Genomic DNA, 57,671 nt, shown 5'->3' on the forward strand with positions numbered 1-57,671 from the left:
CGCCTGCACGGGGATCATGCCATCGAAATTCACTCATCCATCATTACGGTCGGCCCTCACAGGCGGGTCGTCATTAGTTCGAGTGGCGCTGTACGAACTACGCGAAGCGTGCTGCACCCGTTCGATCAGAATGGGGCGGCGGAAATGTAGAGCCATGTGCTGCGGTCACCCGCCTGGGGGTCGAACCACACGGTGAGATGACCGCCCCACTCCCCGCTGACGCCGGGTCGTTGTAGTCGCCAGCCGGCCGACCACATGCCATCAGAGTCGGTGAGCGCGGCGGACCGTGCCTCGACGGTGAGCGCATCGACGCCATATTCGGCGGATCGGTGGTCGCACAGCGCAGCCGTGACTGCCGAATGATCCTGTCGCGCAGCATCGCACTGTCCGCTTTCACGACGAGGTAAGCACTCGGTTTGCCTTGCAACTGCGATGTCACTTCCCCGTAGTCGATGGCACTGTCGTTCAGGTGAACACCCATGGCTTCGGCGATCCGTTCAGCCCCGTCGGCGTCTTCTGTGACCGACACCTTGGACAAGCTGTCCTCGAACCACGACGAGCGAAGAGTGAGCCAACCAGCGGCACCGATGAGCACGATCGCGGCGGCGAAGGCGGTGATGATTCCACCGAGCACCCAGAAAAACAACACCTTGGTACGCACTCATCAACTGTGGCACGCCTACATCTGCCCGCCATCACCTGCACGCGCTGGCCGCGGCGGCGCACCGCGTCTGAGCAGGTCGGGATTGACGACTCGGATGGCCTGGACGAAGGCAACGACGAGCGCTCCGTAGCTGCACACCGAGTACGGCCAGGGGCTGTGGGTGCTCATTGTGATGCGGGGGTCGTCTCGAATCCAGTAGGTGCAGCGCACGCCGAGGGGAAGGAGCTCGAATCGGTGAGACCAGTCGAGGCTGGGATGGAATGTGCTCACCACGTCTCGAGGCGGCGGTGGTAGTTGCTCAGGCGGAAAGCCGACGGGTACAAACCCATCACGCACCGAACACGTGTGACCGGGGTAGTCGTTGTAATCGTCGAGACTGGTCAACGCGAGGAAAGCAATTGCCCCGCAGATCGCCAGCACCGCAGAAACTGCGGCCGAAGATCGTCGGATGTTTCGGCCAGCGGCTCTGAAGGATAGCCAGATGGTCCACGCCCAGAACATGAGCGCGAGGGCGACCGGTGGCGTGAGCAGCACGAAGAACCCTTCCACCGTCACTCCTTCTCTCGCAGACCGCTACTACTCCGCAATCGTTCCACCTGACCCGGACTCCGATTGACCTCGATATCCGCGTCGGCTCCGGTCCTGCCGGAGGTGAACGAATGAGATTGGTCTCGCAGTGGTCCGCCTGAACCATTCTTCTTCAGCTTCGGCTTCGCCCACCCCGGCTGATTACGGGGCGTGTATGACTGGGCACCCGAGCTCTACACCGGTCCACTCGATCAGCCGTCACTCGCTACTGTGCAGCACCTCCTCCATCCCAACGAGCCCGTCATAGGCTCACCTGTCACTCAGTCGAGCGGTACCGGTTAGGCGACCAGTTGTTCGCGGCTTCTGCCGACACCTAGGACTGTCCCGTCGTCTACCGTCGAATCGTGGCCGACGTCAACTTCTACTTCGATCCCGTCTGTCCGTTCGCCTGGATGACGAGCAAATGGGTGCGAAAGGTACAGGCCCAGCGGGACTACACGGTGGAATGGCGGTTCATCTCGCTACGTCTGCTGAACGCACACGTCGATTACGACGCGCAGTTCCCGCCGGAGTACGAGGCCGGGCACACCGCCGGGCTCCGTCTTCTGCGCGTGGCGGCGAGCATCCGCCGCGAACACGGACCGGCCGCCATCGGTCCGCTCTACGAGGCCCTGGGTACACGAATCTTCGACGCGCACACCGGTTCCTACACCGTGGACGCCACCGACTTCCGCGGTACCGCGGAGTTCCTCGGGCCCGTGCTGGATGAGCTCGGGCTACCCGCGCACCACCTGGACGCCCTCGACGACGCCGAGTTCGACGCGGAGATCCAAACCGAGACCGACGAGGCCCTGTCGCTGACGGGTCGCGACGTGGGTACGCCGATCATCCACTTCCAGCCGCCGGAGGGAGTTGCCTTCTTCGGGCCCGTCATCAGCCGTCTACCAGGTGACGACGACGCGGTCGTCCTGTGGGACCACGTGATCGGCCTGGCGAGTTTCCCGGGTTTCGCCGAGCTCAAGCGGAGCCTGCGGGAGAAGCCACAACTGCGGGCCTTCGGAGTGACCGACGGCGAGGCGGGTGTCGAGGAGGACTGGCACGGCGGGAGTCGGCGCACCAAGAAGTGAAACCGCCCGGCGCCTACTTGAACGGATTGAGCGTCCGGCCGAGGAAGTACTGGATACCCGGCGGAATGGGACGCACGGCCGTCGTGACCAGCTTGTTCACCATGCCGGTCACGCACACCGCGTCGCCCTTCATCACCGCGTTCCACCCCTCGCGCACGACGTCCTCCGGCTCCTGCCACAGCACGCCGGGCAGGCGATCGGCGGTCTCGCGGGTCTCCGCACCCATCGCATCGTGGAACTCACTCCTGGTGAAACCGGGACAGAGCGCCGTCACGTGGATGCCGTGCGATTTCAGTTCCATGTCCAGGGACTGGGACATCAGCAGCACATACGACTTGATCGCGGAGTAGAGCAGGCCCTCCGCCGGAGGCAGCAGCGCCGTGATGGACGAGACGTTCACGATCCGCCCCCACCGGCGCTTCTTCATCCCCGGGAGCACGCGGTGGGACAGCTCGGTCAGCGAGGTCAGCATCAATTGCAGCTGCCCTCCGACCTCCCCCCACGGCGTCTCGGCGAACTTGGTGCTCAGCGACATCCCGGCGTTGTTGATCAGCACGTCGATGTCCAGCCCTAGTTCATCGGCGCGCTCGATGATCGCGGCCGGCGTGCCGGGTTCGGACAGATCCCCGGCAAACACCTCACAGCGAACGCCGTGCTCGCGATGTAGTCGCTCGGACAACTCGTCGAGCCGTTCGGCCCGACGGGCGACCAGCAGTAGGTCGTACCCTTCCGCGGCGAGTTGTTCCGCGAACGTCTTGCCGATCCCGGCGGAGGCGCCGGTGATCAGGGCGGTGCGGTGGTCGAATGAACTGCGTCGATCCGAGGACATGCGCCGGCTTTCTGTCGATGGACGATGCCGCGAGTACTACCAGACCGCGCGTCCCTCGTCGGATCACGACAGGCGATTTTGTTCCAACGAACAGGCTCAGGGAACGTGTCCGTACGGGTGCCATCCCGACGAATTCCATTTGCCACCGCGCCGTTCGCGGACCTCACGCAGGCTGGTGCCCACATATCGGGCCTCGAGTTCGGCGTCGGGTCTCCCGGTGTACACCCACCGCTTCGGATCGAGATTGCCATCGTCGTCGCGGTAGGACTCCCAGTAGTCGACACGATGGACGGCCCGGACGAGATCGTCGGCGAACACCAGCACCGGTAGATCGGGGACGGTCCGGTGCGGCCCCGCACGCCAAGCGCTGCGAGCGGATTCGTAGATCACCTCGGCAGTGGCGTCGCTGCGGGCGGACTCGTCGACCTTCACCAGCACGCACACGTCGGGCAACGGCGGCGACACCAGCGCCGCATGTCGCAGGATCAGCTCCTCGATGCGCCACGGCCCCTGCGCATCCGGCGTCTCCGGAAGTGCCGATCCGGCCAGAGCGACGACGTCGACTACCGTGCGCCGTAGCGAAAGCGCGTGCGCTGCAGCTGAATCGAGGGAACCGACGTCGTACCGCAGAATCCAGTGTTCGACGCCGAACCCGTCGGCGTCGATGTCGCGGATGCGCTCGGAGATGGCGGCCGCGACCTCGGCCGGATCGTCGTCGCCGACGATGTCGGCAGGGTCGGGTGCGTCGCCCGCCAGCGCGGCGGCGGTATGGCGGTACACGCGGTTCCCGCGGCCGGCGTCGACGTGGAACACCGTGGCGTCACGCGGATCGACCAGTGCATAGACGTAACTACCGAGCACCGTTTGCGCTTCGTGGGGAACAGGTTTCGGGGCGCCGGGCGCGGGGACCCCGACCGGCCGCAGCAGGGCGAGGACCTCGTCGACCACCGAAGGACGGACCCCGAGCCCCCCGGCGGTGATCCCGCCGAAGACGACCTCGCCGGCGCGCTCCCGGTCGACGAATCGCCGGCCGGCGAAACGGTCGACGGCGCGCACCACATCGGCGACCTCGGCGCGCCGGGCCGCCGCACCGCGGGAGGACGTGCGCTCGTCGTCCGGGTCGAGCATCTCCGCGAAGGCCGACGACGACAAGAAGTCGCCGAGCGCCGTCCGGGGCAGCTCGACCGCATCGATCCTGTTCACCGCCATGGTCGCATGATGCCAGCACTCGACAGGCAAACCCACGAAGCGCTAGTGTACGTTTGTACATGTACATCCGTACATTAGCTTGAGAGGACAGTCATGACGGAGGCAGCGCCCCGCCGCCGACGAGATCCCGAGGAACGGCGACGCACCATTGTCGAGGCCGCCGCCACGCTCATCACCGAGGTGGGCTCCGAGGGGCTCACCCACCGGCTTGTCGCGAAACGTGCCGGTGTGCCGCTCGGTTCGACGACGCAGTACTTCGCCACGCTCGACGATCTGCGCGAGGCAGCGCTCGCCCGCCTGGCCGACGACATCGACTCCGGCCTGGCCGAGGTGGCCGAGACCCTCGCCGAACACGGCCCAGCCGCGGCGGTCTTCGCCGAGACGCTCCACGACTATCTGTCGGACGAGCGGTTGATCCGCGCCGACCTCGCGCTCGTGTCGGCCGCCGTCCTCGATCCCGCGCTCCGCCCGCTCGCGGTTCGCTGGCCCGACGGGCTGGTCGAAATCCTCATCCCGCACGTCGGGCAGACGGCCGCTCGCGCGATCGCCGCGTACACCGACGGCGTGGCCATGCACGCACTCCTCTACGGGACGCCGCTGTCTTTCGACGACCTGACCGCCACCCTGACGGCCCTGACCGGGCTGCCCTCCCCCGAGCACGACCGGAGCCGACGATGACCCAGCGATCCGCCACCGAGACCACCAGCGCAGACGGCCTGTCCTTCCGGCGCCGATGGGCGTCGGCCGCCGTGTTGTCGGCCAGCCTGCTGGTCATCACCGTCGACCTCACGATCCTCAACGTCGCACTCCCCGACCTGGCCGGCGACCTGCGCCCGACCGCCGATCAGCAGCTGTGGATCATCGACGCCTACTCGCTCGTCCTGGCCGGCCTGCTGCTCTCCATGAGTTCACTGGCCGACCGGTGGGGCCGAAAACGGATGCTGGTCACCGGCTTCGCGGTGTTCGGTGGGGCCTCGGCACTGGTCCTGCTGGCCGAGTCACCCGAGGCGGTGATCGCGGTCCGGGTGCTGCTGGGCGTCGGCGGCGCGATGATCATGCCGACCACGTTGTCCCTGCTGCGCAGCATCTTCACCGACCCCGCCGAGCGTGCGACCGCCCTCGGGCTCTGGGCCGCGGTGTCGGGCCTCGGTGCGGCCGTCGGCCCGATCGTCGGCGGGGTTCTGCTCGAGTACTTCTCGTGGCGCGCCGCGTTCCTCGTCAACGTCCCGCTGATGGCGGTCGCCATCGTGGCCGCCGTGCTGATCCTGCCGGAGTCGAAGCACCCGCAGCCGGGCCGGTGGGACGCCGTCGGTGCGCTGATGTCGATCGCCGGCATGGTCGCCCTGGTCTGGGCCATCAAGCGGTTCGCCAAGGAGGAGAGCCTCCTCGCACCGGCCGCCTGGGTGGCCCTGATCGGCGCGGTCCTCATCCTGGCCCTGTTCGTCCGACGCTGCATGCGACGCACCGAGCCGCTGCTCGACGTCTCGTTGTTCCGCAGCCGGCCGTTCAGTGCGGGTGTTCTCGCCGCGCTCGGCTCGATGTTCGGACTCGCGGCGGCGCTGTTGCTGCTGGCCCAGTGGCTCCAGTTGGTCGAGGGCCACTCCCCGATCGCGGCCGGTGTGCGGCTGTTGCCGGTGGCGGGAGCGGCGATCGTGTCCTCGATGATCGCCGCCCCGCTCTCCCGGATGATCGGCGCCCGAGCCGTCGTGGCCGGCGGCATCGGCATCGCCGGCGTCGGGATGGCGCTGATGTTCCTCGGTTCCGACGGGCTCTCCTACAGCACCGTCGCCACCGCTCAGGTGCTTGTCGGATTCGGCATCGGATCACTGGCCATCGCATCGGCGATGATCATGGCCGGCACCCCGGATGCCAAGGCGGGCAACGCCGCCGCGCTGGAAGAGACCGCCTACGACCTGGGCAATGTGCTCGGTGTCGCGATCCTCGGCAGCGTGGCGTCGATCCTCTACCGGACCACGCTGACGGCCGAGCCCGTCCCCGGCGTACCCGCCGAGGTGACCGACGCGGCCGGCGAATCCCTCGGCGCCGCCATGGGTCTCGCCGAAGCCGCCGGAGCACCGGGCCTCGCGGAGCGGGCGGCGGCCGCGTTCACCGACGCCATGCAGCAGACGAGCCTGGTCGGCGGGGTCACGCTCGTCGCCGTCGCCGTGGCCGTCTTCGCGCTCGTCCCGCGCGGCACGGATGTCACGGCCGCGCAGCACTGACGTAGTCGTGCCTGTCATCCGGGCGGGTGACGAGCTCCCGGTTGAGACGGTCGAGAAGTTCTGCGATCCGCTTCGGCTGATCGTGCGGAGCCAGGTGGCCGCAGTCGTCCAGGACTTTCAGCTCGACGCCGAGCCGCGCATGTACCACCTCAGCCAGCCGCCGTGTCGGCAGGAAGACGTCATGGTCGCCGGAGACCACCATCAAGGGGCGGTCCGTCGGCAATTCATCAGACGGCCCCGGCGCCAGACTCGTACGGCAGTGTCCGGCAACCAGATCCATCCATGCGATCAGCGCGGGATCGACGTTTCTGTCCGGCGCCGTCATCATTCGCAGCAGATCATACGAGCGTTCCGGCCGAGGCGAGGCCAGCCATGAGACGGTTGTGCGCAATGTCCGAGGCGAGACCGCCAAACGGGTGATGCCCGCAGGTGACACGAGTAGGCGTCCGGCGATCAGCGATGAGGCACCGGCCAACGCGATCGCCGCCCCGAGCGAGTGACCCAGCACGATCACCGGATGGGCGACCGTCGCGCCGAGCACCTCGTCGAGCCACCGCCCGTAGGCAGGGATCCGACCGCGTCGCCGCGGACGTTCCGGTGCACTTGTCCCCGGCTGGCCGGGCACGTCCAGACTGATGACGTCGTTGTTCCGCGCGAGTTCGGACAGCAGCGGGATCATCGTCGCCGAGTTCATGTTCGTACCCGGCACCACGACGACAGTGCGCCGGTCGGCGGGTGCCGCCGTCCCGGGGTCGAGAGACCGGGATGCAACGATCCTGGTCCGCCCCGCCGACGTCTGGACTTCCCATTGCGCGGCAACACAATCTGCTGCCGACAACCGGATCTCGCACCATCGTCGGATTACGTCGCGGCCGGATTCGGTCTTGTATGCGGTGGTCATCAGGAAATCCCATCGGCGCGTCTTCACGGCACACGGCATCGATGATCAGCCCGGCAAGGGATGACAACGACACACGTGCAGCCGACCAGACTTCCCGGCACTCCACCCGCCACGATAGCAACGGTCGAGACGCAACCGCAGACGATGAGGTCTAGACTCGGACGGGTGCCAGCCTTCAGCCCCCTCGAATGGCCGGTGTTCCGCCAGTTGCGGTCGGGCGACGTCTTCGGACGCGGACCGGCGGTCACCTCGGCGAGGACACGCGGCATCGAACCGCGCACCGCCGCCGCGGACCGTGTGGTCCAGAGCGTGTGCCCGTTCTGCGCGGTGGGTTGCGGGCAGAAGGTGTACGTCAAGGACGAGCGGGTGGTCCAGATCGAGGGCGACCCGGACTCCCCGATCTCCCGCGGGCGCCTCTGTCCCAAGGGCGCGTCGAGCGAGCAGTTGGTCAACAACCCGATGCGGCAGACCTCCATCCGCTATCGGGCCCCATACGCGACCGAATGGCAGGACCTGGATCGCGACACCGCGATCGACATGATCGCCGACCGTTTCCTCGAGGCCCGACGCCGTGGCTGGCAGGACCGCGACGACGAGGGCCGGCTGCTCCGGCGGACCACCGGTGTCGCCTCGCTCGGCGGTGCCACCCTCGACAACGAAGAGAACTATCTGATCAAGAAGCTCTTCACCGCGGCGGGCGCGATCCAGATCGAGAACCAGGCCCGCATATGACACTCCGCCACGGTTCCCGGTCTGGGGGCCTCGTTCGGACGCGGCGGCGCCACGCAATCACTGCAGGACATGGCCAACGCCGATTGCATCGTTCTCATGGGCGGCAACATGGCCGAGGCGCACCCAGTGGGTTTCCAGTGGGTGTCAGAGGCGAAGGCCAAGGGCGCGACGATCATTCACGTCGATCCGCGTTTCACCCGTACCTCTGCGGTGGCCGACCGGCACATCTCCATCCGGGCCGGCTCTGACGTCGTCCTGCTCGGTGCGCTGATCAACTACGCCATCACGCACGAGAAGTACTTCCGCGAGTACGTCGTCGCGTACACGAACGCCGCCACCCTGATCGCCGCGGACTTCCGCGACACCGAGGATCTCGACGGCCTGTTCTCCGGCTTCAATCCGGAGACCGGCGAATACGACGCCACCAGTTGGGCTTACGAGGAACCGTCCACCCACTCCGACGACGGTGGCCGCGACAGCGAGGACGGCAAGGTCGAGTCGCCCGGCCACCCGGACGACGGGCCGCGGGTGAAGGACCGCGCGGTGGGGCACGAGCACGGCTCGGGCGGGCCGCCGCTGGAGCACGGGGCGACAGTGCGCGACGACACCCTGGAACACCCGCGCAGCGTGTTCCAGATCGTCAAGCGTCACTACTCGCGCTACACACCCGAGATGGTGCGCGACATGTGCGGGATCTCGGTGCGCGACTTCGAGTATCTGGCCCGGGCCGTCACCGACAACTCCGGCCGCGAGCGCACCACGTGCTTCGGGTACGCGACCGGCTGGACCCAGCACACCTTCGGCGCGCAGTTCATCCGCGCCGCGTCGGTTCTGCAACTCCTGCTCGGCAACGTCGGGCGCCCCGGCGGCGGCATCATGGCCCTCCGCGGACACGCGAGCATCCAGGGGTCCACCGACATCCCGACGCTGTTCAACCTGCTGCCCGGGTATCTGCCGATGCCCTCGGCGGGCAAGCATGACAGTTTCGCCGACTACATCGACGCGATCACGTCGAAGGCCGAGAAGGGTTTCTGGGCCAACGCCGAGGACTACATGGTGAGTCTTCTCAAGGCGTGGTTCGGGGATGCCGCAACCGCCGAGAACGACTGGTGTTACGACTACCTGCCCCGGCTCACCGGGCCCGCCGGGACCTTCCAGACGACGGTCGACATGCTCGCCGACAAGGTCGACGGTTACTTCGTCCTCGGCCAGAACCCGGCGGTCGGATCGGCCAACGGGCGCCAGGCGCGGATGGCGATGTCGCACCTCAAATGGCTCGTCGTCCGCGACCTCAACATGATCGAGACGGCCACCTGGTGGAAGGAGGGCCCGGAGATCGAGTCCGGCGAGCTGCGCACCGAGGACATCGCCACCGAGGTGTTCTTCCTCCCCGCGGCCACGCATGTGGAGAAGGCCGGCTCGTTCACGCAGACCCAGCGCATGGTGCAGTGGCGCCACCAGGCGGTCGAGCCACCGGGTCAGTGCCAGAGCGAGATGGACTTCTTCTTCGAGCTCGGGCGGCGCATCCGCGAACGCCTCGCCGAGTCGACCGACGAACGTGACCGCCCGCTGCTCGACGTCACATGGGACTATCCCCTCGACGACCACGGCAACCCCGACCCCGAAGCGGTGCTGTCGGAGATCAACGGCTACCACGTGACCGGCGAAGACGCCGGCACGAACCTCACGTCCTACACCCAGATGAAGCGCGACGGCTCGACCGCGGGCGGCTGCTGGATCTACACCGGGGTCTACACCGGCGCGGACACCGACGGGCCGTCGAACCTGGCCGCCCGCCGGGTCCCGCAGGGCGGTGGTGGCGTCACCCAGCACGAGTGGGGCTGGGTGTGGCCGGCGGATCGTCGAATCCTCTACAACCGCGCATCGGCCGACCCCGACGGCCGGCCGTGGAGCGAACGCAAGCGGTACATGGAATGGGACGCCGACGCCGGGCGGTGGGTCGGGCCCGACGTGCCCGACTTCCCGGTCGACCTGGCTCCCGACGCTCGTCCCGACCCGTCGGTCGGCGGCGTCGACGCCCTCTGCGGCGACGACCCGTTCGTCATGCAGGCCGACGGGAAGGGCTGGCTCTACGCCCCGCGCGGGCTGGTCGACGGCCCGTTGCCGACGCACTACGAACCGCAGGAATCCCCGGTGGTCAACGCGCTGTACCCCCAGCAGCAGTCGCCATCGCGAGTCCTGTTCCCCCGCACGGACAATCTCGACGCACCCAGCGGCGAGAGCCCCGGTTCCGAGGTGTACCCGTTCGTGTTCACGACGTACCGCCTCACCGAGCACCACACCGCGGGTGGCATGAGCCGATGGACGCCGTACCTGTCGGAACTGCAGCCGGAGATGTTCTGCGAGATCTCACCCGAACTCGCCGAAGAGCGGGGCCTCACCAACGAGGGCTGGGCGACGATCGTGTCGCCGCGCGCTGCGATCGAGGCGCGGGTGCTGGTGACCGATCGCATGATGCCGCTGACCATCAACGGCCGGCAGGTGCATCAGGTGGGTCTTCCCTATCACTGGGGCGTGGGTTCCGACGCCGTCGTCAGCGGCGACGCCGCCAACGATCTGATCGGGGTCACACTGGATCCGAACGTGCAGATCCAGGAATCCAAGGTGGGCTCGTGCGACGTCATCGCCGGGCGCCGCCCGCAAGGCCGGGCACTGCTCGACCTGGTGCGCGCCTACCAGGAGCGGGCCGGGGTCACCGTCGAGACCGACAACCAGCACATCACCGGGAAGGCGGAGGAATAGATGGGACAGCTGTCCGGGCCATCCGATCCCAGCGCCGACGCGCACTGGAGCACCCACGAGGAGCGCAAGGGGTTCTTCACCGACACCTCGATCTGTATCGGCTGCAAGGCCTGCGAGGTGGCGTGCAAGGAATGGAACGGCAACCCGCGCGACGGCGACCTCGCCCTCACCGGGATGTCGTACGACAACACCGTCGCCCTCGGCGCGAGCACCTGGCGCCACGTCGCCTTCATCGAGCAGAATTCCGAGCGCATCGCCGAGGCCCGCGAGTCCGGGCGTGCGCTCGTCGGACTCGGGATGCCCGCGATGCCCGGCTCCTCGCCTGAAGATCGTTCGTCTCTGCCGACCAGGCCCTCTCCCCTGCCGGCTGAGCCGGCGAGGAGCGAAGCGACGAGCCGAGTCGAAGTCCCCGACACCCCCGAGTTCCGCTGGCTGATGTCGTCGGACGTCTGCAAGCACTGCACGCACGCCGGGTGCCTCGACGTCTGTCCGACGGGCGCGCTGTTCCGCACCGAGTTCGGCACCGTCGTGATCCAGGACGACGTCTGCAACGGCTGCGGGACGTGCGTGGCCGGATGTCCGTTCGGCGTCGTCGAGCGCCGGGCCGACGGCACCGCCGCGCCGACGACCCGCTCCGGCGAACGCAAGGGCGAGCAGCCCGAGGTGCCCAAACGCGGTGTCGCGCAGAAGTGCACGCTCTGCTACGACCGGTTGCTCGACGACGAGACACCGGCTTGCGCGAAGACCTGCCCGACCACGTCGATCAAGTTCGGCGACCACGACGACCTCGTCGACGACGCGCACGCCCGCGTCCGGGCGCTGCACGAGCAGGGCATGACCGAGGCGCGGCTCTACGGCGCCAACCCGAACGACGGTGTCGGCGGCACCGGATCGGTGTTCCTGCTGCTCGACGAGCCGGAAGTCTACGGACTGCCGCCGGACCCGCGGGTGTGCACCGCGGACCTGCCGGCCATGTACAAGCGCGCCGGGATCGCGGCGGCCGGAATGCTGGCCGCCGCCGCACTCTCGTTCCTGCGGGGCGGCCGATGACCTCGTCGGAATTCGACTCCTTCCGTCCGCCGGAGCCGCCCCGGCGGCGCGGCCGGGGTTTCGGCCGCGGCGGAAAGCGAAGGCCGGGTGGAGGTTTCGGTCAGGGCGACGGCAACCGCGAGATGTCGATGGTGCCCGATGCCGAATTCACCTCGTATTACGGGCATCCCGTCGTCAAGCCACCACCCTGGGACGAGAAGGTGGCCGCCTACCTGTTTCTCGGCGGTGTCGCCGGCGGCTCCGGCGTCCTGGCCGCCGGGGCCCAGCTCACCGGGCGGGACGCGTTGCGCCGCAACGCCCGCCTCAGTGGTCTGGGTGCCGTGGGTCTGGGCGGGATCGCGCTCGTCGCCGACCTCGGACGGCCGGACCGGTTCTACAACATGTTGCGCACGTTCAAGGTGACGTCGCCGATGAGCGTCGGTTCCTGGATCCTGTCGGCGTTCAGCGGGGCACTCGGTGTCGCGGCGGTCGCCGAGGTCGACCGGATGACCGGTGCGCGGCTGCCGCTCGGGCCGCTTCGTGCGGTGTTGCGCGCCGTCGAGGCCCCCGCCGGGCTGGCCGCCGGCCTGGCGGGTCCGCCGCTCGCGGTGTACACCGCGGTGCTGCTCTCCGATACCGCCGTGCCGACCTGGAACGCCATGCACCGGGACCTGCCGTTCGTGTTCGTCAGTTCCGCGAGCCTGGCGTCGAGCGGGCTGGCGCTGGTCACCACGCCGGTCGGTCAGGCCGGGCCGGCACGGACGCTCGCGGCGCTGGGCGTGGTCGGCGACCTCGTGGCGATGCGACTCACGGAGCGACGGATGGACCCGGTCGCCGCCGAACCGCTCCACCACGGCAAGGCCGGCACCCTGCTGCGCTGGAGCGAGCGACTCGCCGTCGCCGGCGGAGTGGGCACGTTGCTCAGCGGGCGTTCCCGCCCCCTGGCGGTCGTCTCGGGACTCGCACTGCTCGCCGCGTCGGCCTGCACGCGATTCGGCGTCTTCGACGCCGGCATCGAGTCGGCCAAGAACCCCCGCTACACGATCGAGCCACAGAAGCGCCGCCTCGCGGCCCGTCGCGCCGCGGGAATCACCGACGACTCGATCACCACCGGGCCGCCCGCGCCCTGAGCGGTGCCCACTGAGGAGCGCCGCCACCCGCTGCTCCCTGAGCGCCAGCGCCGCACTCCGCTCCTGAGCGCAAGCGCCACCCCTCCGCTCTCTATCCGAAAAAGGCGGTCCCCATTGCTCCCTGAGGTGCGAGGAGCGCAAGCCGCCGGGCCGAGCAAGCGACGAAGGAGCGCGTCGAGGTCGACGAGCCACGAAGGGCCTGGTGAGACACGTTGCGTGACCCTTCGTGGCTCGCTTCGCTCGCACCTCAGGGAGCATGTTTTTCGGACGTTCACGAGTGTTCTTTCGTGGTCCACAACGGCCGCCAGGCCCCGCTCCCTGAGGAGCGCCCGGAGCTTGCGGAGGGCTAAGGCCCACCCCCCCCCCCCCCCCTCCCTGAGGAGCGCCCGGAGCTTGCGGAGGGCGCGTCACGAAGGGCCTTCGCGACCGAGTCAGCGAACCCGGATACCCGTCCCCGCCACCGTCTCACCGATCACCGGGTAGCCCGGGACCTCGCCGACCACGAGCAGCCCGCCCGAGGTCTGTGCGTCCGCGAGGAACAGCAGGTCGTCGTCGGAGACACCGGAATCGACCGTGAGGTGAGGCCGTACCCAGTCCAGGTTGCGGCGGGTACCCCCCGACACGAACCCGTCACGCAGGGCCTCGTCCGCGCCGCTCACGGCCGGCACCGAAGCGCGGTCGACTACCGCGCCGACGCCCGACGCGCGGCACAGTTTGTGCAGATGCCCGAGTAGACCGAAGCCGGTCACGTCGGTCGCCGCACGGACGCCGGCCGCGACCGCAGCAATCGACGCATCGCGATTGAGCGTCGTCATCAGGGCGATCGCCTCCTCGAACACCTCGCCCGTCTGCTTGTGCCGGTTGTTCAACAGTCCGACGCCGATCGGTTTGGTCAGGGTGATGGGCAACCCCGGCTCGGCCGCGTCGTTGCGCAACAAGCGGCCGGGTTCGGCCACTCCGGTCACCGCCATGCCGTACTTGGGTTCCGGATCGTCGATGGTGTGCCCGCCGATCACCGGACAGGCGGCCTGCGCCCCGACGTCGAGACCGCCGCGCAGCACCTCGGTCATCAGCTCCATCGGCAGCACCTCCCGCGGCCACCCGACCAGGTTGATCGCGACGACGGGGGTGCCGCCCATGGCGTAGATGTCCGACAGCGCGTTGGCCGCGGCGATGCGGCCCCAGTTGTACGGATCGTCGACGACCGGGGTGAAGAAGTCGGCGGTGGAGAGCACCGCGAGGTCGTCGCGGATGCGCACCGCCGCGGCGTCGTCCCCGTCGTCTAGCCCGACGATGATGTTCTCTCCGACCTGGCCGGTGAGCCCGGCGACCGCCTGCTCGAGCTCGCCCGGCGGGATCTTGCACGCGCATCCACCGCCGTGGGCGTAGCCGGTCAGTCGGATGGGTGTCTCGCTTCGCACGGTCACCGTGTCGAGGGTAGCCCTCCGGCAATCACCGATACGGTCCTCCGGCGATCGCTACCATCGGGCACATGAGGCAAGCAGACGGCGAGTACTACGTCACGGCCGGCGAGCTGCAGGCGTTCTGGGAATCCGGTCACGACTACTGGTACATGCGAGAGGACGGGTCGACCGACCTCTACGCCGACGAACTCGACATCACCCACGGCTGGCCGATCTTCCTGATGAAGCGCGACGAGGAGTGGTTCGCGAAGTGGGACGGCGATTTTGAGCGCGCCGTCGACGACGATCTCAACCCGAAGTTGATCCGCCATTTCGAGGAACTCATCACCGAGGGCAACTGGCCACACCGGCAGGACTGACCGGCCGCACGTCGGATAGGTTGGGACCGCATGGAGGCGTATGGGTCCTGGTGGGCTCCCCGGTCTTCAAAACCGAGGAGGTCGAGTATCTCGGCCTGGCGGGTTCGATTCCCGTCCGCCTCCGCCAGGGGTCGACCGTGAACCCCCGCCGGCTGAGCCGGTGACGAGCGAAGCGAGAGCCACCCCCCGCCGGCTGAGCCGGTGACGAGCGAAGCGAGAGCCACCCCCGCCGGCTGAGCCGGTGACGAGCGAAGCGAGAGCCCACCCCCGCCGGCTGAGCCGGTGACGAGCGAAGCGAGGAGCCGTGTCGAAGCCCCCGTCACCGATCCGCGCCGTCGAATTCCGCGAACCGACGCGCTGTTGGCCCTGCCCGCGGTGTCCGCGGCGCGAGCACGACTGGGCGACACAGCGATTCGCGACATCATTCGCCAGGCCCAGGACGCGGCCCGCCGCGGCGAGACGCCACCGGATGACGTCGAGCGGATCGTCGTGGAATCGGTCAGCGCGTCGTATGCCTCGTCGATCCGCCCCGTGCTCAACGCCACCGGGGTCGTCGTGCACACGAACCTCGGGCGGGCACCGCTGTCACCCGCGGCGCTCGACGCCGTCGGCGCGGCGTCGGGTTACGTCGACGTGGAACTCGATCTCGAGTCCGGCACCCGGTCGAAGCGCGGGGCGGCCACCCGCGCCGCTCTCCTACGAGCCTGTCCCGCAGCGGAAGACGCGCTGATGGTCAACAACGGTGCGGCCGCACTGGTACTGGCGACGACCGCCCTGGCGGCCGGGCGTGCAGTCGTCATCAGTCGTGGCGAGATGATCGAGATCGGCGCAGGCTTCCGGCTCACCGAGCTGATCGCGTCGACAGGCGCCCGGTTACACGAGGTCGGCACCACCAACCGCACCCACGCACGCGACTACGCCGACGCCCTCACCGACGACGACGTCGGAGCGATCCTCAAGGTGCATCCGAGCAACTTCCGGGTCGAGGGTTTTACCAGCGAGACCTCGCTCTCCGAGCTACGCGGCCTCGGCCGGGCGCACGATGTGCCCGTCGTCGCCGACATCGGCAGCGGACTCCTGCAGCCAGACCCGCTGCTGCCCGACGAACCCGACGCCACCACGACACTCGATTCCGGCGCCGACCTCGTCATCGCCAGCGGCGACAAACTCCTGGGCGGACCGCAGGCCGGACTCCTGCTCGGCGATGCGGCGCTCGTTCAGCGTCTCGCGAAACACCCTCTCGCACGGGCGGTTCGCGCGGACAAGCTGGCACTGGCTGCGATGGAGGCAACCGTCGGCGGGCCACGACCCCCGTCTGGGAGTACCTCCACGCCGATTCCGACAGGCTTCGGGTTCGTACCGAATCCCTGGGCACGGCAGTCGGATTCCCGATCGTCGCCCATGACGGACGGGTGGGTGGCGGTGGCGCACCCGGCGTGCCGCTGCCGGGGTGGGCAGTGCGGCTTCCGGTCGCAACGGCCGCCCGCCTACGCGTCGGCGATCCGGCCGTCCTACCCCGCGTTCACGACGACGCGTGTCTGGTGGACCTGCGCTGCGTTCCCGAAGCCGACGACGTGCGGGTACTCGCCGCGATCCGACAGGCTCTGGGCGCGTCGTGAAGTCGCGCTCGTGAAGTACGTGGTGGCCACCGCCGGACACGTGGACCACGGGAAGTCCACACTGGTGCGTGCTCTGACCGGGATCGAGCCGGACCGATGGGAGGAGGAACGACGCCGCGGGCTGACGATCGACCTCGGTTTCGCCTGGACCACACTGCCTTCCGGTGCCGACGTGGCCTTCGTCGACGTCCCCGGCCAAGAGCGGTTCATCCCGAACATGCTGGCCGGCCTGGGCCCGGCGCCCGTCGTCCTGTTCGTCGTCGCCGCGGACGAGGGATGGAGCGCCCAGTCCGACGACCACCGTGATGCCGTCGCCGCCCTCGGCATCGAGTACGGGCTGCTGGTCATCACCCGAGCCGACCGGGCCTCGCCCGACCGCGTTCGTGAAGTGATCGATCTGTCGCGTGATCGCCTCAGCCGCACCGGCCTTTCCGATGCGCCGGCGGTCGTGGTGTCGGCGCCCGATCGCGTCGGAATCGACGAACTGCGCACACGGCTCGACGCCGTCTTGGCCGGGATGTCATCGCCGTCGACCTCGGGGCGTGTCCGGTTCTGGATCGACCGGGTCTTCACCCGCACCGGCGCCGGCACGGTCGTCACCGGCACCCTGGCCGCCGGGACGATCGCGGTCGGCGACACCCTGGACCTGCTCGCGGTTGACGGCCGCCGACGACTCGATGTCCGTGGATTGCAGAGCGAGGGTGCAACTCTCACCACCGCGGCCCCGGTCAGCCGAGTCGCGATCAATCTGCGCGGCGTCGGCGTCGACGACGTCTCGCGTGGCGACGCACTCGTGACGCCCGGAGCCTGGCACACCTCTGCTGTCGCTGATGTCCGGCGCGTGAGCGGAATGTCCTTCGAGGAGGCACCGGAACACCTCGTCGCGCACATCGGCACAGCGGCGCTACCGGTCCGGTTGCGCCCCTTCGACGGCGACCACGCGCGTGTGACCCTCGCGCGCGCCGTGCCGATGTCGCGAGGCGATCGGCTGGTCCTGCGCGATCCCGGCCAACGTATCGTCGGCGGCGGCGTCGTGCTGCACCCCGATCCCCCGGCGCTGACCCGACGGGGCGACGCGACGCGACGCGCGGCCTTGCTGGCGGCAATGTCCGACGACGCCGGGGCCGCCGAAGAAGTGCATCGGCGTGGCGCGATGCGCGTCACCGATCTGACGCGACTCGGCCTGGTCGACGACGCCGAGCCCACACCCCACGGCGTACGAGTGATCGGCGAGTGGTGGGTCGCCGAAACCTCCCTCACCGCCTGGGCCGAGCGACTCCGCGCCGCCGTTGTCGATCTACACGACCGAGATCCGTTGTCGGCGGGGCTGTCCGCGTCCGGCGCACCTGCCCTGCTCGGGCTCCCGGACACGACGCTGCTGGCGACCGTCATCTCGGAAGCCGAGCTGTCGTCGTCCGACGGGCACCTGGCGGTCCCGGGTCACAAGCCCTCCCTGGGTGATGCCGACGACGCGGTCAGCGCACTGGAGCGCCGGCTCGCCGACCACCCGTTCCGTGCACCCGAGGCCGATGACCTCACCGCACTCGGCCTGGGCGCCCGAGAACTCGCCGCCGCCGAGCGCACGGGCCGGATTCTCCGATTGCGCGACGGTGTCGTGCTGTTGCCGACTGCGCCCGCCCTGGCGATGCGCACCCTCGCCTTGCTCGATCAGCCGTTCACCACCAGCGCCGCCCGCCAGGCGCTCGAAACCACTCGGCGCGTGGTGATTCCGCTACTGGAGCACCTGGACGCCCGCGGTTGGACCCGTCGGCTCGACGCCGGGCATCGCGAGGTCGTGCGCTGATCGACGGACGGTGGTCCTGTCGGACAGGTCGCCGCGTGCATCGCGGGAAGAGCTTCCGTCCGAGGCCCCTACCACACGACACCGACAAGTCGACGTCAACGAATAGCATTGCACAGCAGTATGTTTGGCCTTTCCACACGTCTGGATTGGTGTACACTCGAACCTACATTCGCAGCAACGGTTCTCGGGGGAGGTGACCGTCATGTCCGACACCACACACGTCGGTGGCGATTCGACAGCGCCGCAACCGCGTGCCGTTGAGTTGGTGGCTGATCTCCACCGCACCCTCGACAAGTTGCAGACCGTGGATCTGTCGCCGTGTACCGATGCCGAACTCGCTGAAGTGGCCGCGGAGACCGAACGCGCCATCGCACGTCTGACCGTCGCCGGTGACCGGCAGATCGATCAGGCCGTCGCTCGCGACCTGCCCCGCAAGGCCGGCTGCCGCACCCTCATGCAGTACATGACGCACCGGTTACGGGTGTCGAACCCGATGCGCCGCCGTAAGCAGATGGACGCCACCGCCCACCGGACCAGCCTCGGCGGCGAGGTACTCCCACCCGAATACCCCTGCCTCGCCGAAGCTTTCGCACAAGGCGCGGTCGGCACCGCGCACGTGCAGGCCACCCTCGATGTCCTCGACCGCATCCCGGTCGCCGTCGACCACGACATCAAGGTCGCCGCTGAACGGCAGATGGCCGAGATCGCCGAAGCCCATACGCCTGCCGAGATCACCCAGCTCGGCGCGCGGCTGCTTGCCCACCTCGACCCCGATGGCACACTGTCCGACGACACCGACCAGAAACGACGCCGCGGCCTGTGGATCGGACGGCAACGAGCCGACGGGACAGCCAAAATCTCGGGCACCCTGACCCCCGCACTCGCCGCCCGACTCACGATGATGTTCGCCGTGTGGGGCAAACCCGGACTCAACAACCCCGACGACCCCGCCTCGCCCAGCGGGCCGGCCGGTGCCGCCGACCCTGACGCCCTGGCCTCGGCAGTTGACCGCGACGGTCGCACTCTCGCCCAAACGAATCACGACGCGCTCGACGCCGCACTCGCCGCAGGTTTCGCCGACGGGACTCTCGGCACGTCGCACCGCGGCCTGCCCGTGCAACTGATCATCAAGGCCGACCTCGGCGACCTCGTCCGCGAAGCCGGACTGGCGACGACCGTCACCGGTACCCTGCTGCCCATCCGGGACTTGATCGCGATGGCCGGTGACGTCCAGCCGTGGTTGGCGATCTTCAAAGACGCCACCACTGTGCCGCTGCACTTCGGGCGCGGCAGACGTCTGGCCACCCGCGAACAGCGCCTCGTCTCTTTCGCCCGCCCCGACGGGGAAGTGTGCTCGGCACCCGGCTGCGATCAGCCCGCCACCCACATCGAGCTTCATCACGCCGAACGAGACTGGGCCAAGGGCGGACTCACCGACATCGATGACCTCGCCCCTGCCTGTCCCCGCCACAACCGGATGGTCGGCGACCAACCCGGCCAGTACACCACCCGGATCGTCCGGTCCGGGCCAGACGAAGGCCGCTGCGCCTGGCGATTGAACGCCGAACCCGGCGCCCCACCCAACCCCGAATACATCAACCGCCGGCCCGACATACCCACGCGGTTGCAGGCCCACCTGGCACAGGTGCGGCGAGAGATCCACGGACGCACCACGTCCGGCGACGAGTCACGCCCACATGACGCGCGCCGATCATGGTTGAAAACCAGCCACGTCATCGACTACCGGCCACCACGACCCGGACCACGCACACCCCGGCCCTCCCTCGTCGAAGCACACCTCATGGAGTTACTCGCCACCTGGTGAAGTTCGCCGGCTCATCCGCGGTGGTCAGCGCGTGAGGACCACCTTGCCGATCGCCCCTCCGGATTCGGAGATCTGGTGTGCTGTACGAAGATTCTCGATCGTGAAACCAGCCAGTTCACGGTTGACAGTGCTGCGAATCTTGCCGGCGTCGACGAGTTCGGCGACCCGGCCGAGGATCTGGTGTTGCGAGTCGTCTTCCGGTGCGAACAACGGCTTGGAGAACATCAACTCCCAATGCCAACTCTGGCTTTTCTGCTTCAGCGGGAGGGTATCGAGACCTTCCGGCTCGTCGATGGCGACGACCTGACCGTGTACACCCATGATGTCGGCATAGGACTCGACATTCCCGTCCGAGTGGGGCGAGAAGATGTAATCCACGCCGCCCGGGGCGCACGACCGCACGTCCTCGCGCAGGCGTCTCGGGTCGACGACGTGGTGGGCCCCGAGCCCTCGCGCCCATTCCTGCGACTCAGGCCGTGACACGGTTGCGATCACGGTGAGATCAGTCAGGGTCCGGGCCAACTGAATGACCATCGAGCCGACGCCCCCGGCACCCGCCACCACGACGATCGTTCCCGAGTCCGCGGAATCGACCCGCAGCTTCTCGAACAACGACTCCCAGGCAGTGATCGTGGTCAACGGCAGTGCGGCAGCCGCGCCGAAGTCGAGGGACGACGGTTTGAGCCCGACGAGCCGCTCATCGACAAGATGGAACTCGGCATTCGTTCCCGGCCGATCGATCGAACCGGCGTAGTAGACCTCGTCTCCGACCGCAAACCGCGACACCTCGTCGCCGGTCCCGACGACAATTCCCGCCGCGTCGAATCCCAGAACCCGCGGCGGATCGGAGTCACGCAGTCCTGCACGTACTTTGGTGTCCACCGGGTTGACCGAGACCGCGCGGACCTCGACGAGGAGATCGTGCGGACGGGGGTCGGCACCGGCATTGCCGACTCGACGAACGCGTTCGGGTCCTCGACGGAGTCCGCGGCGGCCACAACCAGGGCTGTCATCTCTCGTGTCATGGCGCTAAGGTATCCCGACGACCCCAGTTACCCACAAGGGAGCCTAGTATCCCTTAGAAAGCATAGAGGTTGACGCCATGCCGCCGCCATCCCATCGCGGAGACGCTTACTCTGCATCGTGTCCCTGCCGAGGGATGCTCGACCTTCTCGCCGACAAGTGGAGCGCCCTCGTCATCGGCGCCCTCCGCGATCGACCGATGCGGTTCGGAGAGCTCCGCGAGCGGCTCGACGGAATCAGCCCCAAAGTCCTCACGGCGACTCTGCGTCGGCTGGAGACAGCCGGGATACTCACCCGAACCGTCTATCCGGCGGTCCCGCTGCACGTCGAATACGAACTGACGGAACTCGGGGTGGACGCCGCCGGGCCGCTGGACACATTGCGCCTGTGGGTAGAGGACAACCTTGACCGCTTCCCACATCGGTAACCGACGCAGACAAAGGGACCCATCCCGAAGGATGGGTCCCTTTGTCATTCACGAACTCAGCCCAGTACCAACGACTCTCCGTCGGCACTGACGTTGACCGGCACGACGTCACCGTCGCGGATGTCGCCGGCGAGCAGCTGCTTGGCGAGCTGGTCACCGATGGCCTGCTGCACCAGGCGGCGCAGCGGGCGAGCACCGTACAGCGGGTCGAATCCGCGTGCGCCCAGCCATTCCTTGGCCTTGGTCGACACCTCGAGGTCGAGGCGACGCTGCGCGAGGCGCTTCTTGAGCTGGTCGAGCTGGATGTCGACGATCGACACCAGTTCCTCCGGGCTCAGGGCGTCGAAGATCACCACGTCGTCGAGACGGTTGATGAACTCCGGCTTGAACGCCGACCGCACCGCCATCATGACGTGATCCTTGTCGCCCCCCGCACCGAGGTTCGAGGTGAGGATCAGGATGGTGTTGCGGAAGTCCACCGTCCGGCCCTGACCGTCGGTCAGTCGACCTTCGTCCAGTACCTGCAGCAGCACGTCGAACACGTCCGGGTGAGCCTTCTCGATCTCGTCGAACAGGACCACCGTGTACGGACGACGCCTCACCGCCTCGGTCAGCTGGCCGCCGGCCTCGTACCCGACGTAACCGGGCGGAGCACCGACGAGCCTTGCCACGCTGTGCTTCTCGCCGTACTCGCTCATGTCGATGCGGACCATCGCCCGCTCGTCGTCGAACAGGAACTCGGCGAGCGCCTTGGCCAGCTCGGTCTTACCGACACCGGTGGGGCCGAGGAACATGAACGAGCCGAGCGGCCGGTTCGGGTCCGCGACACCGGCGCGGGCACGACGCACCGCGTCGGACACCGCCTGCACCGCATCCTTCTGACCGATGACCCGGTGTCCCAGTTCCTCTTCCATGCGCAGCAGCTTGGCGGTCTCGCCTTCGAGCATGCGTCCGGCCGGGATTCCGGTCCACGCCGACACGACCTGGGCCACGTCGTCGGGTCCGACCTCCTCCTGCAGCATCACGTCCTGAGAAGGATCCGTGCCGGTCTTCTCGATCGCGGCCTCGAGCTCCTTCTCCAGTCCGGGGACGCGACCGTACCGCAGCTCGGCGGCGCGTCCGAGATCACCGTCGCGCTCCGCGCGATCAGCCTCGCCGCGAAGCCTTTCCAGCTCCTCCTTGAGGTCTCGGACCGCGTCGATCGCGGTCTTCTCCGACTGCCACCGGGCGGAGAGCTCGTTGAGCTTCTCCTTCTGGTCGGCCAGCTCGGCGCGGAGCTTCTCGAGCCGCTCCTTCGACGCCGCGTCGGTCTCCTTCTGCAAGGCGACCTCCTCGACCTCGAGACGGCGGACGATCCGCTCGACCTCGTCGATCTCGACGGGGCGCGAGTCGATCTCCATCCGCAACCGCGACGCGGCCTCGTCGACGAGGTCGATGGCCTTGTCGGGCAGGAACCGCGAGGTGATGTAGCGATCGGAAAGCGATGCGGCAGCGACCAATGCGGAGTCGGTGATGCGCACGCCGTGGTGCACCTCGTACCGGTCCTTCAGGCCGCGGAGGATGCCGATGGCGTCTTCGACCGACGGCTCGCCGACGTACACCTGCTGGAAGCGACGCTCTAGTGCGGCGTCCTTCTCGATGTACTTGCGGTACTCCTCGAGGGTGGTGGCACCGACCAGCCGCAGCTCACCACGGGCGAGCATCGGCTTGATCATGTTGCCGGCGTCCATCGCGGAATCGCCTGTCGCACCGGCTCCGACGATCGTGTGCAGCTCGTCGATGAAGGTGATGACCTGTCCGGCCGAACCCTTGATCTCGTCGAGCACGGCCTTGAGCCGCTCCTCGAACTCGCCACGGTACTTCGCGCCGGCGACCATCGAACCCATGTCGAGGGAGATGACGGTCTTGTTGCGCAACGACTCCGGCACGTCGCCGGCGACGATGCGTTGCGCGAGACCTTCGACGATGGCGGTCTTGCCGACGCCGGGCTCACCGATGAGGACCGGGTTGTTCTTGGTCCGCCGGCTGAGCACCTGCACGACGCGCCGGATCTCGGTGTCGCGGCCGATGACCGGGTCGAGCTTGCCCTCGCGGGCGGCCGCGGTCAGGTCGGTCGAGTACTTCTCGAGAGCCTGGTAGGTCGATTCGGGATCCTCGGAGGTGACCCGTGCGCTGCCGCGCACGGCGACGAACGCCTCGCGCAGAGCCTGCGGTGTCGCACCGAGGTTGTGCAGCAGTTTGGCGACGTCGGAGTCACCGGTCGCCAGGCCGACGACGACGTGCTCGGTCGAGACATACTCGTCGTCGAGTTCACCGGCCAGCTGCTGAGCTGCGGTGACGGCCGCGATCGATTCGCGGGATAGTTGAGGCGTCGAGCTGGCGCCGGACACCGTTGGCATGCGATCGACCAGAGCCTGGGCCTGCGCACGAACGCTCGACGGGTCCACGCCCACCGCTTTGAGCAGCGGCGACGCGATGCCGTCGGACTGATCGAGCAGTGCCACGAGGATGTGGGCCGGTCGCACGTCGGGGTTGCCAGCACTGGCCGCCGCCTGCACAGCAGAACTCAATGCTTGCTGCGTCTTGGTGGTGGGGGTGAAGCTGTCCACTCGCGTGCACCTTTCTCTTAAGTCCAACAGGCTCAAGTATGAGCCATACGCGGTCTACAACGCCAACAGAGTTGAGTGCATTCCGCTCAAGCCTGAAGTTTCTGTGACATAGACCACTTGCTCCAGGATGTCGGGGGTTGGCGATCCCCCGCCCTCACAGCCGTCCAGGCTCGGGACCCGACGCCACAGACTCTCCGGAACGCGACAAACCGATCCGCAGTATTGAACGACGCACAAGTCGGGCGCCTATTCTTGAGCCCGATGTCACAGCTTTCACGCGACAAGAAGAAGCGCCGCGCCCAACGTAAGCGCAAACACGACTCCGGCAGTGGCAACCACTCCAACGTGGTACCGCTTTTCGGCACAGCAAGGCGACACGTTGCTCCCGAAGCATTCAAGTCGTGGCTCCGCGATGAGGTCTTCCCCGGCGACGAGGAAGCTGTCACCCACATCGGGGCGTACGCGTTCATCGTGCTCGACGCCGTCGGGCAGACGAACCCCGGTTTCGATCCGCTCTCCTGGACTACCGACGACGTCGACACCATGGTGTCGATGCTCAACCACATCGAGTCGAACCAGCAGCAGGACGCCAAACCGCTCGCCATCGCGATCGAGACGCTGCGCCGCTACCTGGTCGAGACCGGCATGTGGCTCAGCACCGAATCCGTATCGGCCTATGCCGCCGAGCAGTTTGCCCTTGCCTCCGGGCTCGAGTTACGGACCACGACAATCGAGGAAGTCGACGAGGCCACCGAACGCGCTGCCCTCCTGGACACACAGCCCGTCCGGCGGGTCACCGAGCTGTTGGACTGGCTGGGTCCGCACCGCCCCACCACGCAGAGTCGGTGGCTCAAACCGGCCGAGGCCCGCGACCTCGCCCGCCGACTCGACATCGACTTCCCCGCTCACGTCAAGAGCATGAGCGACGTCGCGTCGTTACATCACCTGTGGGGCTTTGCCCAGGCCCTCGATATCGTCGAAGCCAATACCTCGAGCGCACGTCCCGGGCGCGCCGCCCATCTGTGGCGGGAGGAGCCCCGGATCGACGTGCTGCGGGTGGGTCTCACCGCATGGGTTCGGTCCGGCTTTCCTCGGGAATACAACCCCGACATCGACTTCTCGTCGTCCTTGATCGGCGTGGTCATTAGCGGACTCGGCGATTCACCGCTGAGTATCGCCGAGATCAACGCCTGGGTCCCCAAACTCGGACTCAGCGAGTTCCTCGTCGAGGCAATCCATCGTCGGCTCGAGTTGTACATCGAAGAAGGCTGGCTGACGCTCGAGGGCGACAGGTACGTCGTTCCCGTCGCGTTACGCCCTGCCGTGGTATCTGCGCTCCCCCTGCCAGGACCTCCGCAGGACTAGACTTGGTCGGCGGCGCAGGGATCCGCTGACGTCCACAGTGCGCGATCGGTAACGGAATCCAGCACACATCCCGCACTCTGCACATCTGTTCGCGCAATATGGATTGAGTGACCACAGACAACTCCACCGGGCCGGTGATCTTCATCCTCTTCGGGTCGACGGGCGACCTCGCCAAGCGGATGGTCCTGCCGTCGCTGTACGAACTCCACCGGCGAGACCTGCTCCCCGACGGATGGCAGCTGATCGGCAACGGACGCGGCGACCGGACCGACGACGAGTTCCGGCAGCACGTGAAGGACGCCATCGAGGAGTTCGGTCCGGACGGGTCGGTGTCATCGGACGAATGGGAAGCGTTCGCCGAGACCCTCCGCTTCGCCGGCGGCGGGTTCACCGTCGACAACCCCGGCCGTCTGCCAGAGGTGATCGACGCGGCCCGTGACGCCGTCGGCGACGGTGCTCAACTGGTCCACTATCTGGCCCTCCCACCGACCACCTTCGTCGACTACACGAAAGCCATTGCCGCGCACGATCTTGCGAAGGGATCCCGAGTCGTCTACGAGAAGCCGTTCGGAACGTCCCCCGACGGCTTCCGGACTCTCGACAAGGCAGTCCACGAATCCCTGGACGAGAAGCAGATCTACCGGATCGACCACTTCCTGGGGAAGGAGAGCACCCAGAACCTGCACGTCCTCCGTTTTGCCAACGGGTTGTTCTCGGGGGTGTGGAACCGCGAACACGTGGCAGAAGTCCAGATCGACGTCCCGGAGATTCTCGACATCGCCGACCGCGCCGCCTTCTACGACGCCACCGGCGCATTCCTGGACATGATCGTCACCCACCTGTTCCAGGTGGCGGCCGAAGTCGCGATGGAACCCCCGGTCTCGCTCGGCGCCGACGACCTGCTCGACGCGCGGGAGTCGGTCATCGCGGCGTTCCGGCCGCTGGACCCCGCCGAGGTGGTCTTCGGCCAGTACGAGGGGTACCGCGGCACCGAGGGCATCCCCGAGGACTCCACCACCGAGACATTCGCGGCCGTGCGTCTGTGGGTCGACACCGACCGCTGGCACGGCGTCCCGTTCCTGCTGCGGACCGGCAAGATGCTCGACCACAGCTCCCAGCGACTCAGCCTCGTGTTCCGCTCCCCCGCCGACGGTCCGCTGACCGATAACCCGAAGGACGGCACCGTGCTGACCTTCGATCTGGCCGGCGACGGTGCCATCGATCTGGCGGTCACCGTCAAGGAACCGGGTTCGGGCACCGACCTCTCCGTCGCCCACATGACCGAACAGCTCGACGAGGTGGCCGACGGCCTGTCGCCCTATGCCCGACTCATCGTCGACGTGCTGCGCGGCGATCGGTCGCTGTTCACCCGACCCGATGGTCTCGCGCATGTGTGGGAGGTGGCCGCACCGGTGCTGGCGAATCCGCCGGCGCCGCAACCGTATGCGGCTGGATCGACCGGCCCCGCGGCCGCCGACGACCTGTGCGGCGGGTCCGGCTGGATCTGAACGCGGACATGAGATCCGGTTGTGGTTTGTCCCGGTTACCGGCACAAAACGCAACCGGATCCCGTGGCGCTCGGTTCAATCGCCAAGCCGTCGATCGAGATTGATGGCCGCGCTGATGAGTGCGAGGTGGGTGAACGCCTGCGGCATGTTGCCGAGTTGTTCGCCGGTGAGTCCGACCTGCTCGGCATAGAGGCCGAGGTGATTGGCGTGGGTGAACATCTTCTCCAGCGCCAGCCGGGCGTCGGCCAGGCGGCCGACCCGGGTGAGTGCTTCGACATACCAGAACGAGCACAGGGAGAACGTCCCCTCGGCACCGTCGAGCCCGTCGTGCCCGCCGTCGGTGTCGTACCGGAACACCAGGGAGTCGCTCACCAGTTCTTCCTCGATCCGCTCGAGCGTGCGGAGGAACCGATCATCGGTGGGCGACAACAACTTCACGGCGGGGATGAGCAACAGCGCGGCGTCGAGCCGATCGGAGTCGAGCGTCTGGACGAAGGCCCCCACGTCGTCGTTCCAGCCCCGCTCCATGATCTGCAGGAAGATGTCGTCGCGGGCCTTCATCCAACCGGCGACGTCGCCCGGTAGACCGCGCTGACGACTCATTCGGATCATCCGCTCGAGGGCCACCCACGACATCACTCGCGAGTAGACGTAGTCCTGCGGCTTGCTCCGCACCTCCCAGATGCTCTGGTCCGGACGATCCCAGTTGTCGACGAGCCATCCCGCCACCGTGCACAGATGCGTCCAGGACCCGTAGGAGATCCCCGGTCCGTACTTGTTGTACAGGTACACCGAGTCGATGAGCTCGCCGTAGATGTCCAGCTGGAGCTGGTCGGCGGCGGCGTTTCCGACCAACACCGGCGAGGTCTGCCGGTAACCCTCCCAGTGGTCGAGTTCGGTCTCCTTCGGCGGCGGATCCCCGTCGACGGTGTACATCAACCGCAGCGGTCCCAGATCCCCCGCTTCGTCGGCGCCGTCGTCGAATCGGCAGGTCAGCCAGTCCATGAAGGCGCCCGCCTCGTCGGTGAAACCCAGCCGCAGTAGCGCGTAGAGCGTGAAGGCGGCATCGCGGATCCACACGTAGCGGTAATCCCAGTTCCGTTCGCCGCCGATCTCTTCGGGAAGCGCGGCGGTCACCGCGGACACCACCGCCCCCGACGGTTCGTGCGTGAGCAGTTTGAGCGTGAGCGCCGACCGGTGCACCATCTCCCGCCACCGGCCCGTGTAGGAGGAACGCGAGACCCAGTCCTGCCAGAATGCGACCGTCGCGGCGACGACCGCGGGAGAACTGTCATGGTCGAGCACTTCCGACCCGATGGGGTCGGGGGCGAGGACGAACGTCACGCACTGACCGGTCTCGACGGTGAAGTGGGCCTGCGCATCCCGGTCGTCGACGGTGTCGACATCGACCGTCGACGCGAGATGCAACACCAGATCGTCTGTCTCGAAACGGAGTCGGCGTTCGTCCTCGACGACGACGGTGTGCGCCTGGCGCCCGTAATCGAACCGCGGCGCAACCGTCACGCGGAACTCCACGGAGCCGCGCACGCAGGAGACCCGACGGATGATCCGCGTGCGATGGTCGGGATCGTGCGGGCGCGCGATCGGCATGAGGTCCTGGACCTCGGCGACACCGTCCTCGCTCAGGAAGCGGGTGACGAGCACGTTGGAGTCGGGGAGGTAGAACTGCCGCGTGGTGACCTCTCCGTCGATGGGTTCCACGGTCCAGGCACCGCCGCGGCGGGCGTCGAGCAACGAACCGAACACACTCGGCGAGTCGAACCGCGGACAACAGAACCAGTCGATCCGCCCGTCGACTCCCACGACGGCCGCGGTACGCAGGTCCCCGATGACACCGTGGTCGGCGATCGGCAGATAGTCACCGGTGGCGTCGGCCGTCGTCGCGCCGTCGCATCGAGCCGTCGCAGCCGCGTCCTCGCCTGATTCGGAAGGGGTGCTCATGCCGGCCATTCGGTGCCCGACCCGTCCCGGATGGGCGGAGGTCCAGCGCGACCGTGCTGCATTGATTGCGCGCTCGTAGCCGTCTTAGTTTGAACACCCTAGCCAGCGAGCGTTCGCCGCACCTCCGCCTAGTACTTCAACCGATTTGTAGTCCGTGATGCCCCGGCGGGTCAGTTTCCGATCCGGCCTTCGCACAGGCCCGTGGCGCCGACGTTTTCGATCGCCGCCAGGTCCACGAAACCGCTGATGACCCCCTCTATTAGGATTCGCGCATGACGAACCCGAGGAGCCACGATGGCGCTTGATGACGGCGAATTCGGTCGCTATCGAATCGTGGCCAAGATCGGCCAGGGCGGAATGGGCCAGGTCTTTCGGGCCTTCGACACCCTCACCAACCGTGAGGTTGCGCTGAAAGTCCTCCCCTCGGAGTTCGCTGACAACACCGAGTTTCGGACCCGGTTTCAGCGTGAGGCGGACTTGGTAGCCGGACTTCGCGAACCGCACATCGTTCCGATCCATGGATTCGGCGAGATTGAGGGCCGCCTGTTCCTCGATATGCGGCTCATTGACGGCGTCGATGCGCGCTCCATGCTCGAGTCTCAGGGTCCCATGAGTCCTGAGCGCGCGATCGGGATCATTGATCAAGTGGCCGCCGCCCTCGACGCCGCGCATTCTGTCGGACTGGAGCACCGCGACGTCAAGCCCGAAAACATACTCGTCGCCCACCGTGATTTTGTGTATCTGATCGACTTCGGTATTGCCCGCGCAGTCAACGAGACAGGCTTGACCCGCACTGGCCTGGCCGTCGGAACCTTCGCGTACATGGCACCCGAGCGCTTCGGTGGCAACTCAGACCATAGGTCTGACGTCTACGCACTAACCTGCGTTCTGTACGAATTGCTCACCGGCGCTGCGCCATTTCCCGGCAACAGCATGGAGCAACTGATCGCCGCGCACCTGCACGAATCGCCACCCAAGCCGACGGAGCGGCAGCCGTCTTTGCCTGCATCAATCAACAATGTCATCTCACACGGAATGGCAAAGGCACCCGATCTACGGTACCGCTCTGCTGGAGAACTGGCCGATGCCGCCCGTCAGGCCCTGACGGGAAGCGTAGGTACGCCGTCCGGTGACGGACTGGCACCTGCGACAGTGCTGTCGGGAGAAGTAGCTAGCGAGCGTCTGAGTCCCGTAGCGCACGATCTCTCCCACGCTGCCCCAGTCGAGGTAGCTTCCAAACGCCGTTCCAAGCCCCGCCATTGGCTAATCGGTGGCGTCGGTGTCGTCGTTCTTGTCGTTATCGCTCTCGCTGTCGGTTTAGTCGTAACGCGCACCGAAGCCGGGAGCCCGTCAGCGCCGGAAGCATCCATTCTCGGCGAGAATGGAGGCGCCTCACACGATGGCTCGGAGGGTCCGCCTGCGCCTGGAGGGGCAAGTCAGACAGCACAAGATGTCGAGATCGCTGGCTTCACGCAGGTTGGTACCGACGTGTCGGTGCGTCTCCGGAACCCAAATAGGGACCTCGGACTTATCCGGACCCCGTTCGAGGCGACGCTGCTCGGCGAATCCGGGGAGATACTTGCCACAGTCGGTCAGGGCGGACTCCCCGGCGCAATCGTCAACACCATCTATCAGCTGCCACCGGGCGGCGAATACGGTATCAGCGTGGCAGCGCCCGGGAACTCGAAAGTTGCGTCAGTCGAAGTCGTGACGTTGGGAACGTGGCATGAGTGGCCTTCGATTAGCCCTCCGGAAGTAACCGTCAAAGGCGCCGCAATCGCCGATCAGTCCTCTACCTACGGCCCCGGCGTGACAGGCCGAATTACGCTGGATGGTGGCGTCCCGAGCAACATCGTGGTCATGGCCTACGTGCGTACCCCAAAGGGAACAGTCGTCAGCAACGTGATCGTCGACTGCGTCAAGGCCGCACAGCCGCGAGCGTTCCAGACCCACAGTTTCTCGCAGGTCAGCGGTCCGTTCGCGCTCGAAAAAGTACTCGCCTATCCAACGGCCGTAGAGGGAGTTGAGCCTTCCTATAAGGCCTGTTAGCGACGCTCATCACGCTGTGTTCGCCAATGTGCCGATCTGGACCACGCTGATATCGGACACTCGGAGCGACACGCACCCCTTGACGGAAGGACTCGCGCCGGTGCCGACAAGCAGCACGAGCATGACCGACGACGCCGCCAACGTCTTCGCCGACGCCAAGGCCTACGCCGACGAGCCGCGACTGCACGCCGCGATGGCCCACCTGCGGGCACACAATCCGGTACCGCGTGTCGACCACGGCCCCTACCGGCCGTTCTTCGCGATCACCAAGCACGCCGACATCATGGACATCGAGCGCGACAACAACCTGTGGCTGAGCGAACCGCGTCCGGTGTTGACCACCGCCGCCGCCGACGATGTGGCACGTGCTCAGCTGGAGTCCGGTGCCGGACTGCGCACCCTGATCCACATGGACGACCCGCACCACCGCAAGGTCCGCGCCATCGGCGCCGACTGGTTTCGTCCGAAAGCCCTGCGCGACCTACAGACCCGCGTCGACGAGCTCGCGAAGCGCTACGTCGACAGGATGCGCGACATCGGACCCGAGTGCGACTTCGTCGAGGAGATCGCGGTCGGCTTCCCGCTGTATGTGATCCTGTCGCTGCTGGGCCTCCCCGAGGAGGACTTCCCGCGGATGCATCAGCTCACGCAGGAGTTGTTCGGCGCCGACGACGTCGAATACCGGCGCGGAGCAACGCTCGAGGAGCGGATGGCGACACTGCTGGACTTCTTCGCCTACTTCAGCGAACTCACCGCATCACGCCGCGCGCACCCCACGGACGACCTGGCGTCCGCCATCGCCAACGGCCTCATCGACGGCGAGCCCCTGTCCGACGTCGACACCGCGTCGTACTACGTGATCGTGGCCAGCGCCGGGCACGACACCACCAAGGACGCCATCTCCGGCGGCCTCCGGGCGCTGATCGAGAACCCCGGTGAACTCGAACGACTTCGACGCGAGCCCGAACTCGTGGGGACCGCGGTCGAGGAGATGATCCGGTGGACCACACCGGTCAAGGAGTTCATGCGCACCGCTGCCGAGGACACCTCGGTGCGCGGTGTGCCCATCGCCAAGGGCGAATCCGTTTATCTCGCCTACACTTCGGGCAATCGGGACGAAGACGTCTTCGACGACCCGTTCACCTTCGACATCGGCCGGTTCCCCAACAAGCATCTGTCGTTCGGCTACGGCGTCCACTTCTGTCTCGGCGCCGCTCTGGCCCGGATGGAGATGCGGAGCTTCTTCGCCGAACTGATCCCGCGGCTCGACTCCATCGAACTGGCCGGGACGCCAGAACTGGCCGCAACAGTGTTCGTCGGCGGTCTCAAACACCTGCCGATCCGGTATTCACTGCGCTGACGCCGATCTAGTTCGAGGACCCCGTCAGGTCTCGACAGTCAGATCGACCCGCTCGTCGTAGAAGCAGATGAGGTCCCGGACGGGCTCGGCGTCGGTGAGCGGATCGGTGTAGGTCCATGCCACGTCGGGAATGACCTCGTCGCCGACGACGGCCGACCAGTAGGTCGCCTCGCCCTTGTACGCGCACACCGTGACGGTGTCCGACGGCACGAGCAGATCCATCCGGACGTCCTCGCGCGGCAGATAGTGTCGGGGCGGCAGATGGGTTTCGAGCAGCAGGGTCGGGCGTCGGCTGTCCGCCAGGACCGAACCACCCACCGTCACCACCACATGTCTGCCGGTGTCGAGGCAGTCGATGCGCTGGAACGGATCGTGCGGATGACCGATCGCCGTCTGCTCCTCTTCGCGCCACTCGTCGAAGGCCGCCCAGTCCAGCAGGACGTGGCCCGCGAGATCGGCATCGTCCGGACGGAACGCGGCGCCGGCCAGCGTCCGTTCGCCGGCCGCGATGTCGCAGGTCGTACCGGGCGTCGTGTGCACGTCGAAGGGATCGACCGGTGTGAGTATCGGCCCGTGATCGTCGGCGGCGTCGACTGCCTGCGCATCGCTCAGCGGCGCAACGACATCGGAGACGGGCACCGCGTAGCAGCCGACCACCCGGTAGGGCTCCCACACCTGGATGGCCCTCGCGGAGTCAACGACGACTTCTCCGTCGACCAGCGCGCGCACCCGTCGCCGCATGTCCGCCCAGCGCAGTGAACCCAGCTGGGACATCGTGAACTCATCCATCGATGTGGCCATGTGACCGATGGTCCTCCGGTTATGCCGCGCGCGCCAGGCCACATCGGGCTTTTCGCAGTTCGCCGGTGGTGCTTGGTCAACCGTTCGGTGGGTAGCGGAAATTTCGTCCACCTCAGCTCCGTGGAAGGGCAATGTGCCCTTCGGCCATCGTCAGCGGGACGAGAATTTCGGAGCCGACGCTCCCCCAGTACGGTGCGACGTCATGGGCGGGGACAAACGGCGCACGATTGCGGGTCCGAAGCAGATCGCGTGGATGGCAGCAGTCGCGGTGGGGTCCGCGCTCTTCTCCGGAATGCTCCGCGCGTGCATGTGGCTCGGCGATCGGATGCTGCCCGAAGCCGGTCTGATCTACGGCTTCATCGTCGGGATGGTCGCGACACTGGTGCTGTGGCCGAAGGTGCTGTGGGTCGTGTGGCGCGCGCGATGGGCCCACCTGCGGAACGTCGGCCGACGGGCGTCAGGAGCGGTCGTACGGAACGAGATGCGAAGAGACCACCGACGATTCGTCGACCGGTTCCGCCTCACGCTGACTGTAGACCTCGACCACCCGGTCACCGGCGAAGCCCGACGGGTGCGCAAGGAGTTTGTGGTCATCGCGCCACGAAAAGCGCAGCTCGAGTCGTTGCAGTCGCGTCTGCCCGAAGGCGGAACGGTTCCGCTGCTGGTCAACGGGACGTCGGCCGCGATCGACGTGCCCGACCGTCCATCGTGGGCGGACATCTGGTGACGACGGCGGGAACCCGCCCCGGCGCAGTAACCGCTTCGAGACGCGAAGGCACCGCTCGACGAAACCCCGTGGTGCGACGATGAGCAGATGACCAGCCCGTCGGACCTCGACCCCACCAGACCCGGGTCCGGCGACGCCGCGTGGAATCACGCCCAGCGCGACGAAACGGAAACCCAACGCCTGGATCGCAACTGGAATTCGCTGCTGCAAGAGCTGCGGGTCGTGCAGACCGGCGTGCAGATCCTCACCGGATTCCTACTCACGCTGCCCTTCCATGACGGTTTCGAAGAGCTCGGCGGCACGTTGCGAGTGATCTACCTGATCACGGTGTCGTGTGCCGTGGGCGCCGCGATCCTCCTGGCGGCGCCCGTGGCGCTGCACCGGGCCCTGTTCCGTCAGCACCAGCTCGCGCTGATCGTCACCTACGCGCATTACCTGGCTTTCGCCGGCCTCACCCTGCTCGGCCTGGCGCTGTCCGGTGCGGTCACCGTCGTCTTCGGAGCGACCGCCGGACCGGTTCCGTCGGCGATCGCGGGCATCGTCACCCTCGTGACGTTCTCCCTCGCGTGGCTGATCGTGCCGCTGTGGCTCCGCGCAGTGACCGGCGCGCGGGATGACTCCGTCGACGAACCCCGCCGTTGACAGTATTCCCCCGCCGGGGTACGCAGACGACGTGACCCTCGCACCGAGTTTCATCGAGAACCGCTACGACGAGGTGACCGTGCTCGCGTCATCGCATGGCGGTGCGTTTCCCTACGGCAACACGGTCGTGGTCCGCGGCTCCGCCGGGACCTTGGTGGTCGATCCCTCCCTCGAGGTCGACCACGACCCGGTGCAGCCCGACGCGGTGATGATCAGTCACGCACACGAGGACCACATCGCCGGCCTCCGGTACTTCTCCGCGGACAAGTTCGCCCATCACGCCGACGTCGACGGCGTGCGATCCCTGCAGGTCCTTCTCGACAACTACGGCCTGACCGACGAGGAGAGGGCCGGCGTCGATGCCCAGATCGGCGACACCTTCCAGCTGACGTCCGGCTTCCCCGAGGCCGCCGGGGTCGAGGACGGACACGCCTTCGAACTCGGCGGGGTCACCGCGACGGTCGTCCACCTGCCCGGGCACACCGCCGGGCATTCCGGCATCCTCGTCGAACCCACGGGCTTTCTCTATCTCGCCGACATCGACCTCACCTCGTTCGGACCGATGTACGGCGACCTGGGGAGCAGCGTAGACGACTATCTCGCGTCGATTGCGCGAGTACGCGACATCGATGCCCGCTGGTACGGCACCTTCCATCAGAAGGGCGTGGTCACCGGCGCCGACGAATTCCGATCACGTCTCGCCGACTACGAGGCCGTCATCCATCGACGCGAGGAACGCCTGCTGGAGTTGCTGCGCCGCCCACTCACGGTCGAGGGGATCGCCACCGAGCGGCTGGTGTATCGCCCGCATGTCCAGCTGCCCTTCGTCGACGCGGTGGAGAAACGGACAGCCGAACTCCACCTCGAACGGCTCGTGCGCCACGGCCAGGTCACGCGTTCCGAGGACGGCGTCTACCACCGCTCGTAGGGCGGTCGTGACCCCTCCTGACGTTTACCGGATGTCCGGTTCGGACACCCTCGGTGTGTCAGCGACACAGCGAGAGTGAGGAGCGAGTAGTGCACACCGACACCACCCGCGCAGACACCTGGGATTTCGGTCTGGGCAGCGCCATCCCCGACCTCGGAGACCCCGGCGACGTCGAGATCTCGTCGACGGATTTCAGCGACACGTACTACGACACCGAGGACCGGGACCTCCTCGCGCACGGCACCACGGTCGTCTACGTCGACGGGGACGAGCGTCCGGCCGGCTGGCGGGTCGTCACCCCCTCCCCCGCTGAGGCCATCACCGAACGAATCGATGCCCCCTCGACGGCCGTCCCGCCGACGATTGCCGATGCCCTATGGGGGCTGAGCGGCGGCAAACCGCTTCGCGTCGCGGCGATCGTGCACACGCACCGAACCCGCCACCGCCATCTCGACGCGAACGGTGAGACCGACTACCAGGTGATCGACGACACCGTCTCCGCCACCGCCACCGGCCCGGTCGCCACCGCCACGTCCTGGCGCGAGGTCGCGGTGCGCTCCGCGTCGTCGGATGCGGTGCCCAAAGGGGTACGCAAACGGATGGTCGGGGCCGGCGCGCGCCCGGCGTCGGCGTCGTCGACGTACGAGCGCGCCATCGGTCACGAAGCACCGCACCGAGCCGGATCGGCGTCGCCGGCCGCTGCCGCCGCACTGGACTACGTCCACGAGCAGATCGCGACCATCTTCGCCGGCGATGTCGCGCTGCGTCGCGGTGAGAACCCGGTGCACGGCGTTCGCGTCGCCATCCGCCGTCTCCGGAGCACGCTGCGGACCGCGGCACCGCTGTTCGAGCCGAGCGGCCTCGTGAGACTCGACGACGAACTGCGGTGGTTCGCAGGGGTTCTCGGCGAGGTGCGCGACCGGGAGGTCCTGCGCGCACGATTCGCCACCGCCCTCGCCGAACTGCCCGACGAGCTCGTGCTCGGACCGGTTGCGGCGCGGATCGAGGAGGAACTCTCCGCTCAGCAGCACCACCATCGCGAGAACGTCGCCGCCGAGATGACATCGGACCGGTATCGCCGGCTGCTGTCGACCCTCACGACCTGGAACGAGGCAGTCCCGCTCGTCGATGACCAGATCTCGAAGAAGCAGGTCCGTCAGATCGCCACCCGCGCGGCGCGCAAGGCGGACAAGCGGTTGAAGCAAGCCCTCGCCTCCGGGCACGAGGAGGATCTGCATCGGGCGCGCAAGGCGGCCAAGCGCGCCCGTTACGCCGGTGAGCTGGCCACGCCCGTCGTCGGGTCGATCGGTCGTGCGCAGGCCAAGCGCTACAAGAAGATCCAGACCGTCCTGGGGGAACACCAGGATGCCGCCGTTGCCGCCCGCGCCCTGCGGGAACTGGGCGCCGCCGCGGGAATCCGCAAGGGAGAGAACGGTTTCACCTACGGCATCCTGTATCAGCGCGAGCTCCACGCGGCCGCCGCGGCCCGCGACGCCGTTCTGTCCGGAAAGAAGTGATCGCCCGTTCAGCTCGACGTGTCGAGGATCGCGCGCCGTAACTCGGTGTGATCGTCGAAGAACGACGTCTCGGGCCCGTACCTGCGGAAGGTGTCGCTGCCCCGGCCGGTGACCACGACCACGTCGCGGTCACCGGCTATGGACGTGGCCGTCGAGAATGCGCGCCGCCGGTCGGGTTCCTCGATGACGACCGCCGACGCCTCCCGGTGCGCGCCGCGCAGCACACTGGCCCTGATCTCGCCGGGGTCCTCGTCCTCGGGGCTCTCGTCGGTGACGATCACGACGTCCGCGTAACGCGCCGCGACCTGTCCCAGTGGTTCTCGTTTCCCTGGATCGCGTCCACCGGTTGCCCCGACCACGACGATGAGCCGACCGTCCTCCGTCAACGACCTCAGGTAGGGGAACATCGCGTGTTGTCCCGCCGTGTTGTGCATGTAGTCCACGATCGCGCGATACGGCTGTCCGGCATGCACGGGTTCGCACCGTCCGGCGATGCCGGTCACCGAGGAGACGCCCTCGGCCGCAGCGGCGAGGTCGACGCCGTCTGCCACCACGGCGGTGAGCGCCAGTAGAGCGTTGCCGACCTGGTGAGGCCCCAGCACCTGCAGCCCGACCCGGGATCGCCCGTGTGGCGTGTGGACGGTGAACTCGGCGCCGAGACGCCCGGCCCGGATATCGGTGGCGACGACGTCGGCGTTTGTGCGCCGAGTCGAGCACGTCCAGGTCTCCGTCGTGGCCCCGGCCGCCAGACGCGCACCCCAGTGGTCGTCGATGTCGACCACCGCGATCTGCGTCCGCTCCGGTGTGAACATCGCGGCCTTGGTCGCGAAGTAGCCCTCCATCGACTCGTGGTAGTCGAGGTGGTCGTCGGACAAGTTGGTGAACGCCATCACGCGGAACGCGGTGCCGTCGACCCTCCCCTGATCGATCGCATGCGAGGAGACCTCCATCGCGCAGCAGGTGACGCCGTGGCGTCGGAATGTCGCCAGGGTCCGCTGCAGCATGGGCGCCTCCGGCGTCGTGCGGGCGGGCACGACGTCGTACCCGGGGCCCCGGATCCGCGCACCGGAGATGAGCCCGCCCGCCTCCCCGGTCGCCGCGAGGGCGGCATCGACGAAGTGGGTCGTGCTGGTCTTGCCGTTGGTGCCGGTGACACCGAAGATCCGCAGATCACGTGACGGTTCACCATGGAACCATGAGGTCAGCGGCCCCATGATGCGGCGAGGTCCGTCGACGACCAGAGAAGGCAGGACCGACGACGGGCGGTCGCTGATCACCAGGACGGCACCGGCCGCGGCCACGTCCCGCTCGAAGTCGAGTCCGTGCCAGCGGCGGCCCGGGATGGCCAGGTACGCATCCCCGGGACGGACCGTGCGGGAATCGTCGTCGATGTCGCGGACCACCGCCGACTCGGCTCTGGTGTCGCCCACGACGGAGGTGCCGAGGTGTTCGGCGAGTTGCGCGACGGTCACGCCGGATCCCGGGTCGGGGTCCGCGTGGCGAACACGCCGCTTCGGGTCCATCGCCGCGACGTACCCGTGACGAGGGCGAATCCAAACCTCGACGTACGGTCCGGCCGGGCCCGACGCAGGCCCGCTACCACACAAATCTCGGCAAACGGTCATAGCGCACGCCCTCGTAGACCGTTGTGACGCGCCTCACAATTTGTAGAACCCGCTGTGGCTCAACGTATTCGAGTCGGCGCGCCGGGTTGATTCACACCGGGGTGTTACATCTGCCCTCGTCGTGGCAACACTCGGGGTGTAGCCGATCCAACCCGCTCAAGAGGGGAGCAAGAACCGATGACCGTTTCCACCACCACCGTTCACCAGCAACTTCGCGCGATCCTCGCGTTGACGCACACCGAGATCCAGATCGCCGAGACCCGGCAGGCCCAGGCCCGTACCGACGCGATCCGCAAGGAACTGGCCCAGAACGCCGAGAACGCCCGCGAGCGCGCACTCACCATCGAGACCGCCCTGCGTGACCGCGGCGGACTCGTCGACGTCGTCCGGCCGGTACTCGGCCGCGTCGGTGCCGTCGCCAAGACGCTGGCCGAGCAGACCCAACCGCTCGACGAGGCCCTGCTCGACGACCTCGCACTCGAGCAGCGGCTCGTGGCACGCGCCACGTACCTGAAGGCACTGGCCACCGGCCAGGATGACCAATCACTCGTCGGCCTGGCCGACAAGCTCATCGACGCCCACACGGCGACCGTCCACTGGCTCACGACGGTTCTCGCCGAAGAGGCTCTCGGCGGCCCGGCCGCCCTGCGTCGCGGCCCGTCGCAGTGGGCGAGCGGCCTCGCCGCGCGCGCCTTGACCGCCCCGGCGCTCGGCGCATCGTGGGCGATCGACCGCACCGCCGAATTCGCCCGCCAACTCCCCGACCCCGTGGATACCCTGCGCAGCCGGTTCGGACGAGCGGTCGACGACGCGACGGAGACCGCGTCGCGGGCCGGTGACGCCGTCAGCAACGCCGGCGCCGCGGTCTCGAAGACCGTGGCCGCCGGTCGTGACGCCGCACTCGAGGCAGTCGAGGACAGCGCCCGTGACAGCGGCGCCGAGGGTGCCGCCGACGCGCTCCACCAGCTCCGCGAGATCACCGGAACCGTTGAGGCGGAAGACCTCCCGATCGAGGGTTACGTCGACCTCAACGTCACCGACGCGGTGGCCGCGGTCAAGGAGTTGACCAAGCCGGCCGACCTGCGGGTCACCCTCGCCTACGAGGAGGCACACAAGAACCGCCAGCGCGTGGTCTCCGCGGTCGAGATCCGCTTCGCCGAGATCGCCAAGGACCTGGTCGGCATCGACAGCTGATCTGCCGAACCGACCGACCCCGACGGCCGCCATCGACCTGATGGCGGCCGTCGGCCTGTCGGAAGCATCTGCAGATGTCGCGAAACGTGGCGCCAGACGCAACGACACACGACAACTGGCGTCGGCCCCACCCACCTCTGCACGAATTTGGATCAGATCCAGAAAAACCGTGCGAAGTGGCGGTCACGCCCCTATGGTGGGGGACGTGGCATCGACATCGGACCATGCCCAGCAACTCCGGGCCGCAGATCTTCGTGTCACCCAGCCTCGGGTGACGGTGATGGCCGCCGTCGACAAGCACCCGCATGCCGACACGGACACCATCTATCACGCGGTACGCGAAACCCTGCCCACCGTCTCACGTCAGGCCGTCTACGATGTGCTGCACGCCCTGACCGAGCGCGGGCTCATCCGCCGCATCCAACCCTCGGGTTCGGTGTCGCGCTACGAGTTTCGCACCGGAGACAATCACCACCACGTCGTCTGCCGCGCCTGCGGTGTCATCGCCGACGTGGATTGTGCAATCGGGGAAGCCCCATGCCTGACCCCCTCGGAAGACCACGGTTTCGCAATCGACGAGGCCGAGGTCATCTTCTGGGGCCTGTGCCCCGATTGCCTCAGCAAGGCCCCGACCTGATCACCTCCCGTGATCGCAGCCTGTCAGTCCCCTCGAAAGGAATGTCGTGACCTCCGACAGCCGCCCGCCCAACTCCGACGCCGACACCGCAAGTGCCAGCGAGAGCGAGAACCCGGCGATCCCCTCGCCGAAGCCGAAAGCGCATGCGCCGCTGACCAACAAGGACTGGTGGCCCGAGCAGATCGACCTCTCGATCCTGCACGCCCATTCCTCGCTGTCCAACCCGCTCGGCGAGGACTTCGACTACGCAACGGAATTCGAGAAGCTCGACGTCGAGGCCCTGAAGGCCGACCTGGTCTCGCTGATGACCACGTCCCAGGACTGGTGGCCCGCCGACTACGGCCACTACGGTGGCCTGTTCATCCGTATGAGCTGGCACGCCGCCGGTACCTACCGCATCTTCGACGGCCGCGGCGGCGGCGGTCAGGGTGCACAGCGGTTCGCCCCGCTGAACAGCTGGCCGGACAACGCCAACCTGGACAAGGCCCGTCGTCTGCTCTGGCCCATCAAGCAGAAGTACGGCACCAAGCTGTCCTGGGCCGACCTGCTGGTGTTCGCGGGCAACGTCGCACTGGAGTCCATGGGCTTCAAGACCTTCGGCTTCGGCTTCGGCCGCGAGGACATCTGGGAGCCCGAGGAGGTGTTCTGGGGCCCGGAGGACGCCTGGCTCGGCACCGACAAGCGCTACTCCGGCGAACGTGAGCTCGCCCAGCCCCTCGGCGCCACCACGATGGGTCTCATCTACGTCAATCCCGAAGGCCCCGAAGGCAAGCCGGACCCGATCGCCGCCGCCGAGGACATCCGCGAAACCTTCGGTCGCATGGCGATGAACGATGAGGAGACCGCGGCACTCATCATCGGCGGCCACAGCTTCGGCAAGACCCACGGCGCCGGCGACGCCGACCTGATCGGACCCGAGCCCGAGGGCGCCCCGATCGAACAGCAGGGCCTGGGCTGGAAGTCGGGCTACGGCAAGGGCAAGGCCGAGGACACGATCACCAGTGGTCTCGAGGTCGTCTGGACCTCCACCCCGACCCAGTGGGGCAACGGATTTCTCCAGAACCTCTACGGTTACGAATGGGAGCTCACCAAGAGCCCCGCGGGGGCCTGGCAGTACGTCGCGAAAGACGGTGCGGGAGCAGGCACGATCCCCGATCCGTTCGGCGGTCCCGGTCGCGCGCCCACCATGCTGGTGACCGACGTCGCCCTGCGCGAGTCCCCCATCTACGCCGACATCACCCGTCGGTGGCTCGACCATCCCGAGGAGCTCGCCGAGGCCTTCGCCAAGGCGTGGTACAAGCTGCTGCACCGCGACATGGGTCCGGTCAGCCGTTACCTCGGCCCGTGGGTTCCCGAGCCGCAGATCTGGCAGGACCCGGTGCCCGCGGTCGATCACGAACTGATCGACGCCGACGACATCACCTCTCTCAAGGGCACGTTGCTCGACGCGCTGTCCCCGACGCAGCTCATCAAGACGGCCTGGGCGTCGGCGGCCAGCTTCCGCAGCACCGACAAGCGGGGCGGTGCCAACGGCGCCCGCATCCGTCTCGAGCCGCAGAAGAACTGGGAGATCAACGAGCCCGGCGAGCTCGCCAAGGTGCTGCCGGTACTCGAGCAGGTCCAGAAGGACTTCAACGACTCGGCATCGGGCGGCAAGAAGGTCTCGCTCGCCGACATCATCATCCTCGGCGGTGCGGCGGCGATCGAGAGGGCCGCCGAGGCAGCCGGTTTCCCGGTCACCGTGCCGTTCACCCCCGGCCGTACGGACGCCTCGCAGGAGAGCACCGACGTCGACTCATTCGAGGTCCTCGAACCGCGCGCCGACGGGTTCCGCAACTTCAGCAAGGACGGCGAGAAGACTCCGCTGGAGTCGCTGCTCCTCGACCGTGCCTACATGCTGGACCTCACCGCGCCGGAGCTGACCGTCCTCGTCGGTGGTCTCCGCGTGCTCGACACCAATTACGGTGGCAGCAAGCACGGCGTGTTCACCGACCGGCCCGGCGTCCTGTCGACGGACTTCTTCCGCAACATCATCGACATGAACACCGAGTGGAAGAGCGGTTCCGACGAGAACGTCTACGAGGGAACCGACCGCGCCACCGGCGAGAAGAAGTGGACGGCAACGGCTGCCGACCTCGTGTTCGGCTCGCACTCGCAGCTGCGCGCGCTCTCCGAGGTCTACGCGCAGGACGACTCGGCGGAGCGTTTCGTCAACGACTTCGTCAAGGCGTGGGTGAAGGTCTCGAACAACGATCGGTTCGATCTGGCCTGATCCGTCATCTCACGATCGAGAACACCCCGCGGGCACCTCGCCCGCGGGGTGTTCTGCTCTGCCGGTGAGGTTCTCGAATCACCGTTCCCGCAGGCACGCGACGACCTCGGCGAGCACCTGCTCGACACGGGGCCCCGTGAGCGCGGAGGCCGCGCCGGTCACCAGGACCTGCAGCTCCCCCTGTGCGGTCGGCGAGCCCTCGATCTGCAGCATCCATCGCGTGGTCCGCGGTGGGAACACGTACAGGTGACCGCCCACGCTCGGCCGGGTGATCGTCGGGGTCCAGCCGAGCAGCACCGGCACCGGGAAGAGGCGCCCGTCGACGACCGGCCGGCCCAGTACGTCCAGCACGTCCTCCATCGGCCCGGTCGCCGCGGCGATGCACCGACGGGTGCGCTCGACCGAGCCGCGGACATCCTCGCGGGCGTCGAGCGGTGTGACCGCAGCGACGACGAAGTCGCCCACGGTGTCCTCGGCGCCCGCCGGCCGCGTCGACGCCGCGGTGGCCGCCATCACCCGGTCTTGTCCGGTCAGTCGCGCGAGCGCCTCAGACACCGATCTCCCGAATGCCTCGAACGGGGTCATGCCCTGCTCGGACGCACCGGCACGGAACCGTGCGTAGACGTCGGCGTCGACGAGAGCCCGGCGACGAACCGCCGTGGACTGCGCGCAGGAGACGGGGTCCAACCCGTCCAGGGTGAAGGACCCCGCAGGCGACTCACCGAGCAGTTGGTGCCACGACCGGCCGTCCATGTCGTCGTCAGTGCGTGGTGCGTGCGGCGAGATAGGTTGCACCGCAGGGACATTCACTCCGCGGGCGAGCAGGTCCGCCTCTCGGGCCAGCGTTCCGAGCGAGTGCCCGTCGACCGCGATGTGATGGAACACCGCGACCGCGGCCATCACACCGCCGTCGGCATCCGCCAGGATCCGCACGCAGAACGGCGGCGCGACCCGGACATCGAGCGACGCCGACATCTGTTCGGCGTGTGCGCGTAGGATCTGGCGTCCCGGGTTCGGGTCTGGGTCCGAAACCACCTGCACGGCAACATCGACCGCTGCGTCGGCGCCGCCGGCCAGCGCCCGCTGGACCGGCCCGGCGGGGGTGTCCGGATAGCTCGACCGCAGGGCGGGGTGCCGATCGGCCAACGCGCGGAGCAATTCTCGCAGTTCGGGAGCGGTGGGCCGCCCGGTCTCGGGTGGAACCCATCCGACGCGGACCAGCTGCCCGTGCGGATGTCCCGGCGCGCGTTCGACCGTCCGTTCCGCGGACGTGAGCGGACGGTCGTCGGCCGGTGCGGCCGGCCGCCGTACGGTGACGTCCGGGCGCACCGGCTCGACCATCCGCTCGGCCAGCGTCTCCAGGTCGGGCGCGGTGAGCACGTCGTCGGGCCCGATCTCGGAATGTCCTGCCGCGATCAGCGATCCGACGACCCGCATGACCGCCAGGGAGTCGCCGCCCTGCTCGAGGAAGCCGGCGAACAGATCGACCTCATCAGTGCCCAGCGCCTCGCCCACGACCCGAACCAGCAGGGTCTCGTGCGAGCCGACGGGTCCGCGCACCGACCGGCGACCGGGGAGCGGGTGGTCCACCAGCTTTCCGACTTCGAGCTTGCCGTTGCCGGTGCGGGGTAGCGCGTCGATGCCGATGATGAGCGCGGGCACCATGTACGACGGCAGGACACCGGCGACCGCGCGACGCAGCCCGGGTGCGTCGACATCCGTTCCGGTTCGCTGCGGCACGACGAATGACACCAGAGCGGTACGGCCCGACGGCAACTCGCGCAGAATCGTCGCGGAACTCCGCACGTCGGTGCATCGTCCGAGCGCAGCGTCGATCTCAGCGAGTTCGATTCGCAAGCCCCGCAGGGTGATCTGTCCGTCGCGGCGTCCGAGCAGTCGGATCTCACCGGCCTCGGTCCACTGGGCCAGGTCGCCGGTCCGGTACATCACCTCCTCGGCCGAGAACGTGCTCTGCACGAAGGCCTCCGCAGTGGACGCTGAATCGTCGAGATAGCCGTCGGCCAATTGCGGTCCCGCACAGTGGAGCGTGCCGATCGCCCCGGGAGGTTGTGGCCGGCCGAGGCGGTCCAGGACCGCCTCGTCGACTCCGACCATCGGCGGGCCCACGGTGATCGCCTCGCCCGGCAGCAGCGGAGCGGAGATGTTGATGCTGCACCGGGCTTCGGTGGGTCCGTACGCATTCCGCAGCCGGACGCGACCCGACCAGCGGTCGACCACCCGCGGCGACGGCGGTTCGCCACCGATGATCACCTGCACCAGATCCTCGGCCAGATCCAGGGGCAGGGTGTCGAGGACCGACGGCGTGACGATGAGGTGACTGACGCGATGCCGTCGGATCAGCTGTGCCAGAGCATCACCGCCGGGTGCCGACCTCGGCGCGACGACAACTGTCGCCCCGCCGACCACCCCGCACAGCATCTCGACGATCCCGGTGTCGAAGGTCGGGGACGACGCGTGCAGGATGCGTGACCCGGGTGCTAGAGCGTACGTCTGTCGGATCTCCGCGATCAGGGCGGGCAGGCCGCGGTGGGGCATGATCACGCCTTTGGGCGTTCCGGTGGAACCCGACGTGAACAGCAGGTAGGCGGCATCGTCGGGCCCGCGTTCCAAACCCGGCCACCGATCGGGGATCGGGGAGCCGGGGTCGTCGTGCTCGAGGTCGAGCCACCGGATCGAGCCCGGGTGTGGGGCGCCCGGCACGCACAATCCGACCTTGGCGCCGGAGCGATCGAGCAGATCCCTCGTTCTCGCGTCCGGTGCGAACGGATCGCCGACCGGCACCCATACGCCGCCCGCACACAGCACCGACCAGAACGCGACAACGGAGGCCGCCGACCGCTCGATGGACACCGCCACGCGGTCGCCCGCACCGACCCCGGCCTCCAGGAGCAACCGGGTCCCGCGAACGACCCGGCGCGCGAACTCGCGTCGGGACACCGACACCTCACCGTCGATGATCGCGATGGCCGCCGGGTCCGCCGAACGGTGGTCCTCCAGGTGGCTCACGGTCGGCGTGAAAGGCGGTGCCGGTGGTCCGCTCCGGCACCGAAACCGCTCCCACTCCCCGTCGACGAACACCGAATCGTCGGGAACCGTTGGGCCACCGTCCAGTTCGCGCAGCGTGGCGGTGAGGTATCGGTCGAAACGTCGGGCGAGGGTGGCCAGCGCATCGGTGTCGACGACGGCGTCCGGGGCTTCCCAGGTCACCGCCCGGCGACCGTTCTGATCGGCGGGGTGCAGGGTCACCGCGACGTCGGAGATCGGTCCGGTCCGCATCACCTCGAGTCCCCAGTGCAAGCCGTCGACAGCGGGCGGCCCGAAACCCGGCAAGAGGTTGACCACCGCACCGAAGCCGTTGAGCCCGTGCTGGTTCCGCAGCATGTCCTCGCGAGGGTAGCGCTGATGGCGCAGTGCCTCGATCAGGGCCGACGACACCGCGGAGAGGGCCTGCCCGGCGTCGCGGTCGCCGATTCCGTCGAGGCGCAGGGGCACGACGTTCGAGACAGGCTGCACCGCCCGGAGACGTGCCGCCGAGGTACGTGCCGCGACCGGGAGACTCAATCCCACGTCCGGGGCGTCGAGGAGCCGGGCGCACAGGCCCGCGAACGCGGTGACGAACTCGGCCGACGATGCGGTGCGCGGACTTCTCAGGGTTTCGGTGACGCGCGTGATCGACGACGTGAAATGCGGGATGGAACCGGCCAGCAGGGACGGCGCGAGGCCGTCGAGTCGTCGGGCCCAGTGTTGTTCGTCGGCCCCTCGGCGTCGCGAATCGCGGTACCTCTCCTCTTCGGCCTCGAGTTCGAGGTCGTCGGCGAGGCGCAGCTCGTCCGGCCGCGCCGTACCCGCGTAGACAGCGGCGATGTGCGCCATCACCCGCAGGACGCCGGCGCCGTCGGTGAGCACGTGGTGCACCCGCACGACCCACCGGTGGGAGTCGGGGGCGAGAACGTGCAGTTCGCTGCGGAACAACGGCAGTCCGAGGTCGGCACCGGCGGGGTCATCGAGGAAATCCTGGGCGCGCGAGTCGCTCGCAGCCGCCGGATCGGCACACCTGGACAGGTCGACGCATTCCACCGGGTCCAGTCCGGAACCGGCTGAGTGCAGGGGGTGCGGATGACCGTCGGCCGGCGACCGATTCGGGCTCAGACGCACGTCGTACCAGCCGACGTGGTCGAGCACGGCACCGGCCGTGCGGTGGAGTCGTTCGGCATCGAGCGGGCCGCTCAGGGTCAGGCCGAACGCGACGACATGCGAGACCTCGGGATGCAGCAGTTGCGAGAGCCACAGGCCGCGCCGGGTCACGGTCATCGCGGATCGCCCACTGGGCCTCGTCGGGTGGAGCCGTGCCCGGAGATCACGCCCCGACCGTAGGTGCGCCGAGTTGAACGGACGCTGAAATGCGAGGTCCGGCGGTCGACGACGACCGCCGTCCGCGGTGCATCTCCCGCGGCGTCACGCGCCGAGCGCGCGGGCGAACATCGGCCAGGACTCATGCATCTGGTCCTCCCAGTACCCCCAGGAATGCGTACCGGTCGCCGGGAGCCGGACGACGGCCGGGATGCGCAGCGCGGCGAGGCGGTTTGCCATCGTCACCGTGCACGATCGTGCGGTCGCTTCGGCGAATCCGCCGGCCGCGACCTGTTCGGCGAGCTCCCCCACGTTGCCGGCGATCCGCCGGTCGGACAGATTGTCGTGCGCACCGGGCAATCCGGTCGCCGCACTGATCCACAGGGCAGGGGTGCGACGCCCGAACTTGTAGGCGTTGATCACCGGATCCTGGGCTGCCCACTGCGGGTCCCCGGGCGGGCCGTACATGTTGCTGGCGTCGGCGAGTCCGGGGACGAACGCCACGTTGCGCAACAGCAACTGCCCGGTGGGCGACGCGGTGTCGGCGCATCCCGAGTAGGAGCCCACCGCCCGGTAGAACCCCGGGTGGTTCTCGGCGATCCGGAGCACGGCAGTACCCGCCATCGAGATCCCCGCGACCCCGCGCGAGCGTCCCGGGCCGGATCGTCCCCCGTGCGCGTTCTCGAAGGCGGCGGGCAGCTCCGAGGTCAGAAAGGTCTCCCACCGCAGGGGCCGTGACGTCTTCACGCCGAACCGGAAGTTCGCGGCCGGGTCGACGCGCCGCCAGTCGGCGTAGTAGCTCGCCGCGCCCCCGATCGGGGCCACGGTCCACACGTTCTTGTTCGCATAGAACGCGTTGGCGTCGGTGGCGTGCGTCCAGTCGTCGTTGTCCTCGCCACCGGACGATCCGCTGAGCAGGTACATCACCGGTGCGGCCTGGTTCCGGTTCGCGGGCGTCTGGACCAGCGACGGGACCTGGGTCTGCATCGACCGTGACCACACCGACACCACGAGATTGCGGGGCGACACCCAGGTCTCCCGGTATGGCGCGCCGGCCGTCGCCTTGGCGTATGGGACACCGGTGAGGGTGTCCGCCGACGCAGATCCCGCGGAGGGCACGAGCACACCCGCCACGCCCATCACCATGGACAGGACGGCAACGCCGACGCCGACGCCGACGACCAGGACATTCGGCAAGCGAGACATCGGCGGCTCCTCGAGTTCGTGCCGAACCATCACCGACCCGGTCCCGTCATCGTATGCACACCGCTCTGTACCCAGGACCGTTCGGGTCAATCGTCCAGGACTGTCGCACAACAGAATCGGACGAATCGGGTATGAGGTGCGTCGGCCCGACGTACGGTCGGACGATGACACCACTCCTGCGCACCGCCGTCGCGACGCTCGCCGCCGCGGCCGCTCTCCTGACGCCGCTCGCGATGTCGTCGGGGACGGCGAATTCCACGCCTTCGTCCGGAGTCTCGGCGGTCAGCCTGGCCAAGGCGGATATCCCGGCCGACCTCCTACCATTCGTGCCCGACGGCGTACACGTGGAGGTTCGGGAGATCACCATCGCCCCCGGCGGCACCACCGGGTGGCACTATCACGACGGCCCGCTCTACGGACTGGTCCGGCAGGGCACCCTCACCCACCCCGGCTCCGACTGCAAGCCGGTGGTGTACCGGACCGGCGAGATCATCGCCGAACCCGGGGGCAAGGCGAACACCCACGAGGGAACCAATCTCGGGACCACCCCGGTCGTGCTGATCGTCCTGTACCTGATGCCGCTGAACAAGCCGCTGTCCCAGGACGCACCCGCACCGCCGTGTGCGACGGCCACTTCCTGACGGCGGGCGAGCCAGCCCCTGCTTGCTGATCCGAAAGAAGCGACCCCATTGCTCCCTGAGGAGTGAGGAGCGATAGCGACGAGCCACGAAGGGCCTGGTGAGACACGTTGCGAAGCCCTTCGTGGCTCGCTTCGCTCGCACCTCAGGGAGCAGAGGGAGGCCGTCGCTGCACCCAACGGACCAGCGGTTCTGTGGTTCTCTCGGATCAGGGAGCAGAACGCTGCCGCCAGTCGAGCAGTGTCCCGAGTTCGGCTGCGAGCGAACGTGAATCAGCGGTCACGAGTTCTCCGTCGCGTACCACCCACCGGCCGGCGACCATGACGTCGCGGGGTCGCCGGCCCGGGCCGGCCCACAGCAGGCCGTCGACCGGGTCGGTGACCCCGGCGTCGAAAACATCGGAGCAGTCCCACACGCAGAGGTCGGCGGCAGCACCGGGCCGCAGGTGCCCCAGCTCGGTGCGGCCGAGACCGCCCGCCGAACCCTCGGATGCCATCGCGAGAACCGCACGGGCGGTGACCGGTTCACCGATCAATCCCGAGACCTGAATGGCCAGTCGGGCATCGGCGAGCAGGTGCCCGGCGTCGTTGCTCCCGCCGCCGCTGGTGCCGAGTCCCACCCGCACACCTGCGGACATGAGCGCCGCGACCCGCGCGACGCCCCATCCCATCGGCACGTCGCACCCGGGCGCGTGGGTCGCAGACGCTCCCGATCGCGCGACCAGAGCCACTTCGTCGTCGGTGATCTCGCACAGATGCGCCAGCGTGACGTCGTCGGCGAGCCAACCCCACTCGTCGAGCAACTCGAGGGGACGCCGCCCATATCGTTCCGCGGCGACCTGCACATCGACCTGCTCGTTCGCCTGCGTACGACGACGCAGGCCGAGTCGGGATGCGACCTCGCCGAGCGTCGCGAAGGTCTCCGGCCCGTCGCTGTGCACGCCGGACGGGCCGACGGCCAGCTGCAGCATCCCGTCCGCGCTCGTGCCGGTTGCCCCCGCACCCAGATGGGTTCGGTGGATGTCCTCGACCGATGTGGCTGCGGCTTGCGGGTCGTCGCGAGCAGTGCCCCGGACGAAGACCAATCGCGCACCGACCCGTGCGGCGGCATCGATGGTCCCGCCGGCCAACGCGACCGGGTCCTGACCACCGGGCCAGGTCAGATGATGGTCGGCGACCGTGGTCACACCGCACAGCAGGGATTCCGCGAGCCCGGCAGCCGCTGCCGCGGCGACGAGCTCGGGGTCGACACCGACCGATGAATAGCGTTGCGCCATCAGGCCGAGCCACTGCGGCATCGGTACCGACCGGCTCTCCGGACGCGACCGGAACGCGGTCTGCAGCAGATGGTGGTGCGCGTTCACGAGACCGGGCGTGACGACGCACCCCGAGACGTCGACGACCTCGTCCGCGGCGGCCCGGCCGCCGACCGCGGCCCCGATCCGCCGGTCGTCGACCACGACCGGATCGCGCGTGACCATCGACGCGTCACGTAGGACCGCCACGGCGCCGGTGAGCACCGTGACCGTCACAGCTCGAGCACCAGACGACCGCTCGTACACCGCGACACGCAGATCATCATCGATTCGTTCTCGGACCGCTCCTCCGGCGACAGGATCGAGTCGCGGTGGTCCACCTCGCCGCTGACCACCCCCGTCTCACAGGTTCCGCAGACACCTTCGCGGCACGACGACGGCGCCACCACCCCACGTCCGTCCAAGACGTCGAGGATGGTGCGATCCTGCGGCACCGTCACCGTCACGCCCGAGAAGGCAAGGGAGAGTTCGAACTCCGCGTCAGCCGCGGACTGCGTCGTCGTGGCGGTAAACTTCTCGGCGAACGAATCCACGGCCGGTTGCGGCTCACACACTTGCGCAACGGCTTCCAGCATCGACGGCGGTCCGCAGGTGTACACGGCGGTGCCGCGGGCGAGCCCGGCCAGGACGCCACCGAGATCCAGGCGCCCCGAGTGGGCCGACTCGTGAATCGTGACCAGTCCGGGGTACCTGGGTTCGATCTCGTCGACGAAGGCCATCTCCGCCCGGGACCGTCCGACGTAGACGAGCCGCCACGGCCGCCCGGTACGGCGGGCCTCGTCGACGAGGGCGAGGACGGGGGTGATGCCGATACCACCGGCCACGAACACATAACCGAGTGCACGTGTCAGCGCGAAGTGATTGCGCGGCGGGCTGATCCACACCTCGCCGCCCACCTGGATGTCGTCGTGCACGGAGTCCGAACCGCCCCGGCTGTCGATCCGCCGCTCGACGGCGATCCGGTACGTACTCGTGTCGTCAGGGAAGGAACACAACGAGTACTGTCTGACCGGGCCGGCCGGTGTGTGCAGATCGACGTGCGATCCAGCGGTCCACGACGGCAGCGCGGCGACACCGACCGGCGCGAGGACGAATTCGTCCACCCGACGGGCGAGCCGGCGCCGTGACACCACACGGACACGCAGTCCATCTCGAAGGTCGTTCGCTGACACAGACATCGGAGATCTCCTAGGTATTACGATCTCCGCCGGGATTCCCAGCCACGGGAACCACCCCCACCGTCGCGGATCTCCGACACCTGCGTTGACGCCTGGACAACGACGAGCCGAGCGGCCTCGGAACCGGTGAGCCGCCACCGGTGGGGAATGCCGCCAGCGTAGTAAAGGCTGTCGCCTCTTCGCAATTCGAGGAGACTTCCGTCGCCGAGGTCGACCTCGACCTCGCCGTCGACGACATGCAACCACTCGTCCTGCTCGTGCTGGAAGTACTCGCCGTAGTCCCGCCGGTTCAACAACTGCTCCTGGGGGAAGAACGCGGCGTCCCCTCGAACGAGCAACCGGGCGTATCCGGCGTTGTCGCCGGCCTGCGGAAGGACCGCGCCCTCGCCGGCACGCACCAGTTGCGTCCCGACGGGTGCCGGAGACGGTGCCCCCGCCACGTGCGCAGGGTCCGCGGCCAGCATCAGACTGACCTGGGTGGTGTCCAGCGCCCTGGCGATCCGTTCCAGGGTCGTCATGCTCGGACGCGCGTATCCGCGCTCGAGCTGCGACAAGAACGGATGCGAGATACCGGCCTGCGCAGCCAGATTCGTCAACGTGAGGCCATGCTGCTTACGTCGTCGGCGGATCTCGGCACCCAGCGACACCTGCGCGACGTCCGGCTCGTCGAGCGCCATGTGGCTCACACCCTTCCTGCAGAACCGATGGTTACACGCCCGCAGCGCTGGTTAACGTCGTGGCAACAGCGCATTCCTATATTCGGACGTGTTGACGTGATCAACAAGTATCACGAACCGCCCCACCCCCGCCGACCCCAGCCACAGCGGGACCACCGACCCAGTCGTGCACCGTCGCACGTCATTTCGATGTCCTCGAGGAAGTGTCATCAATGCCGACTCCGCAGACAGCGCCCGTGCCGGGCATCACCGGTTCACTGGCCGACGGGTCAGTGGTCGATGTCGAGCTGTCCGCCGACGCCGACGGTATCCACCGCGTCCGCGCCGTCTCACCGTTCTCTCCCGATGCCCCGCATCCCGCCGAATGGTTGGATCTCCGCGACCACCTGCTGCTCCCACCCGCCGCCGAACCCCATGCCCACCTGGACAAGGCCCTGTCGTGGCCGGAGTTGTCACCGCCGAGCGGCGACCTCAACGCCGCGATCGCCTCCTGGCGGGCCGGCAGTGTCTCCCTCGATGAGCAGTCCTTCCGGACGCGCGCTCTCCGGGCGACCTCGTCCATGCTGCGCAACGGCATCACCGCGGTGCGCACCCACGCCGACGTGCTCTCGCACGACGACCCACTGCGAGCCGTCCGCGTGCTCACCGAGGTCCGAGAGCACCTGCGCGGACTGATGGACATCCAGGTCGCGGTCCTGGCGAGCCCACTCACGCCCACCGCGCACATCGAGGCCGCGCTCGACGCCGGCGTCGACCTCGTCGGCGGGGCCCCGCACATCGCCGACGACCCGCTCGCCGAGCTCACGAGACTGCTCGACCTCGCCGAAGCGCGCGGTATCGGCGCCGACCTGCACGTCGATGAATTCCTCGACGGCGACCACCTGACCATCGAGGCCTTCGCCGACCGCGTCGCCGACTGGCCCGACGACCGGATACGCACGGCCGGCCACTGTTGCCGCCTCGACACCCTGGCCGCCGACGATCTGCAACGGGTCGCGCGGGCGCTCGCCCGGGCCCGTGTCTCGGTCGTCGCACTGCCGGTGACGAACCTGTACCTCCAGGGCCGATCCGGACCGTCCGCGGGGCGACGAGGCATCACGCCGATCGACGTGCTGCGCGACCACGGCGTCCGCGTCGCCGGCGGTGCGGACAACATCCGCGACCCGTTCAACCCCGTGGGCCGGGCCGACCCCCTCGAGACCGCCGCCCTGCTGATCACCGCGGCGCATCAGAACCCGGACACCGCAACGGATCTGGTCACCTCCGAGGCACGTGCCGTGCTCGGACTGGAGCCCGCGGGCCCCGTCGTCGGAGCCCGCGCCGACCTCGTCGCCATCCGCGGCGCCGATCTCGCCGAGGTCATCGCCACCGCGCCGGCCGACCGGGTCGTGATCGTGAACGGAGCCCCGGTCGCACGCACCGAGTCCACGACCTGGACGGCGTTCCCGGTCGCGTTCACGTCCCCGGCAGCAGCATCGCCGGCCGGAATGTCCTCAGCCGCAGCATCACCGCTGGGCCTGTCCCCCGTCGGCATGGAGAGATGATGAGTTCACCAGCAACGACCCCCAGACCGGCACTCGGTCACCCGCTCGTCGGCTTCGAACACGTGGAGCTCACCTATCCGGACGGCACTCACGCCCTCCGCGACGTGAACCTGACCGTGCGGGAGGGCGAGTTCGTCAGCGTCGTGGGCCCATCGGGTTGCGGCAAGTCGACCCTCCTGAGGTTGTCGTCGGGACTGGAGACGATCACCGACGGTTACCTGCAGAGCGGTGCCGAACGGATCGGTTACGTGTTCCAGGACGCCACCCTGCTCCCGTGGCGGACCGTGGCCGACAACGTCGCACTGCTCGGTGAACTCGACGGTGCACCGAAAACCGAACGGCGCGAAAGAGTTCGCGCGGCGCTGGAGACGGTCGGACTGACCGGGTTCGACAAGCACCTGCCGCACATGTTGTCCGGCGGCATGCGGATGCGGGTGTCGCTGGCCCGCTCGCTGACGCTCGATCCCGACCTGTTCCTGTTCGACGAGCCGTTCGCCGCACTCGACGAACTGACCCGCGAACGGCTCGGCACCGACCTGACCGAGCTGTTCGCCGTCAAACGCTTTGCCGGCCTGTTCATCACCCACTCGGTCGCCGAGGCGGCGTTCCTGTCCACTCGTGTCCTGGTGATGTCGGGACGGCCGGGAACCATCGTCGACGAGATCGAGGTCCCCTTCGACTATCCCCGGTCGCCCGACCTGCGTTTCGAGCCGGAGTTCGGCACGATCGCCGGCCGGATCTCCCGCGCACTCCGAGAGGCACATTCATGAGCGCCCCCGACACCGGCACCGAGACCGCCCCGGGCGTGCGAACCCCGAAAACCAGCAAGGGCAGTACACCCGACCCGGGCTCGACCACCGAGCTCGCCGTGGCCGCGCGCACGGGTCGACGCGGCCGTTCCCGGTCGAAGATGGTCGGAGTGGCCGCACCGCTCGTCGTGCTGGCGCTGGTCATCGGCGCGTGGTACCTCGTCAGCTACGCGGTGCTCGATCCCGGCCGTCGGTTCCTGATGCCGCCCCCGCACCAGGTCGTCACCGACGGACTGCTGGGCGACTCCGCCCAGGCGATGTGGGAGGCCCTGAGCCGCACGGCGACTGTCGCGTTGACCGGCCTGGCGATCGCCGCGATCATCGGCATCGCGTGGGCGGTGATCATGTCGCAGTCGCGGCTGATGGAGAACGCCCTCTTCCCGTATGCCGTGGTCCTGCAGTGCGTCCCGATCCTGGCGCTCGTCCCCCTGGTCGGATTCTGGTTCGGATTCGGCTTCAGTGCACGGGTTTTCGTGTGTGTACTGATCTCGCTGTTCCCGATCGTCTCCAACACCCTGTTCGGCCTGCGATCGGTCGACCGGCAGATGCGGGATCTCTTCGCCCTGCACCATCCGAGCCGCGTCACCATCCTGCGCAAGCTGGAGTTCCCCGCCGCCATGCCGGCCATCTTCGCCGGTCTCCGCATCTCGGCGGGCCTGTCGGTGGTCGGCGCCATCGTGGGCGACTTCTTCTTCAAGCAGGGCAATCCCGGCATCGGCATCCTGATCGACAACTACCGGTCGCGACTGCAAGCCGAGGAACTGTTCGCCTCGATCGTGCTCGCCTCACTTCTCGGCGTGGCCGTCTTCTGGTTCTTCGGCTGGCTCGGCAACCGCATCGTCGGACGCTGGTACCAGCGCTGACCTGATCTTCTCTCGCCGGGTGGTTTCGACTCGGCTCCTCGCTTCGCTCGGTGCCGGCTCAACCAGCGGGGGTATCGGCTCCTCGCTTCGCTCGGTGCCGGCTCAACCAGCGGGGGTTTCGGCTCCTCGCTGCGCTCGGTGCCGGCTCAACCAGCGGGTGGGTCCCTGTCGTCGACACCCCATGATCCTCCATCCAACTTCCGGAATCTCTCAGCCCGAAAAGGAACTCATCTCATGAACACACCCGTCTGGCGTCGCCTGTCCAAGACCACCGGTGTCGCCGTCGTCGCCGCCGCCCTCGCCTTCACCGCCGCGTGCAGTTCCGGGGAGAGCACCGAATCCTCCGGTTACACGGGGGCGGTCGGTCCGGTCGACCTGAGCGCCAACTGTCCCGACAAGGTCGTCATCCAGACCGACTGGAACCCGGAGGCCGAACACGGCCACCTCTACCAACTCCTCGGCCCCGACCCCGCGATCAATGCCGGCAACAAGCGCGTCGTCGGTCCGCTCTTCGACCGCGGCGAATACACCGGCGTCGACATCGAGATCCGGGCCGGCGGACCCGCCATCGGCTTCCAGTCGGTGACCTCGCAGATGTACTCCGACCCGGAGATCCTCCTCGGTTACGTCGACACCGATCAGGCCATCCAGAACTCGAAGGACAACCCGACGACGGCGGTCATGGCACCGCTCGACATCAGTCCGCAGATGATCATGTGGGATCCCGCCACCTACCCGCAGGTCCAGGGGATCGCCGACCTCAAGGCGGCGAACGCGCGCGTCCTGTACTTCGAGGGGGCCACCTACATGGACTACCTGACCGGGTCGGGCGTCCTCTCCCCCGCGCAGGTCGACGGCAGCTACGACGGGTCGCCGGCCAACTTCGTCTCCGACGGCGGCAAGACCGCCCAGCAGGGGTTCGCCAGCTCCGAGCCGCAGGTCTACCAGGAAGAGGTCGAGGGCTGGCAGAAGCCGGTGAAGTACCAGCTGATCCACGACGTCGGCTTCCCGTCCTACAAGTCGTCGGTGGCGGTTCGCTCGGACGCACTGGAGGAGAACGCCGCCTGCCTCGAGCAGCTGGTGCCGGTGTTGCAGCGCGGTTCGGTCGATTATCTGGCGTCGCCGCAGGCGGCCGACGCGGTCATCCTCGACGCCGTCGAGCAGTACGACACGGGGTGGGTGTACTCCCAGCGGAACGCCGACTACGCGCGGGAGACGATGGCCGACCTCAACCTGGTGAGCAACGGCACCGACACGACGATCGGCAACTTCGACACCGCGCGCGTCGCCCGGGTGATGGAGGTGACCGGGCCGATCTTCACCGAGCAGGGCACGCCCGCAGCCGACGGCCTGACGCCCGAGGCGATCGCGACCAACCGCTTCATCGACACCTCGGTGGGCCTGCCGTCATGACCGCTCCGGTGGTCGCGGTCGGCACCGACGAGGGACGCCCCGACTTCGGCCCCGAGGATGTCGATGCGCTGGCCGACGACCTGCTCGCGATCGTCGGCCCGCGTGGCATCAGCTCACTTCCCCGCGCGCTCGAACGGGCGGCCCGCGACGGCTCGGGGATGAGTCCGATCCTGTCGGCGCAGGATCTCGGCCGACCCGATCTCGTGTGCTACCCGCGCACGGCCGACGCGGTGCCCCACATCGTCCGCGCGGCGGTCGCCCGCGGCGTACCGATCACCACGCGCGGCAAGGGAACCGGGAACTACGGCCAGGTCATCCCGCGCTTCGGCGGACTCGTCCTCGACATGACGTCGCTGACCGCGATCGGGGACGTCACCGACCGTTCGGTCACCGCCCAGGCGGGCGCGCGGATGATCAACCTGGAACAGACCGCATGGTCGCACGGCAGCCAGCTGTGGATGTACCCGTCGACCGTCCAGTCGACGCTCGGCGGGTTCCTGGCGGGAGGTTCGGCTGGTACCGGCACGATCGTGCACGGCCGCAACCATCAGGGGTTCGTCGACGCACTGGATGTCGTCCATGCGACCGGCGAGGCCGAGGTGGTCCATCTCGAGGGCGACGACGCAACCCCGTTCGTGCACACCTACGGGGTCGCCGGCATCATCGTCGGCGCCACCGTCCGGGTGGAACCGCTGCAGGAATGGCGCTGCGTGTACGCGAGTTTCGGCTCCACACGCGAGGCGTTCGACGCGGCGCTCCGACTGGCGGCGGTCGAACCGAAGCCGCGTCTGCTGTCCGCGGACGGCCCCGTCATCACGGGGGCGCTGCCCGACGACCCCGCGCTCG

Annotated in this window: 43 protein-coding genes, 1 tRNA gene and 1 pseudogene (1 of these 45 running past the window's edge); 29 read left to right on the top strand and 16 right to left on the bottom strand. The window is 68.1% G+C overall.

Annotation, left to right across the window (positions count from 1 at the left end; translation table 11 throughout):
• Positions 1-97 precede the first annotated feature (97 nt).
• Entirely contained in the window at positions 98-661 is a 564-nt protein-coding gene (locus MVF96_RS20010; RefSeq protein ID WP_247450179.1) for a hypothetical protein, read from the bottom strand.
• An 18-nt stretch (positions 662-679) separates the two neighbouring features.
• Complete coding sequence (locus tag MVF96_RS20015; RefSeq protein ID WP_211539588.1) at positions 680-1,213, bottom strand: hypothetical protein; 534 nt, start codon at positions 1,211-1,213, stop codon at positions 680-682.
• Positions 1,214-1,596: 383 nt separating this feature from the next.
• On the opposite strand from MVF96_RS20015, the gene MVF96_RS20020 reads away from it, so the two are divergent.
• Positions 1,597-2,319: a mycothiol-dependent nitroreductase Rv2466c family protein gene (locus MVF96_RS20020; RefSeq protein ID WP_472924647.1), complete on the top strand. Its 723-nt coding sequence runs from the start codon at positions 1,597-1,599 to the stop codon at positions 2,317-2,319.
• 13 nt (positions 2,320-2,332) lie between these two features.
• Here the strand turns inward: MVF96_RS20020 and MVF96_RS20025 are convergent, their stop codons facing one another.
• On the bottom strand, positions 2,333-3,148 hold the full coding sequence (locus tag MVF96_RS20025; protein WP_247450181.1) for an SDR family NAD(P)-dependent oxidoreductase: 816 nt from the start codon (positions 3,146-3,148) through the stop codon (positions 2,333-2,335).
• Between the two features lie 96 nt (positions 3,149-3,244).
• Positions 3,245-4,342: a GIY-YIG nuclease family protein gene (locus tag MVF96_RS20030; RefSeq protein ID WP_247452146.1), complete on the bottom strand. Its 1,098-nt coding sequence runs from the start codon at positions 4,340-4,342 to the stop codon at positions 3,245-3,247.
• A 108-nt stretch (positions 4,343-4,450) separates the two neighbouring features.
• Here MVF96_RS20030 and MVF96_RS20035 point away from each other — a divergent pair, with 108 nt between their 5' ends.
• Positions 4,451-5,035, top strand: coding sequence for a TetR/AcrR family transcriptional regulator (locus MVF96_RS20035; protein WP_065629535.1), 585 nt, complete (start codon positions 4,451-4,453; stop codon positions 5,033-5,035).
• The gene (locus MVF96_RS20040) at positions 5,032-6,579 is read left to right on the top strand and encodes an MFS transporter (RefSeq protein WP_137810372.1); all 1,548 of its coding nucleotides are present in this window, start codon (positions 5,032-5,034) and stop codon (positions 6,577-6,579) included. Before MVF96_RS20035 ends, MVF96_RS20040 begins: the two co-directional genes overlap by 4 nt.
• Here the strand turns inward: MVF96_RS20040 and MVF96_RS20045 are convergent.
• Entirely contained in the window at positions 6,560-7,480 is a 921-nt protein-coding gene (locus tag MVF96_RS20045) for an alpha/beta fold hydrolase (protein ID WP_247450183.1), read from the bottom strand. The genes MVF96_RS20040 and MVF96_RS20045 overlap by 20 nt on opposite strands.
• A gap of 165 nt (positions 7,481-7,645) precedes the next feature.
• Here MVF96_RS20045 and fdh point away from each other — a divergent pair, with 165 nt between their 5' ends.
• The 3 genes from fdh to nrfD are packed head-to-tail and all read left to right on the top strand — an operon-like array spanning position 7,646 to position 13,134.
• Positions 7,646-10,975: a formate dehydrogenase gene (gene fdh / locus MVF96_RS20050; protein WP_207624939.1), complete on the top strand. Its 3,330-nt coding sequence runs from the start codon at positions 7,646-7,648 to the stop codon at positions 10,973-10,975.
• A complete protein-coding gene (locus MVF96_RS20055) occupies positions 10,976-12,025 on the top strand; it encodes a 4Fe-4S dicluster domain-containing protein (RefSeq protein WP_247450184.1) in 1,050 nt (349 codons plus the stop codon).
• Positions 12,022-13,134, top strand: a complete 1,113-nt coding sequence (nrfD, locus tag MVF96_RS20060; protein ID WP_247450186.1) for an NrfD/PsrC family molybdoenzyme membrane anchor subunit — start codon at positions 12,022-12,024, stop codon at positions 13,132-13,134. The genes MVF96_RS20055 and nrfD overlap by 4 nt, the downstream gene beginning before the upstream one ends.
• A gap of 431 nt (positions 13,135-13,565) precedes the next feature.
• Here the strand turns inward: nrfD and selD are convergent, their stop codons facing one another.
• Positions 13,566-14,561 (bottom strand): selenide, water dikinase SelD, encoded by a 996-nt coding sequence (selD, locus tag MVF96_RS20065; protein WP_247450188.1) that lies wholly within the window; start codon positions 14,559-14,561, stop codon positions 13,566-13,568.
• Positions 14,562-14,626: 65 nt separating this feature from the next.
• Here selD and MVF96_RS20070 point away from each other — a divergent pair, with 65 nt between their 5' ends.
• The 5 genes and pseudogenes from MVF96_RS20070 (at position 14,627) to MVF96_RS20090 (ending at position 20,165) form a co-directional block, all read left to right on the top strand.
• Positions 14,627-14,917, top strand: coding sequence for a hypothetical protein (locus MVF96_RS20070; RefSeq protein ID WP_078112696.1), 291 nt, complete (start codon positions 14,627-14,629; stop codon positions 14,915-14,917).
• Positions 14,918-14,949: 32 nt separating this feature from the next.
• Positions 14,950-15,044 (top strand) — tRNA-Sec (locus MVF96_RS20075).
• 155 nt (positions 15,045-15,199) lie between these two features.
• A pseudogene (gene selA, locus MVF96_RS20080) lies at positions 15,200-16,536 on the top strand (L-seryl-tRNA(Sec) selenium transferase).
• 10 nt (positions 16,537-16,546) lie between these two features.
• Entirely contained in the window at positions 16,547-18,340 is a 1,794-nt protein-coding gene (selB, locus tag MVF96_RS20085; RefSeq protein WP_247450190.1) for a selenocysteine-specific translation elongation factor, read from the top strand.
• A 202-nt stretch (positions 18,341-18,542) separates the two neighbouring features.
• Entirely contained in the window at positions 18,543-20,165 is a 1,623-nt protein-coding gene (locus MVF96_RS20090; RefSeq protein ID WP_247450192.1) for an HNH endonuclease signature motif containing protein, read from the top strand.
• Between the two features lie 24 nt (positions 20,166-20,189).
• Here MVF96_RS20090 and MVF96_RS20095 read toward each other — a convergent pair whose 3' ends face one another.
• The gene (locus tag MVF96_RS20095; RefSeq protein ID WP_247450194.1) at positions 20,190-21,047 is read right to left on the bottom strand and encodes a zinc-binding alcohol dehydrogenase family protein; all 858 of its coding nucleotides are present in this window, start codon (positions 21,045-21,047) and stop codon (positions 20,190-20,192) included.
• Positions 21,048-21,324: 277 nt separating this feature from the next.
• On the opposite strand from MVF96_RS20095, the gene MVF96_RS20100 reads away from it, so the two are divergent.
• Positions 21,325-21,615, top strand: a complete 291-nt coding sequence (locus MVF96_RS20100; RefSeq protein ID WP_247450196.1) for a winged helix-turn-helix transcriptional regulator — start codon at positions 21,325-21,327, stop codon at positions 21,613-21,615.
• A gap of 56 nt (positions 21,616-21,671) precedes the next feature.
• Here MVF96_RS20100 and clpB read toward each other — a convergent pair whose 3' ends face one another.
• On the bottom strand, positions 21,672-24,224 hold the full coding sequence (clpB, locus tag MVF96_RS20105; protein WP_065631418.1) for an ATP-dependent chaperone ClpB: 2,553 nt from the start codon (positions 24,222-24,224) through the stop codon (positions 21,672-21,674).
• Positions 24,225-24,485: 261 nt separating this feature from the next.
• Here clpB and MVF96_RS20110 point away from each other — a divergent pair, with 261 nt between their 5' ends.
• Positions 24,486-25,589, top strand: a complete 1,104-nt coding sequence (locus tag MVF96_RS20110; RefSeq protein WP_211539573.1) for a hypothetical protein — start codon at positions 24,486-24,488, stop codon at positions 25,587-25,589.
• Between the two features lie 107 nt (positions 25,590-25,696).
• Positions 25,697-27,097: a glucose-6-phosphate dehydrogenase gene (locus MVF96_RS20115; protein WP_065631420.1), complete on the top strand. Its 1,401-nt coding sequence runs from the start codon at positions 25,697-25,699 to the stop codon at positions 27,095-27,097.
• Between the two features lie 75 nt (positions 27,098-27,172).
• Here the strand turns inward: MVF96_RS20115 and MVF96_RS20120 are convergent, their stop codons facing one another.
• On the bottom strand, positions 27,173-29,068 hold the full coding sequence (locus MVF96_RS20120) for a glycoside hydrolase family 15 protein (protein WP_247450198.1): 1,896 nt from the start codon (positions 29,066-29,068) through the stop codon (positions 27,173-27,175).
• Positions 29,069-29,353: 285 nt separating this feature from the next.
• Between MVF96_RS20120 and MVF96_RS20125 the strand changes: the two genes are divergently transcribed.
• Together MVF96_RS20125 and MVF96_RS20130 are read left to right on the top strand one after the other, a co-directional pair.
• On the top strand, positions 29,354-31,108 hold the full coding sequence (locus MVF96_RS20125; RefSeq protein ID WP_247450200.1) for a serine/threonine-protein kinase: 1,755 nt from the start codon (positions 29,354-29,356) through the stop codon (positions 31,106-31,108).
• A 121-nt stretch (positions 31,109-31,229) separates the two neighbouring features.
• Positions 31,230-32,468, top strand: coding sequence for a cytochrome P450 (locus tag MVF96_RS20130; protein ID WP_247450202.1), 1,239 nt, complete (start codon positions 31,230-31,232; stop codon positions 32,466-32,468).
• 24 nt (positions 32,469-32,492) lie between these two features.
• Here the strand turns inward: MVF96_RS20130 and MVF96_RS20135 are convergent, their stop codons facing one another.
• Positions 32,493-33,269, bottom strand: coding sequence for a DUF427 domain-containing protein (locus tag MVF96_RS20135; protein ID WP_247450204.1), 777 nt, complete (start codon positions 33,267-33,269; stop codon positions 32,493-32,495).
• A gap of 202 nt (positions 33,270-33,471) precedes the next feature.
• On the opposite strand from MVF96_RS20135, the gene MVF96_RS20140 reads away from it, so the two are divergent.
• From MVF96_RS20140 to MVF96_RS20155, 4 genes are all read left to right on the top strand, one after another.
• On the top strand, positions 33,472-33,996 hold the full coding sequence (locus MVF96_RS20140; protein ID WP_247450206.1) for a hypothetical protein: 525 nt from the start codon (positions 33,472-33,474) through the stop codon (positions 33,994-33,996).
• 87 nt (positions 33,997-34,083) lie between these two features.
• The gene (locus MVF96_RS20145; RefSeq protein WP_247450208.1) at positions 34,084-34,638 is read left to right on the top strand and encodes a DUF6328 family protein; all 555 of its coding nucleotides are present in this window, start codon (positions 34,084-34,086) and stop codon (positions 34,636-34,638) included.
• 31 nt (positions 34,639-34,669) lie between these two features.
• Positions 34,670-35,566, top strand: coding sequence for an MBL fold metallo-hydrolase (locus MVF96_RS20150; protein WP_247450209.1), 897 nt, complete (start codon positions 34,670-34,672; stop codon positions 35,564-35,566).
• Positions 35,567-35,655: 89 nt separating this feature from the next.
• Entirely contained in the window at positions 35,656-37,083 is a 1,428-nt protein-coding gene (locus MVF96_RS20155; protein WP_247450211.1) for a CYTH and CHAD domain-containing protein, read from the top strand.
• A gap of 8 nt (positions 37,084-37,091) precedes the next feature.
• Here the strand turns inward: MVF96_RS20155 and MVF96_RS20160 are convergent, their stop codons facing one another.
• Positions 37,092-38,606 carry a Mur ligase family protein gene (locus MVF96_RS20160; RefSeq protein ID WP_418930405.1) on the bottom strand — a complete coding sequence of 505 codons (1,515 nt, stop codon included), beginning with the start codon at positions 38,604-38,606 and terminating at the stop codon, positions 37,092-37,094.
• Between the two features lie 279 nt (positions 38,607-38,885).
• On the opposite strand from MVF96_RS20160, the gene MVF96_RS20165 reads away from it, so the two are divergent.
• From MVF96_RS20165 to katG, 3 genes are all read left to right on the top strand, one after another.
• Entirely contained in the window at positions 38,886-39,902 is a 1,017-nt protein-coding gene (locus MVF96_RS20165) for a ferritin-like domain-containing protein (RefSeq protein ID WP_247450215.1), read from the top strand.
• Between the two features lie 193 nt (positions 39,903-40,095).
• The gene (locus MVF96_RS20170) at positions 40,096-40,539 is read left to right on the top strand and encodes a Fur family transcriptional regulator (RefSeq protein WP_065631428.1); all 444 of its coding nucleotides are present in this window, start codon (positions 40,096-40,098) and stop codon (positions 40,537-40,539) included.
• Positions 40,540-40,585: 46 nt separating this feature from the next.
• Entirely contained in the window at positions 40,586-42,811 is a 2,226-nt protein-coding gene (katG, locus tag MVF96_RS20175; protein WP_068970181.1) for a catalase/peroxidase HPI, read from the top strand.
• A gap of 78 nt (positions 42,812-42,889) precedes the next feature.
• Here katG and MVF96_RS20180 read toward each other — a convergent pair whose 3' ends face one another.
• Positions 42,890-47,143, bottom strand: coding sequence for an AMP-binding protein (locus MVF96_RS20180; RefSeq protein ID WP_247450217.1), 4,254 nt, complete (start codon positions 47,141-47,143; stop codon positions 42,890-42,892).
• Between the two features lie 144 nt (positions 47,144-47,287).
• Positions 47,288-48,388 (bottom strand): alpha/beta hydrolase, encoded by a 1,101-nt coding sequence (locus MVF96_RS20185; RefSeq protein WP_247450219.1) that lies wholly within the window; start codon positions 48,386-48,388, stop codon positions 47,288-47,290.
• Positions 48,389-48,552: 164 nt separating this feature from the next.
• Here MVF96_RS20185 and MVF96_RS20190 point away from each other — a divergent pair, with 164 nt between their 5' ends.
• Positions 48,553-49,029, top strand: coding sequence for a cupin domain-containing protein (locus MVF96_RS20190; RefSeq protein WP_247450221.1), 477 nt, complete (start codon positions 48,553-48,555; stop codon positions 49,027-49,029).
• A 205-nt stretch (positions 49,030-49,234) separates the two neighbouring features.
• Here the strand turns inward: MVF96_RS20190 and MVF96_RS20195 are convergent, their stop codons facing one another.
• Genes MVF96_RS20195 through MVF96_RS20205 form a run of 3 tightly spaced genes read right to left on the bottom strand, consistent with a single transcriptional unit; the run spans position 49,235 to position 52,196 of the window.
• On the bottom strand, positions 49,235-50,557 hold the full coding sequence (locus tag MVF96_RS20195; protein WP_247450223.1) for an amidohydrolase family protein: 1,323 nt from the start codon (positions 50,555-50,557) through the stop codon (positions 49,235-49,237).
• Positions 50,554-51,519: a PDR/VanB family oxidoreductase gene (locus tag MVF96_RS20200; protein ID WP_226514078.1), complete on the bottom strand. Its 966-nt coding sequence runs from the start codon at positions 51,517-51,519 to the stop codon at positions 50,554-50,556. The genes MVF96_RS20195 and MVF96_RS20200 overlap by 4 nt, the downstream gene beginning before the upstream one ends.
• Positions 51,520-51,536: 17 nt before the next feature.
• Complete coding sequence (locus MVF96_RS20205; protein WP_226514079.1) at positions 51,537-52,196, bottom strand: helix-turn-helix domain-containing protein; 660 nt, start codon at positions 52,194-52,196, stop codon at positions 51,537-51,539.
• A 212-nt stretch (positions 52,197-52,408) separates the two neighbouring features.
• Here MVF96_RS20205 and MVF96_RS20210 point away from each other — a divergent pair, with 212 nt between their 5' ends.
• From MVF96_RS20210 to MVF96_RS20230, 5 genes are all read left to right on the top strand, one after another.
• On the top strand, positions 52,409-53,740 hold the full coding sequence (locus MVF96_RS20210; RefSeq protein ID WP_247450225.1) for an amidohydrolase family protein: 1,332 nt from the start codon (positions 52,409-52,411) through the stop codon (positions 53,738-53,740).
• The gene (locus MVF96_RS20215; protein WP_247450227.1) at positions 53,740-54,510 is read left to right on the top strand and encodes an ABC transporter ATP-binding protein; all 771 of its coding nucleotides are present in this window, start codon (positions 53,740-53,742) and stop codon (positions 54,508-54,510) included. Before MVF96_RS20210 ends, MVF96_RS20215 begins: the two co-directional genes overlap by 1 nt.
• Positions 54,507-55,412 (top strand): ABC transporter permease, encoded by a 906-nt coding sequence (locus MVF96_RS20220; protein WP_247450229.1) that lies wholly within the window; start codon positions 54,507-54,509, stop codon positions 55,410-55,412. The genes MVF96_RS20215 and MVF96_RS20220 overlap by 4 nt, the downstream gene beginning before the upstream one ends.
• Before the next feature lie 234 nt (positions 55,413-55,646).
• Positions 55,647-56,825: an ABC transporter substrate-binding protein gene (locus MVF96_RS20225; protein WP_247450231.1), complete on the top strand. Its 1,179-nt coding sequence runs from the start codon at positions 55,647-55,649 to the stop codon at positions 56,823-56,825.
• Positions 56,822-57,671, top strand: partial view of an FAD-binding oxidoreductase gene (locus tag MVF96_RS20230; RefSeq protein ID WP_058249772.1) — the 5' portion only. Its footprint extends 482 nt past the window's final position; the window shows 850 of its 1,332 coding nt (coding positions 1-850); its start codon is at positions 56,822-56,824; its stop codon lies beyond the right edge, outside the window. The genes MVF96_RS20225 and MVF96_RS20230 overlap by 4 nt, the downstream gene beginning before the upstream one ends.

This window comes from Gordonia hongkongensis (assembly GCF_023078355.1).
Classification (GTDB): Bacteria; Actinomycetota; Actinomycetes; order Mycobacteriales; family Mycobacteriaceae; genus Gordonia; species Gordonia hongkongensis.

Excerpts from the sequence above, each read along its gene's own strand:
- MVF96_RS20025 (WP_247450181.1), bottom strand. The coding sequence starts at position 3,148 with ATGTCCTCGGATCGACGCAGTTCATTCGACCACCGCACCGCCCTGATC.
- MVF96_RS20035 (WP_065629535.1), top strand. The coding sequence starts at position 4,451 with ATGACGGAGGCAGCGCCCCGCCGCCGACGAGATCCCGAGGAACGGCGA.
- MVF96_RS20040 (WP_137810372.1), top strand. The coding sequence starts at position 5,032 with ATGACCCAGCGATCCGCCACCGAGACCACCAGCGCAGACGGCCTGTCC.
- MVF96_RS20045 (WP_247450183.1), bottom strand. The coding sequence starts at position 7,480 with ATGACCACCGCATACAAGACCGAATCCGGCCGCGACGTAATCCGACGA.
- MVF96_RS20055 (WP_247450184.1), top strand. The coding sequence starts at position 10,976 with ATGGGACAGCTGTCCGGGCCATCCGATCCCAGCGCCGACGCGCACTGG.
- nrfD (WP_247450186.1), top strand. The coding sequence starts at position 12,022 with ATGACCTCGTCGGAATTCGACTCCTTCCGTCCGCCGGAGCCGCCCCGG.
- MVF96_RS20070 (WP_078112696.1), top strand. The coding sequence starts at position 14,627 with ATGAGGCAAGCAGACGGCGAGTACTACGTCACGGCCGGCGAGCTGCAG.
- MVF96_RS20090 (WP_247450192.1), top strand. The coding sequence starts at position 18,543 with ATGTCCGACACCACACACGTCGGTGGCGATTCGACAGCGCCGCAACCG.
- MVF96_RS20100 (WP_247450196.1), top strand. The coding sequence starts at position 21,325 with ATGCTCGACCTTCTCGCCGACAAGTGGAGCGCCCTCGTCATCGGCGCC.
- MVF96_RS20110 (WP_211539573.1), top strand. The coding sequence starts at position 24,486 with ATGTCACAGCTTTCACGCGACAAGAAGAAGCGCCGCGCCCAACGTAAG.
- MVF96_RS20120 (WP_247450198.1), bottom strand. The coding sequence starts at position 29,068 with ATGGCCGGCATGAGCACCCCTTCCGAATCAGGCGAGGACGCGGCTGCG.
- MVF96_RS20125 (WP_247450200.1), top strand. The coding sequence starts at position 29,354 with ATGGCGCTTGATGACGGCGAATTCGGTCGCTATCGAATCGTGGCCAAG.
- MVF96_RS20130 (WP_247450202.1), top strand. The coding sequence starts at position 31,230 with ATGACCGACGACGCCGCCAACGTCTTCGCCGACGCCAAGGCCTACGCC.
- MVF96_RS20135 (WP_247450204.1), bottom strand. The coding sequence starts at position 33,269 with ATGGCCACATCGATGGATGAGTTCACGATGTCCCAGCTGGGTTCACTG.
- MVF96_RS20140 (WP_247450206.1), top strand. The coding sequence starts at position 33,472 with ATGGGCGGGGACAAACGGCGCACGATTGCGGGTCCGAAGCAGATCGCG.
- MVF96_RS20145 (WP_247450208.1), top strand. The coding sequence starts at position 34,084 with ATGACCAGCCCGTCGGACCTCGACCCCACCAGACCCGGGTCCGGCGAC.
- MVF96_RS20160 (WP_418930405.1), bottom strand. The coding sequence starts at position 38,606 with ATGGACCCGAAGCGGCGTGTTCGCCACGCGGACCCCGACCCGGGATCC.
- MVF96_RS20165 (WP_247450215.1), top strand. The coding sequence starts at position 38,886 with ATGACCGTTTCCACCACCACCGTTCACCAGCAACTTCGCGCGATCCTC.
- MVF96_RS20170 (WP_065631428.1), top strand. The coding sequence starts at position 40,096 with ATGGTGGGGGACGTGGCATCGACATCGGACCATGCCCAGCAACTCCGG.
- MVF96_RS20180 (WP_247450217.1), bottom strand. The coding sequence starts at position 47,143 with ATGACCGTGACCCGGCGCGGCCTGTGGCTCTCGCAACTGCTGCATCCC.
- MVF96_RS20185 (WP_247450219.1), bottom strand. The coding sequence starts at position 48,388 with ATGTCTCGCTTGCCGAATGTCCTGGTCGTCGGCGTCGGCGTCGGCGTT.
- MVF96_RS20190 (WP_247450221.1), top strand. The coding sequence starts at position 48,553 with ATGACACCACTCCTGCGCACCGCCGTCGCGACGCTCGCCGCCGCGGCC.
- MVF96_RS20200 (WP_226514078.1), bottom strand. The coding sequence starts at position 51,519 with ATGTCTGTGTCAGCGAACGACCTTCGAGATGGACTGCGTGTCCGTGTG.
- MVF96_RS20205 (WP_226514079.1), bottom strand. The coding sequence starts at position 52,196 with ATGGCGCTCGACGAGCCGGACGTCGCGCAGGTGTCGCTGGGTGCCGAG.
- MVF96_RS20210 (WP_247450225.1), top strand. The coding sequence starts at position 52,409 with ATGCCGACTCCGCAGACAGCGCCCGTGCCGGGCATCACCGGTTCACTG.
- MVF96_RS20215 (WP_247450227.1), top strand. The coding sequence starts at position 53,740 with ATGAGTTCACCAGCAACGACCCCCAGACCGGCACTCGGTCACCCGCTC.
- MVF96_RS20220 (WP_247450229.1), top strand. The coding sequence starts at position 54,507 with ATGAGCGCCCCCGACACCGGCACCGAGACCGCCCCGGGCGTGCGAACC.
- MVF96_RS20225 (WP_247450231.1), top strand. The coding sequence starts at position 55,647 with ATGAACACACCCGTCTGGCGTCGCCTGTCCAAGACCACCGGTGTCGCC.